Source organism: Nocardia sp. NPDC058633 (genome assembly GCF_042717045.1).
Lineage (GTDB): Bacteria > Actinomycetota > Actinomycetes > Mycobacteriales > Mycobacteriaceae > Nocardia.
Genome location: NZ_JBHXRA010000007.1, coordinates 191,852 through 249,522, shown reverse-complemented (window position 1 = coordinate 249,522; position 57,671 = coordinate 191,852). Strand labels below are relative to the sequence as shown.

Here is a 57,671-nt window from a genome sequence, read left to right as displayed (position 1 = left end):
GGTCAGCACGCGCAGATTCAGGGCCCAGGCCGCGGCGACCGCGGTATTGATGGTGACTGCCGTCTCCGCCGCCACGCGACGGAGTTCTCCGAAACGATCCGCCGTCAGCTCGGCCCCTACCTCGGCGGCGGATACCGAACCCGCCGCGCCCAGGTCGCGGGACACCCGGGTGGGTGCGTCGACATCCGAAAAGGCTTGCGCCCATGCTGCTTTGGATGCTGCACTATCCTGCCGACCCAGCCAGGACAGATAGTCGCGGTAGGAGGGAGCAGGGCCGGCGGAGTCGATATGGTCGGGAGACCCGTAGTAGTCGAGCAGTTCTCGCATCAGCAGCGGCATCGACCAGCCGTCCAGGATCACATGGTGATTCGTGACGAGCAGCCGGAAGGACCCCGCATCGAGACGGATCAGCGTCAAGCGCAGCAGCGGAGGAGCCGACAGGTCGAATCCCGCCGCCGCGTCGGCTGCGGCAATCGACCCCGGGTCGGCCGGGGACTCCGCATCGCCGAGATCGATCTCCCGGAACCCGATCTCGGCATGGTCGAGCACGATCTGGCACGGCCCGGTCGCAGTCTCCACAAAGGCGGCCCGCAGGATATCGTGCCGGTCGACCACCGCCTGAGCGGCACGGCGCAGGCGCTCACCGTCGACCGTGCCGGAGAATCCGATCATCGTCTGGACGGTGTAGTTGTCCCCGACATCCGGATCGAACGTCGAGTGGAAGTGCACACCGGATTGCATGGGCGACAACGGCCAGACGTCGGACAGGCCGTGGTATCGCTGCTCGAGCCGAGCGATATCGGGCTGTGTGAGCGCGACGAGCGGAGAATCCGAGGCGCGATCCGCCGCCGGAGCCGCATCGCCGCCGGCCATCGCGGCGAGTGCGGCAACTGTCTTGCCTTCGAATACATCTCGCGGCGTGAGCGTGAGCCCGGCCGATCTCGCCAGGGCCACCAGGCGCATCGAGACGATACTGTCCCCGCCGAGCGCGAAGAAGTTGCTGTCGGCGGACACGGTGTCGAGATGGAGCACATCGGCGAAGAGTTTCGCCACGACCTGTTCGGTATGCGTCGACGGCGCTCTGCCGCCTGCGGCGTCGGAATCGAAAACCCGCTGCCGCAATGCTTTCCGATCGAGTTTACCCGTAGGCGTGCGCGGCATCTCCTGAAGCTGCACGATCGCCGCGGGATTCATATAGCGCGGCAGCGTGGCCGAGAGATCGTCACCGAGTGTCGCCACATCTACCGCGGCACCCGAGGCGGAGACGACATAGGACACCAGAATCGGTTCCTCGGCAGGCCCTTTCACCACGACGGTGGCGACGCTCGCCACATCCGGGTGCCGAGCCAGGTGGGCATCGATTTCGCCTGGCTCGATCCGCAGGCCGTGAATCTTGACCTGCTGATCGCACCGGCCCAGATATTGCAGTGCCGATCCGGCGCGTCCGCGGACCCAGCGCACGGAATCACCGGTGCGGTAGATCCGCTCGCCGCGGGTGGATCGCGGATCCGCGACGAAGCGTGACGCGGTCACCCCCGGTCGATCGACGTACCCGCGGGCAAGTCCGGGCCCACCGATATAGAGTTCGCCCGCGACACCGACCGGCACCGGTCGCAGCCACGGGTCGAGAACCATCGCGGACGCGCCTCGGATCGGGCCGCCGATCGTCACCGGCTCGCCGGGTACGAGGGCATCCGAGCCCGTCGCCCAGATCGTGCACTCGGTAGGTCCGTAGTGATTCATCAGCCGTCGCCCATGGGCCCACCGGTTCACAATGTCCGGCTCGGTCGCTTCGCCGACGACCGCGAGCGATGTCACCGTCGGCGTCCGGGACGGATCCATCGTCTTCAGCACCGACGGGGTGATGATCGCATGCGAAACCTGCTGCGAACGAAGCAATTCCTCGAGATCGATCCCGGCGTACACCTCCGGCGGCGCCACCACGAGACCGGCGCCACTGCCGTGCGCCAACAGCAACTCCGACAAGCAGGCGTCGAATCCCGGCGACGCGACCTGCAACACCGCCGAATCCGTATCGACACCGAAGGCGGCGACTTGCGCCGCGACGAGGTCGGCCAGTCCTCGATGGCTGAGGTGGACCGCCTTCGGTGTGCCGGTCGATCCGGACGTATAGATCACGTATGCCGCGTTGTCGGCGGACAGCCGGTCGGCCCCGGCCGGAATTCCGGACGGACGTGGTAGACCCTCGTCGGCGTCCGAAGCCGAAGCGTCCAGAATCAACCAGTCGACGGTATTCGGAAGCCGCGGCGCGACAGCGCTGGTCGTCACGCCAAGACCGGTCCGGGAGTCCGCTAACAACTCCTCGATCCGCCCGCCGGGATTGCCGGGATCCACCGGCAGGAAGGCGGCGCCTGTTTTCGCCACCGCCCAGATCGCGACCACCAGTTCGGCCGATCGGGGAACGGCCAACGCGACGATCGACTCCGCGCGCGCACCATGGTCGGCGAGCAGGCGAGCGAACCCGTCGGCACGCCGCTCCAGCTCATGATAGGTCCACGTGGTGTCACCGCACCGGACAGCTACGGCATCCGGATACCTGCGCGCGGTCTCCCACAAGATGTCGCGCAGCACGAGGTCCGCGGCGGGCTCCTCGCTGCCGACCGAAAGCAGTTCCGCTCGTTCGCGATCCCAGCAGCAGGAGATCGCGGCGACCTTGCGGGCGGGACAGGTGACAATCTGTGTGAGAAGGAGCTCGAAGCGTTCGAGCAGCGTGCGGACCTCGTCCGAATCGAATCGGTCGGTCGCGAATTTCAGCGTCACCGTATAGGTGCCTGGCTCGTCGGCGGCGTCGGATTGTCGGTCGCGACTCGACCGCGGCGGCGACACTTGCAAACTCAGCGGATACGGCGTGGCGTCGTGTGCGTCGATCTCGACGAACTGCAAGCCGGCGGCGGCGAGATCGCGCGCCAACAGTTCCCGGTCGAGCGGATAGGACTCGAGCACCGTCGCGGTGTCGAACATATCGGTGATACCGGTGGCCCGTTGCAGTTCCGCCAAGCCGACGTACTGGTGATCCAGCATGGCGGCCTGCTCGGATTGCACGCGGACGAGCAAGTCGCCGACGGTTTCGCCGGGTGCGAGGCGCACGCGGACGGGCAGTGTGTTGACCAGAAGCCCGACCATGCGCTCGACATCGGGAATCTGCGGCGGGCGGTGCGCGATCGTATTGCCGAACACCACATCCGACCGTCCGGTCAGGGCGGCCACCAGCAATGCCCACGCCACTTGCAGGGCCGTGTTGGCCGTGACGCCATGTGAGCGGCCGAGATCGAGAAGCGCGGCAGTGGTCGCGGCATCCAGGTTCAGGTCGACCTCACCGGCGTGCGCGGTGACGGTCCGATCCGGACTGCCCGTGACCCGCGTCGGGCTGTCGATGCCGGCGAGCGTCTGTCGCCACGCGGCGGTTGCGGCGTCGCGATCCTGAGCATGCAGCCACCGCAGATACTCTCGGTACGAACGAGGGGGCGCGAGCTCGACGGTATCGCCGTCGGCGCTGTACAACGAGAGCAACTCGTGGATCAGCAGCGGCATCGACCAGCCGTCCAGCACCAGGTGATGATTGGTGACCAGCAACTGGAAAGTATCGACGCCGGTGCGCACGAGGTGGAAACGCACCAGCGGTGGGCGTGCCGGGTCGAACGGCGCCGCGGCCGCCGTCGCGACTCGCCGAAGTGCTCGCGCCCGCTCGTCATCATCGCTGAGGTCGGTGATACTCGACTCGCCCCAATCGACCTCGGTGTCGCGCACGAGGATCTGACGTGGCCCATCGGCACTCTCGACGAAGGCGGTCCGCAGGCTGTCGTGCCGGTCGATGAGCACCTGCGCGGCCCGCCGCATCCGGGCACCGTCCACCTGCCCGGCGAAGGTCAGCGCCACCTGCACGATGTAGCCATCGTCGCCGTCCCGGTCGTAGATCGTGTGGAACAGCAGCCCGGACTGCAAGGCGGAGAGCGGCCACACATCGATCATCGACGGGTAGTGCCCCAGCCAGCGGTCGAGATCGTCCTGCGCCACCGCGGTGAGCGCGAAGTCGGAGGGCGTGAAGCCGAATCCGATGTCGGATCGGACATGATCGGCAAGCGCCCCCAGGGCGCGAGCCCACAGCCCGGCGAGCTCGTCGACCTCCTCGCTGCCCAGCACCTGCGAGGCGAACTCCCAGGTCACGTCGAGTTCGAGCCCGTCGCGACCTTGCTCGGCGATCGCATTGACATCGAGCACGGCCGACAGCGCCATCCCCGGATCGCTCGTCGCGGTCAGTGCGGTGAACTCGGTGGTGGGCGCCCAGGGCACCGAGCGTTCACCGACACCCACCCGCCCGAGGTAGTTGAAACTGATCTGAGGTTCGGGCAGGTCCGCGAGCTCGCCACTTCCGAGATGACGCAGCACCAGATAGCCGATGCCGTTGCCCGGCACCGCACGTAACTGCTCCTTCGCCTGTTTTATCGCCAGTCCAGCACTGATGCCGCCGGCCAGCGCATCGCCGAGGTCGACACCGTCCCACTCGATCCGAACCGGGAAGCGGGTGGTGAACCAGCCCACGGTGCCGCTGAGATCGGCGCCGGGTACGGCCTCCTCCTCGCGGCCGTGTCCCTCCAGCGAGATCAACTCTCCGGCGGTCGCCGCTGTACCGCGCCTGCGCCGCCACTCACCGAGTGCCAGCACCAGGGCCGCGAGCAGCGGATCGTTGGCGCTGCAGTGGAAGCGGTCGGGGATGGTGGCGAGCACCGCCTCGGTGACGGCTGCCGGGATGCGCTGACGTACCCGGCCCGCCGTGGCCCCGACGTCACGATCCGGGGCGAGACGGCGCGACCCGAGCAGCTGATCGCCTCGCGCGAGTATGTCTTTCCACACGTCGAGTTCCGCCGATCGTCTGCCCGGCGCACGCTCGACCAGGCCGTGCGCCCACCGGCGAAACGAGGTGGTGATCGGGCCGAAATCCGGTTCGCCGCCGTCGGAAACCTGCGACCAGGCGTGCGCGAGGTCGGCGAGGATGATGCGCCACGACACCACATCGACGGCGAGATGGTGAATCACCAGCCACATCAGGTCGGGTCCCGAGCCGTTGCGATCCTGCATCCAGACGGCTTGAACCAGCACACCCTTGCCCGGGTCCAATCGATCCGCGGCCGTCTGCAGGTGCCAGTCGACTTCGGCGGCGTCACGTCGATGGAGGCGAACATCGACGAGCGCGGCGTCCGGATCGACCGCTTTCGGCTCGAGTACCTCGACGTACCGATCACCTGCATCGCCGTGCAATACCGCGCGCAGCATGTCGTGGCGGCCCAGCAGGGATCCCACTGCGCGCACGAGGCCCGCTCGATCGACCCCTTCGGGAAGCTGCACGAGCGCGGCCTGCGCGAATCGGTCGTAACGGCCCCGATCGAGCATCGCGCACATGATCGGCGACAACGGCATCGGTCCTACGCCGCCTCCGGGCAATTCGGCCAACTCGGGGGTATCGCTCGTCGCCGTGGCCGTGGCCGCCAAGCCCGCGACGGTCTTGTGCACGAACACATCCTGGGTGGAGAAACTCAGGCCATCGGCCTTGGCCCGCGCCACCAACCGGATCGACAGAATGCTGTCGCCGCCCAGGGCGAAGAAGCTGTCGTCGGCCCCGACGAGAGGAACGCCGAGCACCTCGGCGAACAGCCTTGCGACCGCCTTTTCCCGGGCCGTGGCCGGCGTCCGACCGGCTGGCGCGGTTCCGAATTCCGGCTTCGGCAGAGCGCTGCGATCGAGCTTGCCGAAGGCGTTCGCCGGAAGGCTGTCCAACGCGAGGATCACCGCCGGGACCATATGCGGCGGCAGCGACGCGCGGGCGAAGCGCTGGAGTTCGAGCGGTTGGATCCGGCGGCCGCTGACCGGGACGACATAGGAGGCCAGCACGGTCGTGCCTACGTTGTTGCGCACCGGCACCGTCACGGAAAGGTCCACGTCCTCGTGTGTGGTGAGCACGGCGTCGACTTCCCCCGGTTCGATCCGGTAGCCACGGATCTTGACCTGGAAGTCGCTGCGCCCCGTCAATTCCAGCGTCATGTCGGCGTTGTCGCCGGTCCAGCGCGCGATGTCGCCGGTGCGGTACATCCGTTCGCCGGCGTCGCCGTACGGATCCGCGACGAACCGGGCGGCGGTTTCGATGAACAGATGGCTGTAGCCGCGGGCCAATCCCGGCCCGGCAAGATACAGTTCGCCCGCGGTGCCCTTCGGCACCGGCTGGAGCGTTCGGTCCAGCACCATCGCGCAGACGCCGCGAATAGGGCCACCGACCTGGTGGGCGTGGTCGGGCCTCAGCACGGCGCCGACGGCGGTCACGGTGGCCTCGGTGGGACCGTATTCGTTGTACATGGACAACGACGGTGCCCACCGCTCGATGACGTGTGGTGGACAGACGTCGCCGCCGACCACGACCACGCGCAGGTCTGTCGCCGAACGCGGGTCCACCGTTGCCAGCATCGTGGGCGTCAACGTCAGGTGGGTCACGTGCTCGTCGGCCAGCAGTCGGGTGAGCGGCTCGCCGCCGCTCACCTCGGGCGGCACGATCACCAGTGTGGATCCGCTCGCGAAGCAGGTCACAAACTGCTCCATCGCGGCATCGAAGCTGGGCGAGAGGGCATAGGACACCCGAGACGTCGTGTCGATTCCGTACGTGGCGGCGCGGTCGGCAACCAGATTCGCCAGGCCGGTGTGCGTGACCTGGACGCCTTTCGGCGCTCCGGTGGATCCCGAGGTATAGGTGATATAGGCGATATTGGACGGTCGTAGTGGGCGGATACGGTCGCAGTCGGAAATCGGCCCGCTCGCGGCGTCGCCTTCCCCCAGGGTTGTGGGGTCATCGAGAACCACAGCGCGCATCGTCGGCGGAAGTCGCCCCTGCAAGGCGTCGATCGTGATCGCCACAGCCGCGCCGCTGTCGGCGACCATATGTTCTGAACGTTTCCGCGGGTACTCGGGGGCCAACTGGACGATCGCGGCCCCACATTTCGCGACGGCCCACGTCGCCACGACGGATTCGACCGAACGTCGCAGCATGATCGCCACCGCCGTGTCCGGCCCACAACCCAGAGCAATCAGATGCCGGGCCAGCTGGGAGGATCTGGTGTCCAGCTCGCCGTACGTCAGCGTCTGCCCGGCCGAGATGATCGCGCACGCACTACGATTGCGGCGCGCGTTCTCGGTCAGAATGTCCGGAAGCAGCCGTGTTCGGACCCCGCTCGGCCCTCGCACCCGCGGCAGCGCAGACCGCTCCTGTTCGTCGAGCAGCGACAGTCTGCTGACCGGGCATCCCGCTCCCCCGGCGAGGAACTCGTGCAGGAACATGCGGAACCGCCGGTGGTGACCAGCGAGCTCGTCCGGGCTGTACGCATTCGGATTTCCCTGGAAGTCGATATGCGTACTGTCTCTGCCCGCACCGGGGTAGATATTGACGAAAAGGTCGGCGGTAGGCCCCGAGGTGAGGACATTCAGGCGGCCTGTCGTGTTGCCGAGCACAACCTCGTTCTCGATCAACATGAGGTTCACGGCAGGCCCGAAGGATGCCGCCTCGTCGCGCGCGATCCCCATATCGTGGAATATGTCCTCCTGGCGGTAGCGCTGCCGCCGAAGTGCGCTCGTCAACTCACTTTGCACAGCGGCGATCAGTTCACCGACGCTGCGGCCGGCGACCCGCACCCGCAGCGGGACCACGTTCGCCACCATCCCCCCGGAACGGCGCAGCACGGCGGAGTGCCGACCCGACACCGGCAGGCTCAGCATCACTTCATCGCTGCCGGTCATCCGCGCGAGATAGGCGGCGAACGCCGCGACGATGGTCGGAGCCACGCTCTGACCATGTTCGAGCGCGACGCTTGTCAGCAGACGCGCGGTGGCGTCGGGCAGCTCCGTGCTGACCAGTGCCGGATGAATGGTGGGCTTGCCGACGCGACCGGCCAGGCTGACGGCGGGCGGCGCGCCTGCCAGGTGCTCCAGCCAGTACTTGCGGTCGTTGTCGAAACGCGTCGAACCCCGGTATGCCAGATCCTGCTCGACGATGACCCCGAGGTCCTGTGCCGCGCACGGTGCCGGTTCCTCGGACTTCACCCAAGCGTTGTACAACTCGGTCATCCGGTGCAGCATCGTTACCGCGGCGAACCCGTCGAGCGCGATATGGTGCGCGCGCTGATACCACAGGAAGTGGTCCTGGCCGACTTCGAACACAATGCTCGTCACGAGGTCGTCGTTCAGCACGTCCAGCGGAGCGGAATAATCTTGAACCATCATCGCGCGCGCAGCCGCTACCGGATCGGCGTGGTGGCGCAAGTCCAGGACCGATACCGGACCTCCACGGTCCTCGTCGACGAACTGACGTGGCTCTCCGTCGACCTCGATCAGTCGCGTATGCCCGGATCCGAACTCGCGACTGGCGGTTCTACAGGCCTCGGCAAGCAATTCGGCGTCCAACTCGCCGACGATATCGACGTATTGGGCCACAGAAATCGGTGACGATTCCGTGAGATGCTGGGCGAACCAGATACCTTGCTGCGCCGCCGTCAGTGGAAAGATCTCGTATGACGGGTTTCCACTGCCGTGGGAACCCGTGCCGGCACCGTTACTCGATTCCTTTTTTCGGGAAGAACGGAATGAGCCGATTTCCAACCGCTTCGACCGGTCCTGACTGCCATCGACGCGACTCTTTCGGCCCATTTCGACCTCCGTTGATACCCTCACTCAAGTGATCGATTATATAGCCGCAAAATTGCCGAATTCGATTTTCGGAACCTTGCAACATGGTCACGAAGGCAGGCTCCGAGGTTTAGAAATTCGCAGCCGTGTCGATCGGCGCCCGACCTCGACGATTCGTGCTCGACGATCGCGCCGACGGGCCGTCTCGGCCATCCCTCCACTGCCGGATCGCCTACTGGGCATGGATCAGGTATCGAATTCAGCACGATTACGAATCGACACGCCACCACCGGATGGACAACGCATCCAACGGAAGTACCAGAACTCTCCCACCTCTTGACATTCCTTGGACAGCGGAATGTCAAGAGTTAGCCGCGACGATTTTATGACCGGCTGCCGAATTCGATATTCTATCGGATTGCCAAGTCTTTGAGATCCATTTAATTTACACTGTGAAAACTTCGCTTGTGCCTTGATCGAGCGGGGAAAAGTCCACTTTGCGAATTTTGTCCGCAACGATGCCGACTCGGCAACGAGCTCGTTGCCCCACCGCACATTATCCGAACAGAGCCAGCGATCCGGAATCGAATACCAGATCAGAAAGGGCGTTTGGATCGGATTACCGCTGCGAGGTATTCGTAATCCGCAGCCCGCGCGGACGACCCTCGATAGGCGAGCCCGATCGTGCGGCCAGGAGCGGGGGTCGCGAAGCGCGCGGTGTCCAGATTGGCGCGCGCGGTCTCGGCGGCCACGGCCATCTCCGGGATGAGCGTCACGCCGAGCCCGCCGGCCACGCACTGCACGACCGTGGTCAGTGAGGCGGCGCGGGTGTCGCCGACCGTCCCGGGGTGCACATCTGCCGAGCGGCACAGGTCGAGCGTCTGATCACGCAGGCAATGGCCTTCGTCGAGCAGGAGCAGCGGTAAGTCGGCGAGGGCGGGGGCCGCCAGGTCGGTACGCCCGGCGAGCTCGTGGCCGCGCGGCGTGACCAGCACGAACTCCTCACTGTAGAGCGGGATCTCGATCAGGCCGTTCGCCTCGCTCGGCAACGCGAGCACCGCCACGTCGAGCACGCCGGTGCGTAACCCGTCCAGTAGCCGCGCGGTCTGGTCCTCGACCACCTGGGGCAGCACCCCGGGCAGTTTGCGACGTAACTCGGGCAACAGCTCGGGCAGTACGTAGGGGGCGACGGTCGGAATGATGCCCACGCGCAACGCGCCCCCGAGGGTGTCACCCGTCGCCGAGGCGACGAATCGGTCGGCGGCTTCCAGGGTGGCCATGGCCTGCGGCAGCAGCCGCATGCCCGCGGCGGTGACCAGCACGCGGCGGGTGCTGCGCTCGATCAACTGGAGCCCGAGTCCGTTTTCCAGTGATGCCAGAGCCTGCGATAACGTGGGTTGACTCACAGTCAAACGCGCTGCGGCGGTGCCGAAATGCCGGTATTCGGCGACGGCGACGAACGCACGCAGCTGCGACAGGGTTGGCTGATAAGTCTGATCACTCACACCTATCAGTGTACGACCAGCAATTGGCTTTACCTTTCAGTAGGCTGACATCAACCCACACCACCAATGAGGAGACCAAGCATGGCTCTGCTGACCATCGGCGACCAGTTCCCGGCATACAACCTCAAGGCCGTCATCGGAGGCGATCTCTCCAAGGTCGACGCACAGCAGCCCGACGATTACTTCACCCAGATCACCAGCGACGACCACGCCGGTAAGTGGCGCATCGTGTTCTTCTGGCCCAAGGACTTCACCTTCGTGTGCCCCACCGAGATCGCCGCGTTCGGCAAGCTGAACGAGGAGTTCGCCGACCGCGACACCCAGGTGCTCGGCGCCTCGGTGGACAACGAGTTCGTGCACTTCCAGTGGCGCGCCCAGCACGAGGATCTCAAGACCCTGCCCTTCCCGATGCTGTCGGACCTCAAGCGTGAACTGGCCACCGCCACCGGCGTTCTCAACGCCGACGGCGTCGCCGATCGCGCCACCTTCATCGTCGACCCGAACAACGAGGTGCAGTTCGTCTCGGTGACCGCCGGTTCGGTCGGCCGCAATGTCGACGAGGTGCTGCGCGTGCTCGACGCACTGCAGTCCGACGAGCTGTGCGCCTGCAACTGGAAGAAGGGCGACCCGACCATCGACGCGGGCGAACTCCTTTCGGCCAGCGTCTGACCGGACACGGCCCGGAGGCGGCAGCGCGCGTAACCACGTAGGGCCCCGGTCAGACACCATCGAACGCTGCCTGACTCACCCTTCCCACCGAAACACCCCAGAGGAGCCCCACTGTCATGAGCATCGAGAACCTGAAGAACTCTCTTCCCGAGTACGCCAAGGACCTCAAGCTCAATCTGTCCTCGCTGGCACGCACCACGGTGCTCAACGAGCAGCAACTGTGGGGCACCCTGCTGGCGTCGGCCGCCGCGACCCGTTCGGCGACCACGTTGCGCGAGATCGCCGAAGAGGCCGCCGACGTGCTGTCCGCCGAGGCGTATGACGCCGCGCTGGGTGCCGCGTCGATCATGGGCATGAACAACGTGTTCTACCGCGGTAAGGCGTTCCTGGACGGTCGCTACGACGATCTGCGCGCGGGTCTGCGGATGAACATCATCGGCAACCCCGGCGTCGACAAGGCCGACTTCGAGCTGTGGTCGTTCGCTGTCTCCTCCATCAACGGTTGCGCGCACTGCCTGGAGGCGCACGAGAAGACACTGCGCGAGGCGGGTGTGTCGCGCGAGGTGATCTTCGAGTCGCTGCGGGCGGCGGCGATCGTCGCCGGTGTCGGTCAGGCCGTGGCGTCGACCGAGGCGCTGGCTTCGGCCGCGGTCTGATTCGAGACGGCTTCGCGCCTGCTCACGAGCCGTTGTGCGGCCCCGATCCGGTTTCCGGATCGGGGCCGCCGCCGTTCGGGAGCGGACAAGGCCGGGCGCAGCAGGGTCGGTCGGCGCCGCCGCGTGGCCCGGTAGGCTCGCGATCATGAACGCACACCAGGTGCCCGAAGCCCCGGACATCCAGGTCGAGGTCGTCCGGGTGTTCACCGATCCGGCCGGAAATCTCGGCAACGCGCTCGGCATCGCCCGGGCGGGCGATGTGGTCGCCCTCGACAAGCAGGAACTGGCGGCACGCCTGGGATTCAGCGAGACCACGGTGGTTTCCGATCCCGTCGACGGTGTCGCCGACCTTCGCATCTACACGCCCGCCGTGGAATTGCCGTTCGCCGGGCACCCCACTGTCGGCACCGCGTGGTGGCTGGATGCCCAGCGCACGCCGGTGCACACCTTGCGGGTGCCCGCGGGCCCGGTGACCGTCGCCCACACCGACGGCCTGACCTGGATCACCGCGCGCGCCGAGTGGGCCCCGAAATTCGCCTTCCGGCAACTGAGTTCGGTGCAGGAGCTGACGGCGTTGTCGGCCGAGGATTTCACCGAGGGCCAACACTATTTCTGGGCGTGGACCGACGAGTCGCGCGGCGCGCTGCGGGCCAGGATGTTCGCTCCCGCGATGGGCATCGCCGAGGACGAGGCCACGGGGGCCGCCGCCGTCGCGCTCACCGGCCAGTTGCGACGCGGGCTGATCATCACGCAGGGGCAGGGCTCGCAGCTCTACTCCGAATGGGACTCCGACGGGTGGGTTCGTCTGGGCGGGCGGGTCGTCGCCGACCACGTGGTGGTGCTCTAGCCCTACGGTTCGATACCGAAACGGCGCAGCCAGGGCGGCCTGGTCGTCCAGTGGCCGCGCCGTGGTGGTGCGGTGCCCAGATCGGCGAGGATGCGGGTTTCGAGATTGCGGGGCGGGGTGTGCTGGTCGTCGGCGGCCAGCAGCGCGAGCACCTCGTGCACCCCGCGGACGCGGGTGGCGAACTGCGACAGGCTGTTCGGGGTGGTGGCGGTGAGTTTGCTCTCGATGTGGTGCTGCTCGAGTTCGGCGACCGCGTCGAGGGCGTAGGCGTCGGCCAGTGACAGCACCGAGCCGGGCGGGCACCACGACTGTCGGGCCGTCCACCGGTCGATGCGCTGTTCGGCGAGCCGTTCGATGCTCTCGGCCAGCAGTCTCGTGACCATCGGCACGCGCAGGCCCAGTTCGCGACCGATGGCGCGGTAGGTGCGGCCACCGTAGTAGGCGAGGACGAAGACTTCGCAGTGGCTGTCGAGTGGGTCGTCGAAGCCGAGCCTGGCCGCGGCCGCCAGCCACGGCATGTCGTCGCCGCCGCGTCGGTCCAGGCGCAGGCGATGGACCGCGAGACGATGAACCTGGGCCAGGAGCCAGGACTGGTCGGGGGTGACCGCCGGGCCGTCGTCGGCACTCCGGGAGTCGGCGAGGTCGATGCTCGGACGTTCGGGATCGACGCCGGGCAGCCCCCCACTCGATCGCTCCGGACCGAAGTGGCCCCACGCCGATCGGCCGGTGCCGAGACGGTCGGGATCGCCGCCGGCGAAGCGGGGACGGATAGCTCCGGCGTGCTCGATGTCGGGGTGGCGGGCACTACCGTGACCTGCCTCGTCGGTGCTCGCGGGGTGAGCGTCCGGATGGTCGGCGCCACGGTGCTCCGGGCTCACGGTACGAGAGTCGACAGGCCCGGAGTCGGTGCCCCCACCATCGGATACGCGAGATCCTTCCTGGGTGTAGACGACGCCGCGACCGAAGGACACGTCCATCGATCCGTCGATGTGGGGGGCGAGATCGGAGCGCTGTTCTGTCGCGACGAATGCCGAACGACCCCAGGGCGTTCCGAGGTCGGGGCCGGGGCGCGCCGGCTGGCCGGCCACGGTGTCCTCGGCAGGGCGGGAATCGGGGTCCCGGTCGGTGTCGTCCTCGTCGACGATCCACTGCGCTGCTCTGGCACGCCGATATCCTTCGCGGACAACGTCCTCGGCGGCGCCACGACGGTGCAGCACCCGCAGGGCCAACCCGAACGCGGCGGCGCCGGTGGCCCGGTAGAGCGCCCGCATCTGCTCGCGATCGTCGGCCCCGGACACGATCACAGGTGTCCGCGAACGGACCCCCGGCGGCGGTTGGGGACCGCGCTGCCCGCTCATCGTCGAATTCCTGCCCGCACAAAGGCAATTCGAAGCGCGAGCGGTTGTGGATCGGTATTCACCGGCCGATCGCGGCGATCAGCATGAACGCGGTGCCGATATCCATCACCACATGGGGCAGCAGCGCCGAGGTCAGCGGGTGGGCACCGGCGGGATGAACGAAGCGGTGCCAGCGGCAACGGTGACCGACCGTACCGAGCGCGACCAGCGCGTCGAGGCCGAACAGCGCCGCCAGGACGACGGCGGGCCAGCCCGCGCCACCGGAGCCGTGCGCCGCCCCGTGCCCGGCCATCGCGTAGAGCATCGCCGCGGCGGCGACGGTGTGATAGCCCAGCGCCGCCACGCCGTCGGAGGCCGATCCGGTGCGCCATCCCTGGACACGCTCGGCCAGCAGCAGGGCGAAGGCGACGGTGAGGGCTGTGAGCAGCCCGCGCATCGCGTGCGGGTCGGTGGCGGCCGGGAACACCAACATGGCCAGCATCACCAGGCACATGAGCAGATGCGCGCTGTCGGAAGCGGTGTCGACCCGAGGAGACTGCGCCGTCCGACCGGTCAGCCGAGTCACCACGATCAGCGCTGCCAGCACGAACGCGGCGACCACCGGCCACCGCACGAACGCATACTGCTCCACGAAATCGGCCACACCCCACCACTTTCGAGTCGACACCCGCACCACCATGCTCGCACCCCGGTGGTGACCCCGGGCCGTTTTCCCGGTCGGCGCGCACGAGGCCGGAGGTCGCGTCGTTCGCTGAGTACGGCACGGTTGCCGCGTCGGTGTCCGCCCCCGGTCGCCGAGCATCGGCATCGACCCGCACACTTGGCTGATGAGCGACAACCGACCCGGAGCGGTCGACCAACTCCGTGTGGTGGCCGATGACCTCTCCGGCGCCGAGGTCCGTGCCCTGCTGGCCGCTCACCACGCGGAGATGGCGGACACCTCCCCCGCCGAGAGCATGCACGCGCTCGATCTGACCGCACTCCGCGATCCGGCGGTCACGGTGTGGAGCGCGTGGTCCGGGGATGACCTCGTCGGGTGCGCAGCGCTGAAAGAACTCGACGCCGGGCACGCCGAGATCAAGTCCATGCGCACCGCCGAGGGGCACACCGGCCGTGGCGTGGCCGCCGCAGTGCTCGCCCACCTGGTCGCGGTAGCCCGGGCACGCGGGTATCGACGGCTGAGTTTGGAGACCGGCGCCGAAGACTACTTCGCGCCGGCCCGTCGGCTCTACCTGCGGTACGGGTTCACCGAATGCGCACCCTTCGCCACGTACACGCCTGATCCGCTGAGCCGGTTCTTCACGTTGGCGCTGGACTGACACACCTGGCAGCACCGCGGGACGCGGCCACCTGGGCGGGTTCGGATCAGCCCAGCGCGCTCGCGAATCCGGCGGCCAGGTCGGCTACCTGGGCGTCGGTCATGACGAACGACGGCGAGATCTGCATGGCGCCCGCACCGGCGGCCCGGCCGGAGATCCCGTGTTCGCGCAGGGTCTTCACCAGGGCAGGGCCTTCGGACGGGTCGGCGAGCTGCACCGCCGCCACGGCGCCGAGGCCGCTGCGGACTTCGGCGACGCGGGGGTGATCGGCCAACGGCGCCAACGCCGTGTGCAGGGTCGACTCGAGACGGGCAGCTTCCTCGAGCAGACCTTCGCGTTCGACGATGGCGAGATTGGCCAGGGCCGCGGCGGCCGCACCGGCGTGGCCGCCGTAGGTGTAACCGTGACGGAACCAGGTGCCGCCTGCGTAGAAGGGCTCGGCCAGGTGGGGGGCGATGAAGACCGCGCCCATCGGGAGATAGCCGGAGGTGAGGCCTTTGGCGGTGGTCATCAAATCGGGCTGCAGGTCGAATCGGGTGGAGGCGAACCAGGAGCCGCCGATGCGGCCGAAACCGGTGACGACCTCGTCGGCGACGAACAGGATGTCGTGGTCGCGGCAGATCTGACGGACCTCGGCCAGGTAGCCCTCGGGCGGCAGGTACACCCCACCGGCGCCGATGATCGGTTCGCAGAAGAACGCGGCGATCTGCTCGGCGCCGACCTCTTCGATCAGGGCGAGCAACGACTTCGCGTCGTCCCATTCGACGGTGCGGGTGTCGTCCACCAGCACGCCGTAACCCTCCTTGTTCGGCGTGAGACCGCCGAGCGAAGTGCTCGCGTAGTGCATGCCGTGGTAGGCCAGGCGGCGCCCGACCAGGATCTTCTTGTCCGCGCGGCCCTGTTCGTGCCAGTAGCGCCGGGCCAGCTTGGCCGCGGTCTCCACCGAGTCGGAGCCACCGGAGGTGAAGAAGATCTTGCTGCCGGGAACAGGTGCGATCGACGAGAGCTTCTCGGCGAGTTCCTGGGTGGGGGCTTCGGTCAGGTCGCCGAAGTTGGAGTAGTGCGCGATGGTGCGCAACTGGTCGGCGACCGCGTCGGCGATCTCGCCGCGACCGTGCCCGACGTTGGCGAACCACAGCCCGGCGGTGGCGTCGAGGTACCGCTTGCCCTCGGTGTCGAAGACGTAGGCGCCCTCGCCGCGAGCGACAACGAACGCACCGTCACGATTGACGGCACCCATATCGGCGAATCCATGCCAGAGTGCATTCATGGGTCCACATTTACCGCACCCGTCCGGGTCGCGCGCACCGGGCCCGTCGCTGGGTCAGCCCTCGGCGCGGTGTTCGCGCCACCGAGCGCGCAGATCGCCCAGCGACGCCATGGCAATCGCGAGCACGACGAACACCACCAGCAACACCACCAGCCCGATCGTCAGTGACACATATCCCTGGGTGCGCGGGTCGATGAACGGGTAGGGGTACCAGTCGACGATCGGGCCGCGAATCAAGCTGTAGACCCCGTAGACGACCGGGAAGATCAGCCACAGACCGACCAGTTCGGGGGTGGGTCGCAGGCGCGCGGCCATCGCGACGAACAACCAGTCCAGCAGCAGGACCAGCGGCAGGATGCGGTGCAACACGTCGTTGATCCACTTGTCGGTGAGCATCACGTCGACATCGGCCAGCAGCACCGCGTACACGACCATCGTGATGAGCATGTACAGGGTGACCGCGCCGCGAAAGGTCTGCCAGCGCGGGCCCTGCGGAGCGAGAAGGCCGCCGACGAGCAACACGATCACGGCCAGGACGTTGGATTCGATGGTGAAGTAGCTCAGATAGTTCGTGAGCGAGAAAGCGGCCGAGTCGATGTTTCGCAGTGGAATCCATGCCAGGGCAATGACCCCGAGCAGCCCGAAACCGATCCGGTAGGTCCTGATCCACCACGCCGTTCGCACCGATGCACTCATGCCACATCCTCTCCGCGGACCGAGGCCCTCGGCGAGCTCACGAAAACCGCCTGTCGCGCGCATCGATCGCTCATGCCGGGATCTTCGCACGCCGCACCGGCGCTGACCGGGAGTTCGGGCTCGCACGCCCGTCGCGTCGCGCCGTGCGGCAGGGGACGCGCGGACCGCGATCGACACGCGTCGCGGTGTGTCGTTGGTCTCGGCGAACGCGTGCGCCGACCATGCGGGACAAAACCGGTGGCGGGCTTCGCTACGCTGGGAGGCGCAATGACCAGGACAGCTAGCACCGGAACCCGCGCGCTGCGCACCCGCCTGGCGGAGGTCTCGCTGCGCGACGAACATCGGCTCCGGCGCAAGCTCGACCGTGCGCGCCCCGACGATCTGCCCGCCGTCGAGGCCGAGATCGCCACCGCCGAGACCCGCGTGGCCAACCGCCGCGCGGCGCTTCCGCAGATCACCTACCCGGAACAACTTCCCGTTTCCGCGCGTCGCGACGACATCGCCGCCGCCGTCGCCGCCCATCAGGTCGTGATCGTGGCCGGTGAGACGGGTTCGGGCAAGACCACCCAGATCCCCAAGATCTGCCTCGAACTCGGGCGCGGCATCCGCGGCACCATCGGTCACACCCAACCGCGCAGGCTCGCCGCGCGCACCGTGGCCGAACGCATCGCCGAGGAACTGGGCACCGAACTGGGTGACGTGGTCGGCTACACCGTCCGCTTCACCGATCAGGCCTCCGACCGCACCCTGGTCAAACTCATGACCGACGGCATCCTGCTCGCCGAGATCCAGCGCGACCGGATGTTGCGCCGCTACGACACGATCATCATCGACGAAGCCCACGAACGCAGCCTCAACATCGACTTCCTGCTGGGGTATCTGAAGCAACTGCTGCCGCGGCGGCCCGATCTCAAGGTGATCATCACCTCGGCGACCATCGACCCCGAACTGTTCGCACGCCATTTCGCCGATGCGCAGGGCACGCCCGCGCCGATCGTCGAAGTGTCGGGTCGGTCGTATCCCGTGGAATTGCGGTACCGCCCGCTGTCGCTGGAACTGTCCGGTGCCGACGACGACGAGGACACTCGCGTGGTCGACCGCGACCCCACCGACGCCATCGCCGACGGGGTCGTCGAACTGTTCGCCGAGGGCGACGGCGACGTGTTGGTGTTCCTGTCGGGCGAACGCGAGATCCGTGACACCGCCGACGCCCTGCGCGAGCTGAAACTGCCCCGCACCGAGATCGTGCCGCTGTACGCGCGGCTGTCGGCGGCCGAGCAGCACAAGGTGTTCGCTCCCCATACCGGGCGCCGGGTGGTGCTGGCCACCAACGTCGCCGAGACCTCGTTGACGGTGCCGGGCATCCGTTACGTCATCGACCCCGGCACGGCGCGCATTTCGCGGTATTCGATGCGTACGAAAGTGCAACGGCTGCCGATCGAAGAGGTCTCGCAGGCATCGGCGCGGCAGCGATCGGGGCGCTGTGGTCGTGTCGCCGACGGTATCTGTATCCGGCTGTACTCCGAGGACGATTTCGAGGCGCGGCCCGCGTTCACCGAACCGGAGATCCTGCGCACCAACCTCGCCGCGGTCATCCTGCAGATGACCTCGCTCGGCCTGGGCGATATCGAGAGCTTCCCGTTCGTGGAGGCCCCCGATCGTCGCGCCATCCGCGACGGCATCGCCCTGCTCGAAGAGCTGGGCGCGTTGGCGCACGGAAGCTCGAAATCCGTTGACGGCGAAGCTGATTCGAGTGGACATCTCACCCTCACGCCGATCGGGCGCGAGATGGCGCAGCTGCCGGTGGATCCGCGGATGGCCCGCATGCTCGTCGAGGCGCAGCGCAACGGTTGCCTCGACGAGGTACTGATCATCGTCGCGGCGCTGTCGATTCAGGATGTGCGCGAACGTCCCGTCGAGCATCAGCAGGCCGCCGATACCCAGCATGCGCGCTTCGTCGTCGAGGGTTCGGACTTCCTGGCCTACCTACGACTGTGGGATTACCTCACCGAGCAGCGCAAGTCGCTGTCGTCGAATCAGTTCCGCCGGATGTGCCGCGACGAGTTCCTGCACTATCTGCGGATCAGGGAATGGCAGGACCTGCACGGCCAGTTGCGCACGATCGCGCGCGCAATGGGCTGGAACGACGCGGGCGCGCACCGAGGACAGACGAACTCCGAGACCACGACGCGCAGCGAGTCGGTGGACGGTCGACGTGCCGTCGGTGGCGGCTCGGCCGACGGCGCCGGCGGCAATCGTGGTCGCCGCGGACGCGGACGCGGTAATCCTGCACGCGCGGTGACCGAGTCGACAAGCGGAGCACAGCGCGGCGAGAAGGCAGCTGCCGCGAAAACTGCCGGGAGCTCGGCGAACACCACCGACGATGACGCCATGCCGTGGCCGAGTACCCAGATCCACCAGTCACTGCTGGCGGGCATGCTGTCGCATATCGGTGTGCGCGAGGCGGAGTCGCGGGAGTTCCTCGGGGCGCGCAATGCGAAGTTCATGATCTTCCCCGGGTCGTCGCTGGCCAAGAAGGCGCCGCGCTGGGTGATGGCGGCCGAACTGGTGGAGACCTCGCGACTGTGGGGCCGCATCGCGGCGAAGGTGGAGCCGGAGTGGGCCGAGCGGCTCGCCGGTGACCTGGTGAAACGGACCTACTCCGAACCGCATTGGTCGTCCAAGCGAGGTTCGGCGCGCGCCTACGAGCGAGCGACGCTGTACGGCGTGCCGTTGGTGACCGGTCGGCCGGTGGACTTCGGGCGCATCGACCCGGAGCTGTCGCGCGAGCTGTTCATCCGCCATGCCCTGGTGCAGGGTGAATGGCAGACGCGGCACGGGTTCTTCGCCCGCAATCGGGCCCTGATCGACGATGTCGCCGATCTCGAACATCGGGCGCGGCGGCGCGACATCCTCGTCGACGACGAAGTGCTGTTCGAGTTCTACGACAAGCGCATCCCCGCCGACATCGTGTCGGTGCGCCATTTCGACAGCTGGTGGCGCAAGACCGAGCGCGAAGATCCCGCGCTGCTGGACTTCTCGACCGACACCGTGGTCAATGCGGGTATCGCCACGCTCGACCCGACCGACTTCCCCGACGCCTGGCGCCAGGGTGAGCTCAGCTTCCCGCTGACCTACCAGTTCGAGCCCGGGCAGGACGACGACGGCGTCACCGCGCGGATCCCGGTGGAGCAGCTCGCGCACGTGCGGGCGGTCGGCTTCGACTGGCTGGTCCCCGGCATGCGCGAAGAACTGGCCGCCGCGTTCATCAAAACCCTGCCCAAAACGTTGCGGCGGGCGGTCGTTCCCGCGCCCGACTTCGCGGCGGCGGCCTTGCGGGGGCTGACTCCGCGCGCCGAACCGCTGCGCACCGGGCTCTCACGGGAACTGTCCCGGTTGGGTTCGGTCACCATCACCACCGACGACCTCTCCCCCGCCGCACTGCCTGATCACCTGCGGATGACCTTCGCGGCAGTCGATCAGAACGGCAAGGTACTGGCCAAGAACAAGAGCCTCCAACAGCTCAAATCACAACTGGCCGAACAAGTTTCGGCTTCTGTTGCTCGTGCGACCGCCGGTGCGGAGCGGGCGCCGGCGACGGTGTGGACCACGGAGTCGCTCGGTTCGGTCGCGCCGACCGTGAGCCGCGAAGTCGCAGGCCAGACGGTGACCGGGTATCCCGCCCTCGTCCCCGAGGGCGAAGGCGTGGCGGTCCGCGTACTGAGCTCGCCCGGCGAGCAGGCGGCCGCGATGCGGGCGGGTGTGCGCACCCTACTGCTCGCCGCGATCCCCACCTCGACGCGCGCGGTCACCGCCGGACTGCCCGCTCGCGATCGACTGGCGCTGAGCCAGAACCCCGACGGATCGCTGGACAAGCTGGTCGAGGACTGCCGGATCGCCGCCGCCGACGAACTCATCGCCAAAGCCGGCGGCCCGGTTCGCACGCCCGCGGAGTTCGACACGCTGGTAGCGGCAGTCCGCCCACAACTGTCCACGGCGGTCCTCGCCCTGATCCGCACCGTCGTGCCGGTCTTGGCTGCGGCCCAGCAGGCGCGAGCGGCCCTGGCCGACACCCTAGAAACCGATATCGCGGACGATGTGCGCCAACAACTCGACGACCTGCTCTTTCCCGGTTTCGTCGCCGAATGGGGGCGGGTGCGGCTGCGGGAACTCCCGCGCTACCTCCTCGCCGCGGCACAGCGCCTGGAATCGCTACCGGGCTCGGCGGTGCGCGACCGGCAGGCGATGGGCGAGGTGGACCGGATGCTCGTCGCCTACGACCAGCTCGTTCGCGGGCTGTCGCCCGGTCGCAAGAATGCCCGCGAGGTCATCGAGATCTGGTGGATGATCGAGGAACTGCGGGTCAGCCTCTTCGCCCAGAAGTTGGGCACGCCGTACCCGGTGTCGGCCAAGCGCATCGAGAAGGCGATCAGCGCGATCCGTCGCTGACGCCCGAGGCAGTGTTGCCGCCGACTACGACGACCCCAGTGTTCGCGCAGAGGCTGCGAGGGGTAGCGCGGTCGCGACAGCGAGACGACCGGGGATCAGTCGGTCGCGGCGACCGCGGCAGCCTCGCGGGCCGCGCGCATCTCGGTGATCTCGCGTTCGAAATCGGCTGCGCTGGTGAAAGATCGGTACACCGAGGCGAAGCGCAGGTACGCCACTTCGTCGAGGTCACGCAGCGGGCCGAGGATGGCGAGACCGACCTCGTGGCTGGGCACCTCGGGAGAACCCTTGGCGCGCACCGCGTCTTCGACCTGCTGGGCGAGCAGGTTCAGGGCGTCGTCATCGACTTCGCGCCCCTGGCAGGCCCGGCGCACACCGACGATCACCTTCTCGCGACTGAACGGCTCGGTCACGCCACTGCGCTTGACCACCGACAGGATCGCCGTCTCGACGGTGGTGAATCGGCGCCCACAACTCGGGCAGGAACGACGGCGGCGGATCGCGGTGCCCTCTTCGACTTCCCGCGAGTCGACGACGCGCGAGTCGGGGTGTCGGCAATACGGGCAATGCATCCGAGGGTTCCTTCGTCGATGCGCATTTCTATTCCATGGCTCTTGACAGGATACCGGTCAGGATGGCACAACCTGCCACTGCGTGGTCAGATCCGCGATGATCTCGGGTAGCCGGACGAGCATCCGACCCCGGTCGAGCTTGACGGCGAAGGGCTCGCGATACACCGTCAGCGCGCGGGCCGCGTCGGTCGCGAGGTCGAGATGGCGCGGCAGCAGGTCGGCGGCGATGTAATCCCAGCGGGTGTCACGGTCGGCCCAGTTGAACGCGGGCAGCGACGTCCGCAGCCCCAGCGGCCGCCCCGCGGCGATCGGCGACCACACCGTGACCGGGGCGTACACGCCGGGAGCGCGGGTGCCGGGGACGGCGGGCTTGCCTGCGACGGTGGTGACGTAGGTGAGCACTCGACCCATCCCGTCGCGGCCGCTCGCGGTCACGTCCCACTGGTCGGCGATGATCTGGTTCTGTTCCCGATCGGCCATGGCGGCCAGCGCGTCGGCGCGGCCGGCTTCGGTGCCGCCGTCGATCCCGCTCCAGGCCAGCCGCATGCTGTCGTCGAGCAGGCCGGCCGTGTACATCTCGTCGATGCCCGCCATCCCCTCGGCGAGGTAGGCCTCGTGCATCGGGACCAGGTCGATGAAGATGTGTTTCTGCATGATCATCAGGCGGGTCTGATACCAGGCGAGGTCGGCGGCACTGAGCCGCGGACCGAGGACGGCCAGTCCGGTGATGTCGGCCGGGACCCCGGTGAGCAGTTCCGGCGGGGTGGCGCGAAGCAGCGCGGCGACAGCGTTGCCGAGTTCGTGGATCCCACCCACCGAGACGACCCCGGCGATGTCGCCGACGTCGAAGAAGCCCGCGGCGAAGGACGCGCCCGCGATGCCTGCCATGCCGGCCCAATAGAGATCGGAGCGGGCGGTGGCGAGGCGAAAGTAGTTCACGTACACCTGGCTGAAGGTGGCGGAGTTGGCCGCGACCCCGCGCTCGGGCGCCCAGCCGTCGAGATCGATCGCGGCGTTGTCGGTCGCTGTGACGAGCCAGTACTGGTGCAGCAGCGTCGCATACCGCGTCGGGTCGATGCCGTCGGCTCGCGCCTGGGTCAGTGCGTCGCGCAGGGGCGGCTGCGCGGACGGAAGATCCGGGTGCAACCCGCCTCCGTATTCGCCGTCTCCGTTGAGAGCGGGCAGATCGAGGTACCCGGTGTAGCCGGGAACCGCGTGCGCAGCGGGCGAGGCCAACACAGCGAGCACCACGCTGAGCAGTAGAGCGATCGAGCAGCGGCGCACCGAGACCTCACATCCGGGTTCGACCGAGGCTCCCGCCCCGATTCAGGATGTTCGACACCGTAGCAACGTGTTCTAGTTGTAGGGTGGGATTCGGCGATACCGGCGATCTCACACCCTTGCCGCGACCTCCCCGAAAAGGCTTCCGCGCAGCCGTTTTCGACTCATCGACCCGGCTCGAACTGCGCGCCGGACCCCGACTCCGCCTGCTCGGAGATTCCAGGGATCGTCGAGTTGACGTTGTCGACGAAACTACCGGCCCGTATGTGCGCCAGCCCGAGGAAAGCCACCACCATCAGCGCGGTCACCAGCGCCGTGACAGCCAGTGCGGCGAACCCCGCTTTGGCCTGCTCGACCCGATGTAATGGATGCGCGCCCCGCGCACCGCCCGCGCGTACGGGACCGCGGGCGTAGAGCGCGAGCTCGGTGCGCGGCGTGCGGTGCCGGGGGCCGCGATCCACCGACGGGCGAGCAACCGCGCGGGTCCGGCGTGCCGGTTCGCTGCGCGGCACGGTGGCGAAGGCGAGATCGAGTTCGGCGTCGGTGAGCGCGATACGCCGAGCGGGCCGGACGATATCGGCGGGTTCGGCGGCGGGTAGGCCGCTCGCGGGCACGCTCAACACCCCGGATCGCACGATACTGCGGGCGACAGTGCCCGGCGCGGGCCGACGGGTCGGACCAGGACCGGCGACCACCGCGGTCGGGCAACCTTCGGCCACCCGACGCTCGACACCGGCCGGCCGAGGCGCCGCCGGTCGCACCAGGGCGAAAGGTCGTGGGGTGCGGGCGATCCGGCGTCGGCGGAGCATCGGCTCCGGGACGGCGGTGGGGCCTGAGGAACGCAGGGCGCTGGATGCTGTGCTCATCGGAAGAACCTCCGGGGTGGTGTGCTCCGCTGCTACGAGAAAGTACTGGTGAGGCGGCAATGCCTCCCGCCGTTCGAACACCTGTGCGACGAACTGATGTTCGATTTCTACCAGATCCCCGCGCCCGTGTCAGCACGAAACGCCCGACATGCTCGAACAGATGTTTGATAGTTCGGCGTGGCCCGACTAGCCTCGAGACAGCGAATTCGACAACTCAGAAGGGCGGGACACGGTGACCCACACAGACGACACGGGTGACGAAAGCGGCACCGGCACCGTCACATCGGGATCCGGGACGGATCTCACCGTGCGTCAACGCACGGTCCTCGATGTCATCCGTTCCTCGGTGACCGAACGGGGCTATCCGCCCAGCATCCGCGAGATCGGGGACGCGGTCGGCCTCACCTCCACCTCCTCGGTGGCCCATCAGCTCCGCGCCCTCGAACGCAAGGGCTATCTGCGCCGCGACCCGAATCGACCACGCGCGGTGAATGTTCGCGGGCTCGACGAGGCGGTCCGTTCGGTCACCACCCTGCCCCAGCAGGCCGACGAAGTCGACCCGAGCCGCCCGACACCGACGTTCGTTCCGGTGCTCGGCCGGATCGCCGCCGGTGGCCCGATCCTGGCCGAGCAGGCCGTGGAGGACGTGTTCCCGTTGCCGCGCGAACTCGTCGGCGAGGGTTCCCTGTTCCTGCTCAAGGTGGTCGGCCAGTCGATGGTCGACGCGGCGATCTGCGACGGCGACTTCGTTGTGGTGCGTCAGCAGAATGTCGCCGAGGGTGGCGACATCGTCGCCGCGATGATCGACGGCGAGGCCACCGTGAAGACCTTCAAGCGCAGCGGTAAGGACGTGTGGTTGATGCCGCACAATCCCCATTTCGAGCCCATCCCCGGCAACGATGCGCAAATTCTGGGCAAGGTCGTCACCGTCATCCGCAAGGTCTAGTCGCGCGCGGTCGCGGTCATCTCCCAGATCAGCAACTCGGCGGCGGACACCGCGGTGACGCGGTGGCCGCCCGTCGCGGTCAGGCGCACGGCGTCACCCTGATGTAGGGCGCCGTGGCCCTCGTAGTCGACGGTGCCCCGAGCGAGGAAGACGTGACCATACGGCGCGTCGGGGACCGTGATCGCCTGACCGGGGTCCAATCGCGCGACATGGAAGGCGGCGTGGCGGTTTCCGATGCCGATCGCCGCCTCGCCGCGATGACGCGGCATACCGGAGGCCACGGGAACCAGCGCGTTGCGGGCGAGCTCACCCTCGATGTCGAGCTCCTGATAGCTCGCAGCGACGCCGGTCGTCTCGGGCGGAATCCACATCTGCACGACATGGAGGCGCTGCGTCTCCCGGTAGCCCGCCCCGTTGCGCTCCGAATGCAGGATGCCCGCACCCGCGCTCATCCGCTGCGCGAGGCCGGGACGGATGATGCCGCGATGTCCGGCCGAATCCTGGTGCACCACGGTGCCTTCCAGGACCCAGGTGAGGATCTCGGTGTCGCGGTGCTGATGGGTGTCGAATCCCTCGCCGGGGTCGACGATGTCCTCGTTGTGCACGAGCAGCAGCCCGTGCGCGTAGTCCTCGAGCACGAAGTTTCCGGTGACCGGGAAGGACTGCCGCGAGTCGAGCCATTCGTTGCGCCACCGCCTGCGGTCACCACCGCGAACGACCTGGACCTGTTCCGCCACGATCATCATCACCCTCTCCATATCCGGACCTCAGTCCGTATACGGAGGTAACGAGATCGACGCCGCGGGCATTCCACACCCAGGGCGCAGGCATACCCGCGGCGCCGAAACAGCCGATCAGGCTGTCGCGGTCACCAGGGCAGCGCGTTGCGCAGCCGACCGACCAGGGTGCGGCCGGTATCGCGGTCACGCTCGTTGAACAGGAACTGCAGTTCCTCCTCGAGCCCCTTGCGCACCACATCGCGCAGATCGGCCGCCGCTCCGTCGAGGTCGTCGGCTTCCATCCAGGCGGTGGGGTCGATGGGAGTACCCGCGGAGAAGTAGAACCGCTCCGGGCGCGGCAGCACCGTGGGGCCGATGCCCTTGACCAGCGGCGGGTTCAGCTCGGGATTGATGCCGAGCAGGCGACAGGTCCAGCGCAGCGGCGACATCACCGGGTGTTGACCGTCGAAGACGATGTCGTAGGCGTCGTCGACGCCGATCATCGCCAGCGGCACGATCGGCACCCCCGCCTGAATCGCCATCCGCGCGAAACCGGTGCGGCCCTCCCACTTGAGCACGTACTTCTCCCCCTTGCGGCGGATCGCCTCGCGGCCGCCACCGGGGAACACCACCACCGCCTCCCCACGCTCGAGCAGCGCCAGGCAGTTCGAGCGGGTACCGCGCACGGTGCCGTAGTAATGCAGGAAGTCCCGCACACCGGGCACCATCAGCACATGTTCGGCCAGGCCACGCACCAACCTGCCGCGCACGCGCAGGATCTCCGGCATGATCAACGGGGCGTCGATCGCGCCGAGCAGATTGTGGTTGGCCACGATCAGCACCGGCCCTTCGGCCGGGATGTTCTCCAGACCGTAGAACTTCGGGCTGGTCCACCACCGCACCGGAGCGAACAGCGCCTCGAAGACGCGCATATCCCATTCCCCCGGCGTCGGATTCAGTGGCGCGCCGTCCGACAGGACGCCGGACCGAACAGGATCGCCCTCCGCGACCCTGTTCCTCGTCACATTCTTCGTACCATCATGGTCATTCGACATAACACCCTCCTGCTGTCGATATTCGACCATAGCGTCCGAAAATGCCGGTGTCGCATCGGCAATCAGTCGCAACCGGCGGGCAAATCAGCGAAAAAGATCAGCTGAGTGCCGGCTCGGCAGGACCGGCGTGCGCGTACTCGGACAGGGCGGCGGCCAGGGCGTGGGGCACCCGCGCGCGAACCCGGGTACCGCCCTCCTCGTGGTCGGCGGTGACGATCCGGCCGTCGGCGTGGATGCGGGCGAGCAGGTCGCCGCGACTGTAGGGCAGCAGCACGCTGATGTCGACGTCGAGCCCGCCGAGCACCTCGGACAGCCGCTCGCGCAGCTCCTCCACGCCCGCACCGGTCTGCGCGGAGACGAAGGCAGCCTGCGGCAACATACCGCGCAGCCGAGTGAGCTCGTTCGGGTCGGCGGCGTCGATCTTGTTCACCACCAGCAGTTCCGGCGGTGCGGGTGTGCCCTGCTCCCTGATCACATCGGTGATCACCTCGCGCACCGCCTTGATCTGCTCGAGCGGCAGCGGGTCGGCGCCGTCGACGACATGCAGCAACAGATCGGCGCCGGTCACCTCTTCCAAGGTGGAGCGGAAGGCCTCGACCAACTGGGTCGGCAGGTGCCGCACGAAGCCGACGGTGTCGGTGAACACCATCTCGCGACCGTCGTCGAGCGCGGCCCGGCGGGTGGTCGGGTCGAGGGTGGCGAACAGCGCGTCCTGCACGAGCAGACCCGCGCCGGTGAGCGAGTTCATCAGGCTGGACTTGCCCGCGTTGGTGTAGCCGACGATCGCGATCGAGGGCACACCGCTCTCGCTGCGGCGCGCGCGCATGGTGTCACGGGCGGTCTTCATCTCGCGGATCTCGCGGCGCAGTTTGGCCATCCGCTCCCGGATGCGGCGACGATCGGTTTCGATCTTGGTCTCACCGGGACCACGCGTGCCGACACCGCCGCCGGCGCCACCCGCACGGCCACCGGCCTGACGCGACATCGACTCACCCCAGCCGCGCAGGCGCGGCAGCATGTATTCCATCTGCGCCAGCGCGACCTGGGCCTTGCCCTCGCGAGAGGTGGCGTGCTGGGCGAAGATGTCGAGGATCAGCGCGGTGCGGTCGATGACCTTCACCTTCACGACCTTCTCCAGTGCGGTGAGCTGCGCGGGAGTGAGTTCACCGTCGCAGATCACCGTGTCGGCACCGGTGTCGAGCACGATGGTGCGCAGCTCTTCGGCCTTACCGGACCCGATGTAGGTGGCCGGGTCGGGCTTGTCGCGGCGTTGGATCAGCGCTTCGAGGACCTCCGAGCCCGCTGTCTCGGCGAGCGCGGCCAGCTCGACCATGCTCGCGTCGGCCTGGGTGGAACTGCCGCTGGTCCAGACACCGACCAGCACCACGCGCTCGAGGCGCAGCTGGCGATATTCGACCTCGGTGATGTCGGTGAGCTCGGTCGACAACCCGGCGACGCGGCGCAGCGAGCTGCGCTCGTCGAGCTGCATCTCGCCCCTGGTCGGTTCGGCCGCCCAACCGGGCTGTTTCATGCGGGCCGCGTGGCGGGCCAGCGCATCATCGACGTCACCGCGCTCGGCGGCTACGTCGGGATCGGCCGCGGTGTTCTGCTCGGCCGATGTGGATTCTGTGGGTTCTACTGGTTTCGTCATACGTTCTCCATGCTGCCACGTCCGGGTGACAGCGTGCACACGGTTATCGGTGCTCCTGCGTGTCCCACCAGTCCCGCGACAGCGTGCCGGCGGCCAGGAGCACCGAGGGCCCACGCAACCAGGCACGTCCCTCGGCGAAGGTCACCCGCACCTGGCCACCCGGCACACGCACGGTCACTTCGCCGGATTCGGTGCCGATCGCCACGCCGGAAGCGGTCAGCGCGGCGGCCGCCGCGGCAACGGTTCCGGTGCCGCAGGAACGGGTTTCGCCGACGCCGCGTTCGTACACGCGCATGTCGACGGCGTTGTCCGCATCGAGCGCGGTGAGGATTTCGACATTCACCCCGTGGGGGAACAGGTCGGGATCGAAGCCGGGCGAGACACTCAGGTCGAGTTTGGCGAGCGCGTCAACGGTCAGGCTCTCGTCCACGCAGGCCAGGTGCGGATTCCCGACATCGATGCCGATGCCGGCCAGCGCCCAACCGGCCAGCGTGGCGGTGGAGGGACCGAGCTCGCGGACCACGCCCATGTCGACGGTGACGTCGCCGTCGGTGGGGCCCGCTGCGTGCACGGTCACCGGGCGGGCGCCCGCACGACTGCCGACGACGTATTCGGTGCGCGATTCCAGTCCGTTGGCGTTGAGGTAGTGCGCGAAGACCCTCGTGCCGTTGCCGCACATCTCGGCGATCGAACCGTCGGCGTTGCGGTAGTCCATGAACCAGTCGTCGTCACCGACGCCCTCGGGCAGCGCCTCCAGGACACCGCCGGAAACCAGCGCACCCGCCTTGGCCACGCGCAGCACGCCGTCGGCGCCCAGGCCCCGCTGACGGTCACACAGGGCGGCGACCCGGTCGGCGCTCAGGTCGAGGCGCACCTCGAGGTCGGGCAGCACCACGAAGTCGTTCTGGGTGCCGTGGCCCTTGCTGAATTCGATGTCGGACACGGTCTCCATTCTGCTCTGTGCCGCGACGGCGGGCGTTACCGGGCGAAGGTGCGCCGCTGCCTGGCGATCTCGTAGAGGCTGATCGCCCCCGCCGACGGTGCGCCGAGTGAGCTGGCGGTGCCACCCATCGGGATGGTGACCAGGTCGTCGCAGGCGTCGGCCCACGCCGAGCTCATGCCGGTGGTCTCGTTGCCGACGACCAGGATGGTGGCTTCGGTGAAGTCGTGGTCGTAGATGGTGCCCGGCGCGTGTTCGTCGGTGCCGACGATGCGGGTGGGGATCCCGCGCGCGTGCTGGCGGTCGCGGAACTCGAGCACCTGGCCGGGCCCGGCCGCGCGCAGTACCGGCATCGCGAACAGGGAGCCGGTCGACGCGCGCACGGCCTGCGGGTCGAACTGGTCGGCGCCGTGACCGGTGACGATCACCCCGGAGGCGCCGAACGCGTCGGCCGAGCGGATCAGGGTGCCGAGGTTGCCGGGCGAGTTCGGGCGGTCGAACACGACGACCACCGGCGCGTCCTCGCCCGGTTCGCCCGGCGCGTAGTCGGCCAGGTCGGGGTGCTGCGACACGGCGACCGCCACGATCTCGGGCGCGCTCGCCGCCTTCTCGCCCAGTTCGGCCATGAGCTCGGGGACCAGGCCCACTTGCGGCACGTCGGCGGTGTCGAGGATCTCGCGCGCCCAACTCGACAGTTCGGGACCGCCGAGCCGGTACAGCAACGTCTCCAGGGGCCAGCCGTTGTCCAGTGCCTGGGTGATCGGGCGCACGCCTTGCACGAGGAACCGGCCGTCACGATGACGTTTGGTCCGGTTGTTGAGGTAGGCCTGCCACACCTGCACCGAGGCGTTGCGGGTACTCACTCGTCGCGTCACTGCGCTGTCCGTCCTGTCGGGTCGATGTTCGCTGCGGAGAGCACGGCCAGCGCGGTCGCGGCGAGCTCGGGATCGGCGCCGTCGAGCCAGGAGACCCGGGGATCGCGGCGGAACCACGACCGCTGCCTGCGCACGTACCGGCGGGTGCCGATCAGGGTGCGCTCACGGGCGTGGTCGAGGTCGTATTCGTTGTCGAGACAGGCCAGCACCTGGGCGTAGCCGATGGCGCGGCGCGCGGTCCGGCCCTCGCGCAGGCCCGCGTCGATCAGCGCGCGGACCTCCTCGACCAGACCGGATTCGAACATCAGCTCGGTGCGGGTCTCGATGCGGGCGTCGAGGGCGGCGGTCTCGCGGTCGACGCCGAGAATCCGGGTGTCCCAGCGAGGAGTGCCGATGGTCGGGGCCGAGGCGGCGAACGGGCGCCCGGTCAGTTCGACGACCTCGAGTGCGCGCACCATGCGCCGACCGTCGGTGGGCAGGATGGTGGCCGCGGCGGCCGGGTCGGCCTCGTGCAGCGCCGCGTGCAGCGCCCCCACCCCGCCCTCTTCCAGCAGTGCTTCCCAGCGAGCACGGACTTCGGGGTCGGTGGCCGGGAAATCCCACTCGTCGAGCAGGGCCTGCACGTACATCATCGACCCGCCCACGATGACCGGCGTCCTGCCTCGCGCCATGATGCCCTCGACCGCCGCGCAGGCCGCGCTCTGGTAAGCGGCGACCGTGGCGGTCTCGGTGACGTCGAGGACGTCGAGGAGGTGGTGCGGGATGCCGCGCCGCTGGTCGAGCGGCAGTTTCGCGGTGCCGACGTCCATCCCGCGGTAGAGCTGCATGGCGTCGATGTTGACGATCTCGCCGTCGAGTTCGGTGGCGAGATCGAGGGCGAGGTCGGATTTCCCGGTGGCGGTGGGGCCGACGACCGCGATCGGTCTGGTCCTCACTCGTCGCCGCCTTCCTGTCCACCCGGTCGCCAGACGCTCACGTCGTAGCCGACGCCGTACGGTGCGCCCTGGTACAGGGTACGTACCCGCGGATCGGCCGAATCTGCGGCGAACAGTCCGCCGAGTACCTGGTAGGCGGCCCGTCCGTCGACGAGCAGCGCGGCGCACAGCCGCGGATCGAGCGCGGCCAGCCGCGTCCGCGAACCCGCGCGCAAGGCGGCGTCGAGCTCGTGCTGGACCACATGGGCCCGCTCGTCGAGATAGCCGGGCGCCCCGACGGTCAGGGTCGCGGCACCGTCGCCGACGACGAGCACCGCGCACGGGTCCGGCTCGCTGTCGAGCTCGACGCGCAGGGCCGCACCCGCCGCGGCGCACTCGGCCGGCGACGAGTCGGCGGCGAACAGCCGGGACCGCACCGAAATCCGCGGACCGACCTGCTCCCGCAACCATCCGGCGATCAGTACCGGGAGGGGAAGCTGGGCGTCTGCTGGGACGAGGTCCGCACCCACCGGGCCGAGCCCGACGACGACATCGGCACCGAACCCGCGAAACGTCCCACGGGTCGCCGGACCGTAGATCCGGTCATGGCTGTCGACCCCGACGACGATCCACCGGTCGGCGGTCGCGGCGAGGGCGGTCGCGGCGTCCAGCGCGGCCGCACGCAGTACCAGGGTCGGATCGTCGGGATCGCTGCCGGACACCGGGACTCGCCCGCACAGTTCGGGCACCAGCATCGGTGGCGACGGGACCAGGGCCGCTATCGAGAACACGCGGTAACCGTAGCCGCAGCGCCGCGATGGGCCCGCATCCGGCGCGGCGCACACGCCAGGCGGTCTGCGAGTGTCCGGCGTCGTGATGCTCGGCGAGATTGCTAGTGTTTTCAGGTGCGACTACCCACGTCGTCCGGGACGAAGTCCCAGGAAATCCGCCATCCGATCCTCCGGATCGATGGTTTCCGCGGCTCGAACCGGGTTCAATGGGATGTGCTAGGGCGTAACCAGGCAGCCGTGACGCGCGGCAGGGACGGAGAGCAATGACCGACAGCAACGGAACCGCGAAGCCCACCCCAGGTCCGGCCCCGCGACCGTCCGGTACCCCCAAGCCCGGCGGGGACGCTCCACGTCCGCCGAAACCGCATGCCGCGAAACCGGCGCCGGGCCCCGATCAACCGCATCCGCACGCCGTGATCGTGCCCAGCGCCACCGACCCGAGCAAGTGGGGTCGCGTGGACGACGACGGCACCGCCTGGGTGCGGACCTCCGAGGGCGAACGGATCGTCGGCTCCTGGCAGGCGGGCGACGTCACCGAGGGTCTGGCGCACTTCGGCCGCCGCTTCGACGATCTGGCGACCGAGGTCGCGCTGCTCGAAGCCAGGCTCGCCGCGGGCGCGGATGCCCGCAAGACCAAGGCCGCCGCGCTGGCACTGGCCGACACCTTGCCGACCGCGGCCGTCATCGGCGACATCGACGGCCTCGCGGCTCGGCTGCAGGCCATCACCGAGCACTCCGAGGAAGCCGCCGCGCACGCCAAGGAGGAGAAGGACCGCGCCCGCCACGAGCACACCGAGCGCAAGGAAGCCCTCGCCGCCGAGGCCGAGCAGATCGCCGCCGACTCCACCCAGTGGAAGGCCGCGGGCGACCGGCTGCGCGAGATCCTCGACGAGTGGAAGTCGATTCGCGGGGTCGACCGCAAGGTCGACGACGCCCTGTGGAAGCGCTACTCCAAGGCCCGTGAGGCCTTCAATCGCCGTCGCGGCGCCCACTTCGCCGACCTCGACCGCGAACGCGCCACCGCCAAGACGCGCAAGGAAGAACTGTGCGTGCGCGCCGAGCAGCTGGCCGACTCCACCGACTGGACCGGTACCGCCGCGGTGTTCCGCGATCTGCTCACCGAGTGGAAGGCCGCGGGCCGGGCACCGCGCGAGGCCGACGAGTCGCTGTGGCGCCGTTTCAAGAGCGCCCAGGACGTGTTCTTCGCCGCGCGCAACGCCGCGGCTTCTGAACGCGACGCCGAGTTCGACCACAACGCCGCCGCCAAGCTGGAACTGCTGGCCGCCTACGAGCACATCGATCCGGCCAACGGCGTGGATGCCGCCCGCAACGCGCTGCGTGAACTTCAGGACAAGTGGGACGCCATCGGCAAGGTCCCCCGCGAGCGCATCCAGGAGCTGGAAGCCAGGCTGCGCGCCATCGAGAAGCGGGTCCGCGACGCGGCCGATCAGCAGTGGCGCCGCTCCGACCCGGAGGCTGTCGCGCGGGCCGCGCAGTTCCGGGAGCGGGTCGCCCAGTTCGAGGAGCAGGCCGCCAAGGCCACCGCGGCGGGCAAGAAGCGCGACGCGGAGAAGGCGCTCGAGCAGGCCAAGCAGTGGCGTGAATGGGCCGAGGCCGCAGAGGGCGCCGTCAGCAATTTGTGAGGCGAGACGAGAAAACCCCCGACCGAAGCGGTCGGGGGTTTTCTCGTCTCGCACGACTATTCGCCGGTCAGTCGCTTGCGATCGCGGTCCTCGGCTTCACGGGCCGCATTGCGACGCTGTTCTTCGGCGGCGAGTTGCACGGCGGTGCGGCTCCAGACGACGCGAACCCAGTGGAAGGTGAGCACCATGATGGCGACGGTGCCCAAGATCAGGCCGATGCCGGGGCCCGCACCCTCGTAGTTGCCCAGGCCCGGAGTCTGGCGGTGCCAGATCGAGAGCACACCGAACACCGAGCCGACAGCCGAGCCCGCGCACGCGACCCAGGCCAGTACCCAGCGCCGGGTGGTCAACGCCAGCAGCGAGAAGCCCACACCGAAGACGATGACCAGCCACACGAAGATCCGTGACGGCAAGCCGATGTGCTCGATACCCGCGGCGTCGGTGTTCAGCAGCACGTCGAAGCCACGGGAGCTACCCGCGGTCGGCAGCACCAGCGAGATCAGCAGCGCGAAGACCGCACCCGCCACCACCAGCGCCCGCGCGCCGGGGTCGATCTCACCGGCGATGCGGCGCTCGACCGCGTCGAGTTCACCGCGGAATTGTTCGAAATCCTGGTCGTTGCGCGCCGGGTTCACCGCGTGTCCGCTCCTGTCCACAGGCTGATCGTTGGCAGGTCCCACTCTGCCATCACCGGATGCGCCGTCCGCATCCGACCCACTACGACCGGTAGTAGATTCGTCGTCGCTCATGCCGCGACCTCCGGCTCGCTCGGGCGGTCTGCGTAGTCCCGCTCCGCCATCGCCTCCGACCGCCGACCGCTCACGACTGGCAGCCCGTGGCGCAGCCGCTCTCGACCGCTTCGACGACCACCGGTGCGCCGATTCGGGGCAGTCCGAGTCCGACGCCGATCGGTGCGGTCTTGGGCGTGATGCCCCGTTCGTGGGCGTCGCCGGCGGTCGTGCGTCGATGCGACTTCACCGCGCTGTCGGCGATGAGGTGATGCGGGGCCGCTTCGGTGATGTCGACGGTGACGATGTCGCCCGGACGGATACCGGTCACGTCACCGGGCCGGAAGTGCACCAGCCGACCGTCGCGCGCACGTCCACTCATCCGCGCGGTCACCGCGTTCTTCTTGCCCGCGCCCTCGGCGACGAGCAGTTCCACCTCGGTGCCGATGAGCGCCTGATTGTTCTCCCAGGAGACCTGGTCCTGCAGCGCGATCAGCCGTTCGAACCGCTCCTGCACGACCTCCTTGGACAGCTGGTCGGGCAGCTCGGCGGCCGGGGTGCCGGGACGCTTGGAGTACTGGAAGGTGTAAGCGCTGGTGAAGCGGGCTCGGCGGACCACGTCGAGGGTCTCGAGGAAGTCCTCCTCGGTCTCGCCGGGGAAGCCGACGATGATGTCGGTGGTGATCGACGCGTGCGGCATCGCGGCCCGCACCTTGTCGATGATGCCGAGGAAGCGTTCCTTGCGATAGGAGCGGCGCATCGCCTTGAGCACCCGGTCCGAACCCGACTGCAGCGGCATGTGCAGCTGCGGGCAGACATTGGGGGTGGCCGCCATCGCCTCGATGACGTCATCGGTGAACTCCGCGGGATGCGGGGAGGTGAACCGCACGCGTTCGAGACCCTCGATCTGCCCGGTCGCGCGCAGCAGTTGCGCGAAGGCGCCCCGGTCGCGTGGCTGTTCGGGATCGACGAAGTTCACGCCGTAGGAGTTCACGTTCTGACCGAGCAGCGTCACCTCGAGCACACCCTGGTCGACCAGCGCCTGCACCTCGGCGAGCACGTCGCCGGGGCGGCGGTCCACTTCCTTGCCGCGCAGCGAGGGCACGATGCAGAACGTGCAGGTGTTGTTGCAGCCCACCGAGATCGACACCCACCCCGCGTACGCCGACTCGCGCTTGGCGGGCAACGTCGACGGGAACGCCTCGAGCGATTCGAGGATCTCGACCTGAGCGGTCTCGTTGTGCCGGGCACGCTCGAGCAACACCGGCAGCGAGCCGATGTTGTGGGTGCCGAACACCACGTCGACCCACGGCGCCTTGCGCACCACGGTCTCGCGATCCTTCTGCGCCAGACACCCGCCGACAGCGATCTGCATGCCGGGGCGAGCCTGCTTCACCGGGACCAGCTGACCGAGGGTGCCGTAGAGCTTGTTGTCGGCGTTCTCGCGCACCGCGCAGGTGTTGAACACCATCAGATCGGGCGTCTCCCCGGTGGCGGCTTTCGTATAGCCCGCGTCCTCGAGCAGCCCGGACAGGCGTTCGGAATCGTGCACGTTCATCTGGCAGCCGAAGGTCCGTACCTCATAGCTGCGTGTAGGCGCGCTCTCCGTCGCGTTCTGAACCGTCGAATCCACCTGCCCAGGGTACGGGCAACCCGTACTGTGACGCACATCACGCCGGTAAACGCGGGATAATACGCAAAGGTAACGGGAACCCATCGGGTTACCAGCAGGTGTCGTCTCGGCGTGCCGTCACGGCAAGTCTTCGAAAGCCGGGCAATTCTCCAGAATGGACATAAGGTTTCTCACCATGACCGACGACGCCGCACCCGCCACTGGGAACGCCGACGCCGCAGCCACCACCGCTGCTCCGCCGATGATCTCGATGCGCAACGTGGACAAACACTTCGGTGAGCTCCATGTCCTGCGCGATATCCACCTCGAAGTCCCCCGTGGGCAGGTCGTGATCGTCCTGGGCCCGTCGGGTTCGGGGAAATCGACCCTGTGCCGCACCATCAATCGCCTCGAACCGATCGACTCCGGTGACATCGCCATCGACGGCGTCGCGCTGCCCGACGAGGGCAAAGCGCTCGCCGCGCTGCGCGCCGAGGTGGGCATGGTCTTCCAGTCGTTCAACCTGTTCGCGCACAAGACCATCCTCGAAAACGTCATGCTGGCGCCGACGAAGGTGCGCGGGAAGAAGAAGGACGAGGCACGCAAGCACGCGATGGCCTTGCTCGAGCGCGTCGGCATCGCCAACCAGGCCGACAAATACCCGGCCCAACTCTCGGGCGGTCAGCAGCAGCGGGTGGCGATCGCCCGCTCGCTGGCGATGGACCCCAAGGTGATGCTGTTCGACGAGCCGACCTCGGCGCTGGACCCGGAGATGGTCAACGAGGTGCTCGACGTGATGGTGGCACTGGCCAAAGAGGGCATGACCATGCTCGTGGTCACCCACGAGATGGGCTTCGCGCGGCGGGCGGGCGATCGCGTGTTGTTCATGGCCGACGGTGAGATCGTCGAGGACGCCGCGCCCGAAACGTTCTTCACCGCACCGAAATCCGAACGCGCCAGGGACTTCCTCGGCAAAATTCTCAGTCACTGACTCGCAGCACCATTTGTCACCAAGGAGAAGGAAAACCATGAGGATCAATCGTGCGATGCGCGTCGGAATCGGCGCAGCGGCACTGGTAATGGCAGCCACCGTCACCGCGGCCTGTGGCGGCGGTAGCGACCAGTCGGCCCTGGACAATGCCAAGGACGGCAAGCTGACCATCGGCATCAAGTTCGACCAGCCGGGTCTGGGTCTGCGCAACACCGACGGCACCTACAGCGGCCTCGATGTCGACGTGGCCAACTACGTCGCCGACAAGCTCGGCGTGCAGCCGGAGAACGTCACCTTCAAGGAAGCGCCGTCGGCGCAGCGCGAGACGTTGATCGAGAACGGCCAGGTCGACTTCATCGTGGCCACCTACTCGATCACCGACACCCGCAAGGAGAAGGTCGATTTCGCGGGCCCGTACTACATCGCGGGCCAGGACCTGCTGGTTCCCGCGGCCAACACCGACATCACCGGCCCCGATTCCCTCGCGGGCAAGAAGGTCTGCTCGGTGAAGGGCTCCACCCCCGCCCAGAACATCGAGAAGAACTACACCCAGGCGCAACTGCAGACCTACGACACGTATTCGCTGTGCATCGAGGCGATGCGTAGCGGTGCGATCGACGCCGTCACCACCGACAACGTGATCCTGGCCGGTTACGCCGCCCAGTCGCCGGGCACCTTCAAACTGGTGAACAAGACCTTCACCACCGAGAAGTACGGCATCGGCCTGAAGAAGGGCGATACGGAGCTTCGCACCAAGGTCAACGACGCCATCCAGGCGATGATCGATGACGGTTCGTGGAAGGCCGCCCAGGAGAAGAACTTCGCGGGTACCGGTTTCGCGGTTCCGGCGCCGCCGACCGTCGACCGCTACTGATCAACCACTGACCTTCGGTGGCCCGGGGATTCCCGGGTCACCGATGCGGTGTTGTCCCGCTGACCTTTACACCGATCGGAGGACGCGCGTCCGTGTTCGACCTGATCTCGACGTATCAATCCCGAATCCTCGATGCGTTCTGGGTAACAATCAAACTCACCTTCTTCTCGGCGATCGGTGCGCTCGTCATCGGTACCGTCGTCGCCGGCATGCGCGTGTCGCCGATCCCGGTCGCGCGCTGGGTCGGCGCGGCGTATGTGTCCATATTCCGCAACACCCCGCTCACCCTGATCCTGGTGTTCACCTCGATCGGTCTCTACACCACTCTCGGGTGGACGCTGGGCAGCGATGACATCAAGGTCATCAACTACCGCTGGGCCATTATCGGCCTCAGCGTCTACACCGCGGCCTTCGTGTGCGAATCACTGCGCTCGGGCATCAACACCGTCGCGCTCGGTCAGTCCGAAGCAGGACGTTCACTGGGCTTCGGATTCGCCCAGAACCTCCGGCTGATCGTGCTGCCCCAGGCCTTTCGCGCGGTGATCGCGCCCCTGGGCAGCGTGCTCATCGCGCTGACCAAGAACTCCACGGTCGCCTCGGTCATCGGCGTGGTCGAAGCGGCGTACTTGATGAACGAGATGATCGACAGAGAGGCCGCGCTACTCGCGATCGGTGCGATCTTCGCGCTCGGCTTCGTCATCCTCACCCTGCCGACCGGCTTGTTCTTCGGCTGGCTGGCCAAGCATTACGAGGTAGCACGATGAGCAGCGCTTCGGTCCTCTTCGACGCTCCCGGGCCCCGCGCGCGGCTGCGTCACAACCTGTACTCGGTCTTGGTCGTCGTGGCGCTAGTCGGCGGCGGCTGGTGGCTCTACGACGCGTTCGCAGAGAAGGGCCAGTTCACGGCGGCCAAGTGGGAGCCGTTCCTCGACTCCCAGGTGTGGGAGACCTATATCCTGCCGGGCCTGCAAGGCACGCTCACCGCGGCCGTGCTCTCGATCATCGGCTCGGTGATCTTCGGCATGATCTTCGGGATCCTGCGCCTGTCGGACCACGCGTGGGTGCGCGGGGCGGCAGGCACGGTCGTCGAGCTCGCCAGGGCGATCCCGGTGCTGATCCTGATGATCTTCCTGTTCGCGATGTTCGCTGACTACAGCCTGTTCCCGTCCGAGCAGCTCGCGCTGGCCGCGGTGGTCATCGCACTGATCATCTACAACTCGGCGGTCATCGCCGAGATCGTACGGGCGGGTATCAAGTCGCTGCCCAAGGGCCAGACCGAGGCCGCGGTGGCGCTGGGTCTGCGCAAGAACCAGGTGATGCGGCTGATCCTGCTCCCGCAGGCCGTCACCGCGATGCTGCCCGCGCTGGTGTCGCAGATGGTCGTCGTCCTCAAGGACACGGCGCTGGGTTATCAGATCACCTATGTGGAGCTGGTGCGGTCCGGTGCGCAGATCGGCGCGTCGTTCTCGAACCCGATCCCCGCACTGATGGTCGTCGCGGTGCTCATGATCTCGCTCAACATGGCGCTGAGCTTCCTGGCCACCACCCTGGAGAAGCGTTTGCGGGCGCGGAAGAAGGGCGGCGGTGGCGCTGTGCTGGCCGCCGACTCGATCCTCACCGACGCCGCGCCCGGCGTCGACATCCGCAAGAAGTAGACCGAGACCGGCGGTGGGGCCCGATCCGATCGGATCGCGCCCCACCGCTGTCGGTACGGGGTCGAGCTGGACTACGCGGGGTAGCTGTAGAAGCCCTCGCCGGTGGCGACGCCGAGCTTGCCCTTGTCGATGTAGTTCTCCTTCAGCCACGACGCGAGCTTCTTGTGGGCGTCGCTGCCGTTGTTCAGGATGTTGTACGGAGTGGTCAGGCCGACGATGTCGAGGATCTGGAACGGGCCCATGGGCGCGCCGGTGGCGATGCGCCAGGTTTCGTCGACAGCGGCCGGTTCGGCGTATCCGCCCGCGGCGAGCTCGATGCCGGAATTGAGGAACGGCACCAGCAGCGAGTTGAGGACATAACCCGCCTTCTCCTTGTGCAACTCGATCGGCACCATGCCGATGGCCTTCGCGAACTCGACCACCGCGGCGAACACCGCCGGGTCGGTCCGCTCGGTGCCCATCACCTCGGCGGTGTTGAACTTCCAGACGTGGTTGGCGAAGTGCAGCGCCAGGAATCGATCGGGGCGGCCGGTGTAGTCGACGATATCGCTGGGCAGCAGCGTCGAGGAGTTCGTCGCGAACACGGTGCGTTCGGGCGCGAGCGCACCGAGCTTGCCGTACAGGTCGCGCTTGAGGTCGAGCACCTCCGGTACCGCCTCGATGATCAGGTCCGCCTCGGCGGCCGCGGTGGCCAGGTCGGCGGTGAGGGTGATGCCCGCCGCGGTCGCTGTGGTGTTGCTCGCGTCGGCGCCCGCCACGTCCTGCTGGTACACCGTGGCGAGTCCGTCGAACCGGGTGCGCGCGGCGGTGAGCGCCGCGTCGTCGATGTCGTAGGCGGTGACGTCGAACCCGTGGAACGCGCTCTGGAAGGCGATCTGGGATCCGAGCACTCCCGTCCCGAGAACAGTCACCTTGCGGAATTCGATGGTCATGCGTCGGCCTCCCAGTCTGGAAGCGGATCCCCACGCCGCTCCGCGTATCGGTTTCCGGTGTTGTTCACCGCCGTCCATCATGGCCCGGGAAGCTGAGGCGGTGATGTGAGCGACCCCCGCGTTTCGGACATCTCGGGCGCGATGTCGTAACAGTTCAGCAAACGCCGCAATGGTTCAGCCTGCGGTGACCAGACCCTCGGTGACCATCCAGTCGCGAGCCACGTCGGCCGGTTCGCGGCCGTCGATGTCGACCTGGCGATTGAGCTCGGTGATCACCTCGTTGGTGAGGCGGGCCGAGATCGGGGACATCACCTCAGCGACCTGGGGATGAGCGTCGGCGAAGTCGCGGTGCATGACCAAGGCGGCGTTGTACTTCGGGAAGAAGGCCTTGTCGTCTTCGAGGAGCACCAGTTCGAGTGCGGGGATGCGACCGTCGGTGGCGGCGACCGAGCCGAATCGACACTGGTTGGCGTCGGCGGTGGCCTGGTAGACGAGCGCGTCCTGGACGATCTGGCGTTGGGCCTTGCCGAGATCGATCCCGTAGGCGCCTGCCAGGCCGGGATAGCCGTCCGGGCGGACGTTGAACTCGGTGCCGACGCAGGTGGTCGCGGCGCCGGGATCTTTCGCGACGAGATTCGCGTAGTCCGTCAGCGTGCGTACCCCGGTCTCCTCGGCGTAGCCCTTGCTCGTGACGAGGGCGTAGGTGTTGTTCATCGGCGCCATCGCCGCCCAGACCATGTCGTGTTCGGCGAGATCGGCGTCACGGACCGCCTCGAACTGGGCCGCCTCGGTCGGGATCGGCTTCTCCTTGCCGAGATAGTTGATCCAGCCGGTGCCGGTGTAGTCGTAGGCGATGTCGATCTGGCCGTTGAGTTGCGCGTCGCGCAGGCTGTTGGAGCCTTGGATATTGGTGAGGTCGCGCACGTTCGCGCCCGCGGCGGTCAGCGCGAATTCGATCATGTAGCCCAGGATGTTGGCCTCGGTGAAGTCCTTGGAGCCCACCGTCACCGCGACGCCTTCGAGTTCGGGGACGGGCCTGATGCTGCCCGGGCCCACGGGCAGCGGCACCGAGCCACCCGACTGCAGGCCGCAACTCGCGAACACCAGCACGATCAGGATCGGGGCGAGCCCGCGCAACAATCGGGTGAACCTCACCGCAACCCCCTCGGCCCGAGGAACTGTTCGGCCAGCGCACCGAGCCAGTCGACGAACAGGGCCAGCGCGACGGCGAGTACCGCGCCGAGCGTCAATGTCACGGTGTCGCGCAGTTTGTAGCCGGTGTCGATGAGAATGCCGAGTCCGCCCGCGCTCACCATGAACGACAGGGTGGCGGTGCCGACGGCCAACACCAGCGAGGTCCGCAGGCCCGCCAGGATGTAGGGCACAGCGAGGGGAAATTCGATGCGGCGCAACACCAGTCCCGCCGACATGCCCTGTCCCCTGCCCGCGTCGATCAGTGCGGGGTCGACCTGTTGGTAGCCCAGGATCGTATTGCGCAGCACCGGGAGCAGCGAGCAGAACGCGATGGGCGCGACACCCACCCAGAACCCGGTGGTGCGGGTGATCAGGTAGCACAGCACGATCAGGCCGATCGCCGGCGCCGACGCCCCGATATTGGCGATGCCGACGAACAGTGGTGCGAGGCGCCGGAATCGGGACCTGGTGAGCAATGTCCCCAACGGTACGGCCAGCACCACGACGATGAGCACCACCGCCGCCGTGATCAGGATGTGCTGCCAGGTCACCTGGGCGATATTGCTCACGCTGATGCTGGCTTGCTGAGTGACGGTCAGGTCGCGCCGGAACGCCCAGACGAGCACACCGGCGGTGAGGATCACCACGATGACGGGCTGGGCCAGCAGGCGCAGGAATTCGGCACGGCGCTGCGTGGCGGGGGCGGCGGACGCCGCGGGGACGTCGACGATCGAACGGGGCGCAACCGACACAGTATTCGTCACAGCACTGCCCCCCGCACCTGGTAGTCGCCTGATTCGGGAACTCGGGCTGCTCCGCATCGAGACACCGCGGGCGCGGACGTGGCTGCACAGGATGGCGGGCCGACGGCGATGCGCGCACTCGCCGCACCCCGAAGAGCGGAGCCCGAAACGATCTCCGGGATCTCGAGCCCGAATCTCCGAGGATTCCGGCTTGTCCGGACGACGGTCGGTCGGCGGGTGGCGCGATGCGGCGCGGCTGTCATGCTGTTGCCGTTTCGGTCGCGGCGAGGTGGCTGATCAGGGTGTCGACGGTGACTGTCCCGGTGTAGGTGCCGGTGTTGTCGACAACGACGGCGGAGGCGGTGCGTTCGGTGAGAAGCGCCGCGAGTGCGTCCTGCAGGGTCGCGTCGGCGGGCAGGGTGACACCGATCGGGGTGCCGAGCTCGCGCAGCGAATCCGCGTGGGCGAGTTCGGCTGCCGTGACTCGGCGCAGCGGGCGGCGCTGCTCGTCGAGGACGATGCCCCAGGTTCGGTCCGTCTCGCGCAGCGCGGTGCTCACCGCGACCGGGGTGGAGTCCATCGCGGCGGTGACGCCCTGGTCCAAGTCCATGTCGGCCAGGACCGTGAGGCCGAGGCGGTCGATGGTGGCGGTGGCGCCGACGAACCCGGCGACCGTCTCGTCGGCCGGGGCCGCCAGGATTGCGGCGGGAGTGTCGTACTGCAGGATGCGGGAGCGGTCGCCGAGCACGGCGATGCGATCGCCCAGCTTCACCGCCTCACCGAAGTCGTGGGTGACGAAGACGATGGTCTTGCCGAGCTCGCTTTGCAGGCGCAGCAATTCGTCCTGCAGGAGCCCACGGGTGATCGGGTCGACCGCCCCGAACGGCTCGTCCATCAGTAGCACCGGCGGGTCGGCCGCCAGCGCCCTGGCAACTCCCACGCGCTGCTGCTGCCCACCGGAGAGCTGGCGGGGGTAGCGGTGGCGATAGGTGTCGGGGTCGAGGCCGACGAGGGTGAGCATCTCGTCGGTGCGCTCGGCGGTACGGCGGCGGTCCCAGCCGAGCAGGCCGGGCACCGTGGCGATGTTCTTGGCGACGGTCATGTGCGGGAACAGCCCGGCCTGCTGGATCGAATAACCGATGCCGCGGCGCAATTCGTCGGCGTCGATCGCACCCGCGTCGCGCCCGCCGATGGTGACGGTGCCCGAGGTGGGTTCGATCAGCCTATTGATCATCCGCATGGTGGTGGTCTTGCCACAGCCGGACGGGCCGACCAGCACCACGATCTCCCCGGCCGGGATGGTCATGGAGACCTCGTCGACCGCCGGTTCGGGCTGTTCGGGATAGCGCTTGGTGACCCGGTCGAGGACGATCTCGACCCCGGAGACCGTGGACGCGGTTGCCGCCTTGGTGGTTTCGATGTCAGTCACGGATTCCCCTCGGAATAGTGAGCCGTCCGAGCAGAACCAGGACGCCGTCGAGAGCGAGTGCGAGCACGACGATGAGGACGGTGCCGGTGAGCGCCTGCGGCACCGCATTCGGGCTACCCAAGCGTGAGAGGCCGGAGAAGATCACGTTGCCCAGGCCGGGCCCTTTCGCATAGGCCGCCAGTGCCAGGATTCCCATGATCATCTGGGTGCTGACCCGCATGCCGGTGAGAATCGACGGCCAGGCAAGGGGCAGTTCTATCTTGGTCAGCAGGCGAAACCGGTTCATGCCGACACCGCGTGCGGCATCGGTGACCGCTGGATCCACCGACGACAACCCGAGCACCGTATTGCGCAGGATCGGCAACAGCGCGTAGAGCACCAGAGCCACGATCGTCGGCCCGACACCGAGCCCGAGGAACGGAATCAGCAACCCGAGCAACGCGAACGAGGGCACCGTCAGAATCGCCCCCGCCATCGCGGTAGCGGCAGCGGACCCGAGCGGACTTCGATACACGAGCACACCCAGCGCCACCGCGATCAGAGTGGCGAGCACCAGCGATTGCACCACCGCCGACACGTGCAGATAGGAATCGACCAGCAACTGTTCGCGCCGGTTCACTACGAACGACCACAACGCGTCCAGGGTCAACCTCCCCGTCGTTCGGCGGCCGCCTGCGGCCCTGCTCCCCGGTTTTCCCACCCACATCAGGGTGAAACATCGGCGATCCCACATCGCAGCGCTTCACTGACGCGACGAATCAGCCTGCGCGAAAACATGTTTCACCGGCGCGATCATCCTACGCGCCGCCGAGTACCCCCGTGGGAATTTCCGAGCCTCGAAGTCGACCGGCGGGTGTGGCCGCCGCTGCCGCAGTGCTCATCTGCGCGCCTGCGCCAGTTCGGCTTTCACCACCGCGAAGGCCGTAGCCGAGCCGTAGCCGCGACGGGCGAGCATGTCGACCAGGCGGCGGGTGGCTTTGGCTGGGTCCAGATCGGCAGGCATGGAACGGAGTTTGCGGCGAACCAGGTCGATCGCGGCTTGTTCGTCGCCGGGCGTCGGCCTGCGCGCGGTATAGCCCGGAGAAGCGTCCGATTCCTCGCCGGGGGTTTCACCCGCCGCGATTTCTGATCCGCCCTCGGGCTCCCCCGCCGAAGCCTTCGCGCGGACCGTCCTGACCTCGACGGGAATGCGCTCGAAGCCTGCCTCGTCCAGTTCGGCGGTGACGACGGCGAAGGCGGTGGATTGGTCGTAGCCGCGACGGGCGAGCATGCCGACGAGGCGGCGGACTGCCCTGTCGCGGTCTGTGTCCGCGGGCAGGGTGCGGAGTTTGCGCCGGACCAGGTCGGCGGCACGGGCATGTTCGGCGTCGTCGGTGACCATCGACAGTGCCTGCTCGGCATCACCGGGGGCGACGCCCTTCTCCCGCAGCTCACGCTGGAGAGCCTTCTTGCCCCGACCGGAGTAGGTGTGGCGTTCGTGCACCCACTGTTCGGCGAAGGAGGCGTCGTTGATCAGTCCCACTTCGGTGAACCGTTCGAGGGCGGCCGCTGTCACCTCGAGGCGGAACCCCTTCTCGCCGAGGCGCTTCTCCAGTTCGGCGCGGCTGCGAGCGCGCACCGACAGCAAGCGCAGGCACACGTCCTTGGCCTGTTCCAGCGTCGCATCGGGACGGTCGCCCGCGGCGAGCCGGCGTGTGCCGGCCCGCCTGTCGGGCTCTCCCGGCTGGGATCCGGCCGCCACCGGATCCGCCTGCCGTCCGTCGTCACCACCGACGACGGTCGACAGGGAGACTTCGTCGCGCCGCGCGGACCTACGTTCGCGTCGTGCGCCGCGGGGTCGTCGCCGACCCTCGCTCCCCCACTCTTCATGATCATCGCCAACCCGCGCAGCGAAATGCGGTGGTTTGTCACCATCGGTGAATCCGGTCGGGTGCGCGCGCTGCGGATCGCCCGCACCCGACCGAATCCTCTCCGCGTCCGGGTCGGCTCGCTTGTCACGAGCCGACCGGACGAGTTCATCGGCCGCTCCCCTGCCCCGACCCGCCACGGGCATCACCGGCTCCGGCTCGACCTCGATTCCGAGGCGAGCCAGCTGCCTGCGCATCTGTTCGACCGGGTCGGCCGAATCGCGGTGGCCGCCGGGGCTCGGCGTGGTCATCGGCTCAGAAGTCGGCGGGCGCGTCGGCCTCGGCGGTCAGTACGGCGCCGATGCCCAGCTTCTCCTTGATCTTCTTCTCGATCTCGTCGCACACGTCGGTGTTCTCCAGCAGGAACTTGCGGGCGTTCTCCTTGCCCTGGCCCAGCTGGTCGCCCTCGTAGGTGTACCAGGAGCCGGACTTGCGGACGAAGCCGTGCTCGACACCCATGTCGATGAGCGAGCCTTCCCTGGAAATGCCGTGGCCGTAGAGGATGTCGAATTCCGCCTGCTTGAACGGCGGGGCGACCTTGTTCTTGACGACCTTCACGCGGGTACGGTTGCCGACCGCGTCGCTGCCGTCCTTGAGGGTCTCGATGCGACGCACGTCCAGGCGCACGGAGGCGTAGAACTTCAGCGCCTTACCACCGGTGGTGGTCTCCGGCGAGCCGAACATGACACCGATCTTCTCGCGCAGCTGGTTGATGAAGATCGCGGTGGTGCCGGAGTTGCTGAGCGCACCGGTCATCTTGCGCAGCGCCTGGCTCATGAGACGGGCCTGCAGACCGACGTGGCTGTCACCCATCTCACCTTCGATTTCCGCGCGCGGCACCAGGGCTGCGACGGAGTCGATGACGAGGATGTCGATAGCGCCGGAGCGCACCAGCATGTCGGCGATCTCCAGTGCCTGCTCACCGGTATCGGGCTGGGAGACCAGCAGCGCGTCGGTGTCGACGCCCAGCTTGCGGGCGTAGTCGGGATCGAGGGCGTGCTCGGCGTCGATGAAGGCGGCGACACCGCCCGCGGCCTGGGCGTTGGCGACGGCATGCAGCGCGACGGTGGTCTTACCCGAGGATTCCGGGCCGTAGATCTCCACGACGCGACCGCGCGGCAACCCGCCGATACCGAGCGCGACGTCGAGCGCGATGGAGCCGGTCGGGATGACTGCGATCGGCTGGCGGGTCTCCTCACCGAGACGCATGACCGCGCCCTTGCCGAAGCTCTTCTCCACCTGGGCCAGTGCCAGTTCCAGCGCTTTGTCGCGATCGTAGGCCTGCGGTGCCATGATGTGTGCCCCTTCTCGAGGTGAGTGTCTCTCTGGTTGGCGCCCACAGTAGAGGCCGGCACCGACAAGTTCTGGCGCCCAGGTTAGTCGAACACCCATTCGAGTCAAGCGACGCGCCCACCGACACGCGAAGCAGCCGTTCAGGCCGGCAATCCACCAGCGAAACCGGCCTCAGTGCTGCGGCAGCACCGAGTCGTCGCCCTCGGCGCGTGGCCCGAAGATCCGTCGCTGCGCTTGTTCGATCCGCACATCGTTGATACTGGCCTCGCGCCGCGCCATCCGCCCGTCCGCCGCGAACTCCCACTGCTCGTTGCCGTAGCTGCGCCACCACTGCCCCGACTCGTCGTGCCATTCGTACTGGAAACGCACGGCGATGCGGTTGTCGTGGAAGGCCCACAGATCCTTGCGCAGCGCGTAACCGTTCTCGATCGACCACTTGCGCGTCAGGAAGTCGACGATCGCGGCATGGCCGGTGAAGAATTCGTCGCGGTTGCGCCATACCGAATCCTCGGTGTACGCGGCGGCGACCCGCTCGGGATCCCTGGCGTTCCAGGCATTTTCGGCGGCGAGCACCTTCGCGCGCGCGGAGTCGAGGTCGAAGGGTGGCAGCGGTGGTCGCATGGGGGATGGCTTTCGGTGTGATCAGGGGTTGTTCGGGGAGAGTTCGGGCGGCCCCCAGCGCACGGCGAGCGCACCGGGGCGTTCGATCACCTCCTCGACGATGAAGTCGACGGCGCATTGCGCGCCGGCGGTGAATGCCGCCGCATCCCAGACCAATTCGGCCCGGCCGGTGAGTTGCAGCAGCGCACCGGTCGACCAATCGGCGACGAGCAGTCCGCAGCGCGGTTGCACCGCGAGGTTGCCCAATGTCATGAACATCGAGTTGCCGCGGTAGTCGGGCCAGCGCAGCCGAGTCGGTGAGAGTACCTGCAGGAAACCCGGATTGCCGCCGCGGTGCGAGGCGTCGGCGTGCCCGTCGCCATCGGCGGTGGCCACGAAGAACGTATCGGCGGCACCGACCATCTCGATCGCGGCGCTGGTCAGCACACTGCCACGCCGTTCCGGGCCGGAGGGCCCGGTTGCGATCACCTCGCGAATCTGTCTGCGTGAGATGTACTTCGGGCAATTCGCGTAGACCTGTTCGGTGACGATCCGCAGCCCACCGCCGCGCACCGCCGCCGTGCCGTTGACGCGCATCCGCCTGCGGCGCTGCGGCTGCAGGGCGATCAGCCCGACCTCCACGTCACCCGACAGCGCCCCCGACAGCGGATCAGCCGTCGCGGGCAGCGTGTCGATGTCGATGGTCGTGTCGTCGACCGCGTGCACGAACCCGGCGGGACCGGTGAGCGGACTCGCCCACAAACGCCCCGCCGGATCGGCGGCGCCGAGCACCACCATCGACTGCTCGGCCAGGAAGGACGCGGCGACCGCCGGAATCCCGGTCCGGATCGAACGGCCGACCCGGGCGGCCGTCTCGGCCTGCCCCATCCGCTGCTGCACGGCCAACTCTCCGGCGTGAAACATCCTCATCCTCCCAGTCGATGACCTGACAGCGCTCGCGCGTCAGAAGAATCCGCAGGTCGGGGCAGGTCCGGCCGGTGCGGGTGCGGTGGCGGCGCTCAGCGGGGCGAAGACCTCGAGCCGAATGCCGTCGGGATCAGCGAAGAAGATGCCACCGGAGGACGCCCCCTCGCCGTGGGCGACCACACCGTCGTGGAAGAACTCGGCATCGATCGCACGCAGCGCCGACTCGACCACGCGCACCGTGTCGACATCGTCGACCTGGAACGACAGGTGATGCAGGCCCGGCGTACTGGTGGAGAATTCGCCACTGCTCTGCTGCCACAGCGTGAGCACCAGCGCACCGCCCCGGCCGAGGAAGGCCCAGCGCCGCTCCCCGTCGGCGCCGCTGCCGAGCTGTTCGAAGCCGAGGCCACGGCGGTAGAAGTCGACGGACCGGTCGAGATCGGCGACGTTGAGTCCGATGTGGCCGGTGGTGAGCACGGGTGCGGCGACGGTGGTCATGGTTTCCTCCTGGAATTTGTAACTGCCTATCGGATGTTGAACAGTTAGAACATAGAATGAGGTCACCCACTTCGTCAACCCTTGAAATGCTTTTAGATAGTTAGGAGGGTCGTGTTGCTAACCTCGGGCATGCGCGATCCCCGTCCGCACCCCGGCGAACCCCCCGCTCTCGATCTGCTCAACACCCGGTGGGCGGGCGCGGAACCCGGCGACCTGCTCACCGATCCAGACGGGCTGCGCACGTGGCTGGAGCTCATCGGACTCGCCGATCGCGTACCGGTCGACGACCACGCCCTCACCGCGCTGCACACCGCCCGCGATGCCGTGCACGACGCCGTCACCCGCGCCGATCACACCGCGCTGAACCGGGTTCTCGATCACGGGCGGATCCGCCGCGAACTCACCGACGAGGGCCCGCGCGACATCCCCGAGGTCGACGACCCGGCATGGTTACCCGGCTGGCTCGCCGCCGACAATCTGCTGCACCTGATCGCCGAGGCGCCACATCGGATCCGCCAGTGCGCGCATCCCGACTGCGTCCTGTTCTTTTACGACACGTCCAAGAACGGCACCCGCCGCTGGCATTCGATGGCGACCTGCGGCAACCGCACCAAGGCCGCGCGCCACTACGCCAAGACCAGTTGAGAAGCGGTCCTCAGAACAGTTCGTCGAGCAGCCGGTAGTAGTCCAGCGCGGCACGATCGGGTTGGGTCGGACCGTAGGCGGCGTAGAAGGCCGCGACCGCCTCGGGGCCGAAGTCCTCGGCCAGGTCGCGCTCGGCCAACGCCAGGTCGCGATGACGATCGCCGCGCCCCAGTGCCGCGACATCGATCAGCAGGCCGTCGGCGAGCACATTGCCCGGCGTGAAGTCGCCGTGCGTGACGACCAGGTCTTCGGTGGCCGGGCGCTGTTGGCGGAGTCGAGCGAGAATCGCCTCGGGCGAGAGGTCCCGGTGATCGTCGTCGAAATCCGCTGCGTCGACAAAGCCTTCGACCACGTTGCGATGAGCCCGCGCCAGGGTGACCTCGAGGCCACCGTCGAAGGGGCACTGCGCCACCGGAAGCTCGTGCAACGAACGCAGGGTCTGACCCATCCGCGTGCCGACTGTGACGGCGTCGATCGAATCAGCTTCTGCGGCAAGTGAACCGACCGCGGCATCGACGAGGACGAGGACGTCTTCGGCGAACCCGGCCACCTGCGGCACCGCGATCCCGTGGTCGCGCAGCCAGCTCAGCCGTTCGTACTCGGCCACCGCCCGCGGGCCACGTTTGATCCAGTACCCGCCCGACCGCACCAGATTCCCGCCACGCCCCTCGTGCTCTTGCGACCATGCGGGCACCGGCCCGAGTAGGGTCTCGATCACCGGCGGAAGTGGAAGGGCCAGCTCGTCGAGGTGGTCCAGGGCGGCGCGGGTGGATTCGATGAGTTCGGAGTCGCCGTCGACCACCCGCAGCCGCATGGCCTCCTCGAGCAGCTCACGCGCCTGCCGCGGTCGATGCTGTTCGGCCAGCGACTTGCCCAGGTGGTGGGCGGCGAAGGAGACCAGGTCGGGGTAGCGCGCGCGGCTGGCGTGCAGGGCACGGCGGTACAGGATCTCGGCGTGCGACGGTTCACCCTGATACCGGTAGACGTCGGCCAGATTGATCCAGACGGTGATCCGGCGCTGCTCGGTATCGGCCAGTTCGAGGGCCTGGTCGAGCCGATCGAGGGCCTCCTCGTAGCGCCCGAGCAGCATCAACGCGATGCCGAGCCTGCGCAGGCCGGGAAAATCGTCGGGGTCGGCGAGGGCGACCCGGGCCGCGAGGGTCTCGGCGTCGACCGGGATCATCCGCAGCCGCTCGTCGAACCGGTAGGGGCGGGTGTCCGAGTTCTGCGCTGTCACGGCCATCGCCCGATCACCACCGGTTCGGCGGCACGTCGAAGTCGGCACACAACGCTCGCCACACGTCGCGTGGGTCGACGCCGCTGTCGATCGCCACCGCCCCCGTGCGCCCCCACCGGGGTATCACGTGATCGGTCAGCATGGCGTCGGCGCGCGCCACGCCGAACTCGGTGTGCATCAGCTCCTGGAATTCGGTCAATCGCACGTTGCCCAAGATACTCGCGCCGGGCGACCGCCGACAGGGCCCCGCTCGGCCCACCTCCCCCACCTCGGCGAACCCGCACCTGCGCGGTGTCCACTGCCGGCGATGACCCAGCGGCCCGTCCCCGCAACGGCCAGACACGCGCGGCGGGCCCGGCCGACGACGAACTACCGCTTCGCGGCGTCGTGACAGATCTGCACCGGGTCCTCGACCTCCGCCAGGCCGTCGCAGGCGTGGCGGGCCGCTTCGGCGTAGGCGGGATCGTCGAGGACCTGCCGCACCGCAGCGCCGACCGCCTCGGGAGTGAGTGGGCGCACGAGCACCGAACTACCTTGTCGCACCGCACGATTGGCGAGCTCCCACTGATCACCGCCACCGGGAACGGTGACCACCGGCACACCGGCGGCCAACGACTTCGCGAGCAGGCCGTGTCCGCCGCCGCCGACGACGACCGCGGCATGGGTGAGCAACTCGTCCTGGCGGCCGAGGCCGGCGGTGACCCAGTCGGGCAGCTCCGCGGGCGGGGTGTCCAGGGTCGAGATGGCCGCGCGCACACCGAGTCCGGCCAAACCGGACACGACGACATCGACCATGTCGGCGACGCCGGTGTGCGCGGTCGACGGCGCCACCATCACCAGCGGGGCATCGCCGGGCGGCAGCGAAAGGACGGCGTCGGTGGGTTCCCACAACAGCGGTCCGACAACGTGGGTGTCGGCGGGCCAGTCGGGGCGGTCCATCTCCAGCGCGGGCAACGTGGCGATCAGGCGCGCGGTGGGACCGGGGTCCTCGGCGGGCAGGCCGATGGTCTGGCGGGCCGCGGAGCGCTGACGGTGGCCGTGCCGGACCGCGCGCGCGGTCATCGTGCGCAGCACCCCGTCGCGCATCCGGCCTCGCACGCCTTCGCCCGGCGCGAGGCCGCTGCCGATCGGTGGGAGGGCCCTCGAGGGCAGATACAGCGGGTGCGGGGACAGTTCCACCCACGGCAGCCCCATGCGTTCGGCCGCCATGCCGCCACCGGCGGTGAGCACGTCGGAGACGATCAGGTCGGGCAGCATCGCGCTGAGTTCGGGCAGGTTCTCGGTGGCGATATGGGCCGCGCGCTCGTGGATCCGGGCGCCCGCGTCGGTGTCGTCGTCGGTGGGGCGCGGCGCGAGGCCCTTGAGCTTGCGCACGCTGATCCCCGCGGAGCGTGCCTTGTCGAGCCATCTCGGCCCGGTGAACAACACGGGCTCGTCCCCCGCGGCCAGCAATCGCAGACACAGCGCGATCGCGGGAAACGCATGCCCTGGATCGGGCCCGGCCACCACTGCTATTCGCATCCGCCCACCCTGCCATACCCCCAGGCCGCGCCCACCTCGTACGAGCCGAACCACGGTTTCTGCGCTACCTTTCCGACCGGCGCACCACAACGTCGAGCCGAACCACAGGAGCGAGCACATGCCGGACCCCGGTATCGACACCGTCGACGACCTGTTCGCGCTACTCGAGCAGTGCGCCGACGCCTGGGACACCGCGGACCGCACCGGCGACCCCGTCGACATCCTCGATCATGATCGTCAGTGCGCGCAGTTGTTGCTCCGCGACTTCCCCGATGACGAAGAACTCCAGGTGGCGGGCCTGCTGCACGATATCGGGCACGTCCTGGTCCCCGGCGACGACGCCGGACACGGCACGCACGGCGCGGAGGCGGTGCGTGGGCTGCTCGGCACCCGGGTAGCCCGCCTGATCGAACTGCACGTGACCGCGAAACGATTTCTGGTGGCCACGGATTCGGTACACGCGAATGCTCTGTCGGCGTCGAGCCGGCGCACACTGCTCGCGCAGGGCGGACCGATGACACCCGCCGAGGCCGAGTCCTTCCGCGCTGACCCCGATTTCACCGCGGCCTCGGCCCTGCGCAGGGCTGATGACGCGGGCAAGGTGGTCGGCCTACCAGTGATGCCGCTGGCAGACTGGCGACCTCTGGTCGAACGTGTCGCCGCCCGCGGACGCTGACACCACCCGGCCCGAAACGGCAGTCGGCCCCAGATCGCGGCGCTCGCTCAGCCCGCGAAGGTGAACAGTTCGAAGCCGACGGCGTGTTCGGCGGGGAACCCTTCTTTCGGACCCGTTGCGAAGGTGACGATGTCGCGCACCTGCTCCGGCACCGGCACCGGGCTCAGCACCTGCAGATAGCGCCGGTGCGCCGACAGCGACGCGCGGGCCTGCTCCAGATGAGCACTCACATCGACAGCGTGGGTGACGACCGGGCCCACGACGGCCGCCCAGCGCGCCGACCAGGGTGGCAGATCAGCGATCTCGGGGAAGATCCACTCGTTGCCCGCGTCGGAGACGGCGTCCATCGCCGACCGGCCGACGGCCCGGTGATCGGCGCTGTTGACCACCCCCGGGGCCCAGGTATCGCCGAAGTTGAACAGCACCACCATCTCCGGGCGATGTCTGCGCAGCGCGGCGGCCAGTTCGCGGCGCAGGGTGAGACCTTCCTCGATGCGACCGTCGGGATGGTCGAGGAATTCGACGGTGTGCACGCCGACTTCGCGGGCGCCCGAGATCTCCTCGATCTCGCGCAACGGCGCGGCCTGGGCGGGCGGCATCCCGGCGATCCCCGCCTCGCCGCGCGTGACGAGCAGATAGCGAATGTCCTTGCCCTGCCCCGTCCATCGCGCGACCGCCGCCGCGGCGCCGTATTCGATGTCGTCGGGATGGGCGACGATCACCAGACCGCGCTGCCAGTCCTCGGGTACCTGTTCCACACCGCCATGCTAACCGCCGACGACTAGCTGATCGGCGTCTTGTCGCTGCTCGACATCGCCTTGTACAGCAGGTACACGCCGGTGCCGATCGCCGCGATCACCAGGATGGGCATCAGCGCCTCGATCAGTGCGCCGAGAATCCAGAACGCGATCACCGCGACCACGACGATGCCGATAACTTTCAGAACCATAATGTGACTCCTCGCCAGCTTCTTCGACCGCCGTGCAGCGATCCGACTCCTTCGATGCTCCCACTTCGCAGCCGATAGATCACCAGGTCAGCACCGATATCCGGGTGAAGATCAGGGTTCACCCCGAGATCGTGGACCCGGCACGGCTACCGTGATCGACATGGATTTCCTGGCGTTGCTCTGTGCGAAGCTCACCACCTTCGGTGAGCTCCTCACTCCCGACACCGATCTCGACGCGCCGGTGCCCTCGTGCGGCGACTGGACGTTCTACGACCTCGTCGACCATGTCGGGCGCGGCAATCTGTGGGTAGTCACCGCGGTGACGGAACTGCGCGGCGACGGCGAGGGCGAGCCCGGGCCGAAAGACCCCGAATCCCTGCGGGAGTGGTACGAAACGACCGCCGACGCCGTGGTGACCGCGCTGTCCGCCGACGAAGATCAGCAGGCCTGGACCTTCACCCGAACCATGCCGCGCACCGTCGGCTTCTGGCGCCGCCGCCGCGCCCACGAGACGATCGTGCACCTGTGGGACGCACAGAACGCGCTCGGCACGGCCGAGCCGTTGGACCCCGATCTCGCCGCGGACGGCATCGACGAGGTTTTCGAACTCTTCGCGCCCCGGATGATCCACCGCGGCCTGGCGGTCGAACCGGAGGTGGCGTTGCGCCTGCGTGCCACCGACACCGACACCACCTGGACCTACGGCCCCGACGAGCCGGTCGCTGAGCTCGCAGGCGCCGCGTCGGACCTGCTCCTGGCCCTGTGGGCGCGTAAATCCGGCGCCGAGGCGGAGTTCACCTGGGATGGTGACCGCGCCGCGGGCGCGCGCGTGCTGGCCGGTCCGCTCGTTCCCTGAGCAAACGACCGGCGGGGTCGCGCACGAGCGTCCATAATCGGGGCTCACCGCGTAGGAGGACTTCCATGGAACCCATCGTCACGATCACGAGCGGTGCGGTCCGCGGCCACACCGAGGCGGGCGTCACCCGCTTCCTCGGAGTGCCGTACGCGGCAGCGCCGGTCGGGCCGAAACGCTTCCAGCTGCCGCGAGCCTTCCCCGCCTGGGACGGCGTGCGCGAGGCGACCCGGATGGGGGCCACCTGCGCACAGGCGCCCTATCCCGCACCGATCCACGCTCTGATCGGCAGCGACGGCATCCCCGGCGACGAGTACCTCAACGCCAATGTGTGGACGCCCGATCCCGGCGCTTCGGGCCTGCCGGTGCTGGTGTGGATCCACGGTGGCGCGTTCGTCCGGGGGTCCAACGCACGAACGATCTACGACGGCACCGCGTTCGCGCGCGACGGCGTGGTCATGGTGGGGATCAACTACCGCCTCGGGGTGTCGGGATTCGCCGAGATCGAGGGCGCACCGTCGAACCGCGGGCTGCACGACCAGATCTTCGCGTTGGGCTGGGTGCGCGAGAACATCGCCGCCTTCGGCGGAGACCCGGACAATGTGACGATCTTCGGTGAGTCCGCGGGCGCGATGAGTGTGGCGGCGTTGATCGCGGCGCCACAGACAGCCGGGTTGTTCCGCCGGGCGATCATGCAGAGCGGCAACGGTGTCGTCGCCGCCGATGCCGAGGACGCGCGCACGGTGTCTGCCGCACTGGCCGCGGAGCTCGGAATCTCGGCTACCGCGGCGGACTTCGGCGCTCTGGGCCCCGACGAGTTGCGCACCGCGCAGAATGCCGTCGCACTGGCTGTGATGACCGACCCCGATCCCGAGCGGTGGGGCCACTCGGTGATCCAGTTGGGCGGCGGCATCATGAGTCTGTTCCCGGTGGTCGACCACGACATCGTCGAAGGCTCGCCCACCGAGGTGCTGCGCGCGCATCCGGACCGCGCGGTGCCCCTCATCGCGGGTACCACCGCCGACGAGTTCCGCTTCTTCACCGTCCCGACCGGCCTCGCCGCCGCCGTCACCGCCGACACCCTGCCCTTCGTCCTCGCCCGCTACGGCATCGATCTCGCTGTCGCCCAGACCTATTCGACCGAGCGTCCCGATGCCTCCCCCGCCGAGATCTTCAACGCCATCCTCACCGATAGGACCTTCCGCGCGGGCACCTACGACTTCGCCGAGGCCAACGCCATCACCGCCCCCACCCATGTCTACGAATTCGCCTGGCCCACAACCATTCCCGGCCTGGGCGCCTGTCACGTCCTGGAAGTTCCGTTCGTCTTCGACACCATCGACGAGGCCCACTCCCTCACCGGGCCCACCCCGCCCCAGACCCTGGCCGACGAAATCCATGCCGCCTGGGTCCGTTTCGCCACCGACGGCACCGCCGACTGGGCAGCGTTCACCGCGGCGGAGAAGAACGTCCGCATCTTCGATGCCCCGGAGTCGTCCACCGTCACCGACCCCCGCTCCGCCGAACTCGCCGCCCTCCGCGCGACCGTCACCCCGGCCTGAGCTGCGATCGGCATGCCCGGTGTCGCACCGGCGTGCCGACCGGCGGGTCAGGAGCCCGACGGCGAGGAGCCCCAGCGGGAGGAATCCGTTCCACCGGCGAACAGGTCGGGGCCCCGGTCGGCCATCTCGGCGAGGGCCTGGGCCCAGCCGTCGAGGCGGTCGGCGGCTTCGCGCAGGTCGGCGACGATGCCGTTGAACTGATAGGCGACCACGGTGTCCTCGGGGACGGCGAGGATGCGCGCCGCGGCGGCGACCAGTTGTTCGTATTCGACCACCCCGGTTTCCAGGCGGGTGAGCACACCGACGACGGTGGCTTTCAGCGCGGCGACGGTGTCGGGATTGGCGCGACCGACCGTGTCGGCGGCCTGTTCCATGGCGACGACGTCGGCGGCGAGCGCGTGCAGGGCGGCCGCGCCGGAGCGAGCCGTCTCGAGCAGGTCGCGCAATTCGTCGTCGGGGAGACGGCGGGTGCGCCCGATCTGGGCGCCGAGCTCGTACAGCGCCCGTTCGGCGCGGATCAAGCGCTGGATCGGGGCACGCGCGGCCGACCGGAGGCCGGGTGATTTACGGGCGACGAAAGCGGCCTGGGGCAGGGGCTTACCGCGCAGCTCCAGATAGCGACGAGCGCTGAGGGCCGCACCGGTGACAAAGGCGACGGCACCGCCGCCGATCACCACGACCGCCCAAGCCGGCGCCGAGATCACGGCCAGCCCGACCGCGCCGACCGTGGTGATGCCGGAAGCGGTACCCAGCTGGAAACTCCGCCTGCGCGCCCGGCGCCGACGGCGCAGCTCGCGTTCGCGTGGGTCGGCCCAGCGCCGCACGGCGACCAGTGCCTGCTCGCCGACCCCACGCAGAGTCGCGGGCACCGAGCCGACCTGCGCGATCGTCGCCGGATCCACGATCTCGGCTCGCGCGCGCCGCCTGTCGCTGTTCATCCCCTCATCCTTCCACCGCTCGAGCACGCCCCGGGTCTCGATGCCGGCCATCCCAGCCCCGTACGACCCGACCTCGAGGAGTCCCGTCGCGCAGCGGCGATTCGCGGCGGGGGGGGGGGGGACGATCGGGCGCCGGCGGCCGGTGAGCTCTGAGGGCCCGGGGGGGGGTGGGGGTTGAGTGGGGGCGGGGGGGGGGGGGGTGGGGGGGCG

Annotated in this window: 48 protein-coding genes and 2 pseudogenes (1 of these 50 cut by a window edge); 15 read left to right on the top strand and 35 right to left on the bottom strand. The window is 68.3% G+C overall.

Annotated elements, in window-relative coordinates; all coding sequences use genetic code 11:
* Together ACFWUR_RS11575 and ACFWUR_RS11570 are read right to left on the bottom strand one after the other, a co-directional pair.
* Positions 1-8,700, bottom strand: the 5' end (the start) of a protein-coding gene (locus ACFWUR_RS11575; RefSeq protein WP_378905629.1) for an amino acid adenylation domain-containing protein. The gene continues 9,474 nt to the left of window position 1, outside the view; the window shows 8,700 of its 18,174 coding nt (coding positions 1-8,700); it begins with the start codon at positions 8,698-8,700; its stop codon lies off the left edge, out of view.
* A gap of 575 nt (positions 8,701-9,275) precedes the next feature.
* Positions 9,276-10,184, bottom strand: coding sequence for a LysR substrate-binding domain-containing protein (locus ACFWUR_RS11570; protein WP_378905626.1), 909 nt, complete (start codon positions 10,182-10,184; stop codon positions 9,276-9,278).
* Between the two features lie 81 nt (positions 10,185-10,265).
* Here ACFWUR_RS11570 and ACFWUR_RS11565 point away from each other — a divergent pair, with 81 nt between their 5' ends.
* The 3 genes from ACFWUR_RS11565 (at position 10,266) to ACFWUR_RS11555 (ending at position 12,356) form a co-directional block, all read left to right on the top strand.
* Entirely contained in the window at positions 10,266-10,853 is a 588-nt protein-coding gene (locus ACFWUR_RS11565) for a peroxiredoxin (RefSeq protein ID WP_378905623.1), read from the top strand.
* A 116-nt stretch (positions 10,854-10,969) separates the two neighbouring features.
* Positions 10,970-11,509 carry a carboxymuconolactone decarboxylase family protein gene (locus tag ACFWUR_RS11560; RefSeq protein WP_378905620.1) on the top strand — a complete coding sequence of 180 codons (540 nt, stop codon included), beginning with the start codon at positions 10,970-10,972 and terminating at the stop codon, positions 11,507-11,509.
* Positions 11,510-11,654: 145 nt separating this feature from the next.
* A complete protein-coding gene (locus ACFWUR_RS11555; RefSeq protein WP_378905618.1) occupies positions 11,655-12,356 on the top strand; it encodes a PhzF family phenazine biosynthesis protein in 702 nt (233 codons plus the stop codon).
* A 2-nt stretch (positions 12,357-12,358) separates the two neighbouring features.
* Here ACFWUR_RS11555 and ACFWUR_RS11550 read toward each other — a convergent pair whose 3' ends face one another.
* Together ACFWUR_RS11550 and ACFWUR_RS11545 are read right to left on the bottom strand one after the other, a co-directional pair.
* Positions 12,359-13,714 carry a hypothetical protein gene (locus tag ACFWUR_RS11550; protein ID WP_378905615.1) on the bottom strand — a complete coding sequence of 452 codons (1,356 nt, stop codon included), beginning with the start codon at positions 13,712-13,714 and terminating at the stop codon, positions 12,359-12,361.
* 58 nt (positions 13,715-13,772) lie between these two features.
* Positions 13,773-14,381, bottom strand: coding sequence for a DUF5134 domain-containing protein (locus ACFWUR_RS11545; RefSeq protein ID WP_378905612.1), 609 nt, complete (start codon positions 14,379-14,381; stop codon positions 13,773-13,775).
* A 160-nt stretch (positions 14,382-14,541) separates the two neighbouring features.
* Here ACFWUR_RS11545 and ACFWUR_RS11540 point away from each other — a divergent pair, with 160 nt between their 5' ends.
* The gene (locus ACFWUR_RS11540) at positions 14,542-15,033 is read left to right on the top strand and encodes a GNAT family N-acetyltransferase (protein ID WP_378905609.1); all 492 of its coding nucleotides are present in this window, start codon (positions 14,542-14,544) and stop codon (positions 15,031-15,033) included.
* Between the two features lie 46 nt (positions 15,034-15,079).
* On the opposite strand, the gene ACFWUR_RS11535 is transcribed toward ACFWUR_RS11540, so the two are convergent.
* Both ACFWUR_RS11535 and ACFWUR_RS11530 read right to left on the bottom strand, forming a co-directional pair.
* On the bottom strand, positions 15,080-16,303 hold the full coding sequence (locus tag ACFWUR_RS11535; protein WP_378905606.1) for an aspartate aminotransferase family protein: 1,224 nt from the start codon (positions 16,301-16,303) through the stop codon (positions 15,080-15,082).
* A gap of 54 nt (positions 16,304-16,357) precedes the next feature.
* Positions 16,358-16,999 (bottom strand): Pr6Pr family membrane protein, encoded by a 642-nt coding sequence (locus ACFWUR_RS11530; protein ID WP_378905603.1) that lies wholly within the window; start codon positions 16,997-16,999, stop codon positions 16,358-16,360.
* Between the two features lie 267 nt (positions 17,000-17,266).
* Between ACFWUR_RS11530 and hrpA the strand changes: the two genes are divergently transcribed.
* Entirely contained in the window at positions 17,267-21,448 is a 4,182-nt protein-coding gene (gene hrpA, locus ACFWUR_RS11525; RefSeq protein WP_378905600.1) for an ATP-dependent RNA helicase HrpA, read from the top strand.
* 95 nt (positions 21,449-21,543) lie between these two features.
* Here the strand turns inward: hrpA and nrdR are convergent, their stop codons facing one another.
* The 3 genes from nrdR to ACFWUR_RS11510 all read right to left on the bottom strand — a co-directional run bounded on the left by nrdR (position 21,544) and on the right by ACFWUR_RS11510 (position 24,164).
* Complete coding sequence (nrdR, locus tag ACFWUR_RS11520) at positions 21,544-22,017, bottom strand: transcriptional regulator NrdR (protein ID WP_378905597.1); 474 nt, start codon at positions 22,015-22,017, stop codon at positions 21,544-21,546.
* Between the two features lie 57 nt (positions 22,018-22,074).
* Positions 22,075-23,268: a hypothetical protein gene (locus ACFWUR_RS11515; RefSeq protein WP_378905594.1), complete on the bottom strand. Its 1,194-nt coding sequence runs from the start codon at positions 23,266-23,268 to the stop codon at positions 22,075-22,077.
* Positions 23,269-23,462: 194 nt separating this feature from the next.
* The gene (locus ACFWUR_RS11510) at positions 23,463-24,164 is read right to left on the bottom strand and encodes a hypothetical protein (protein WP_378905591.1); all 702 of its coding nucleotides are present in this window, start codon (positions 24,162-24,164) and stop codon (positions 23,463-23,465) included.
* 307 nt (positions 24,165-24,471) lie between these two features.
* Here ACFWUR_RS11510 and lexA point away from each other — a divergent pair, with 307 nt between their 5' ends.
* A complete protein-coding gene (lexA, locus tag ACFWUR_RS11505) occupies positions 24,472-25,110 on the top strand; it encodes a transcriptional repressor LexA (RefSeq protein ID WP_378905811.1) in 639 nt (212 codons plus the stop codon).
* Here lexA and ACFWUR_RS11500 read toward each other — a convergent pair.
* The 7 genes from ACFWUR_RS11500 to ACFWUR_RS11470 all read right to left on the bottom strand — a co-directional run bounded on the left by ACFWUR_RS11500 (position 25,107) and on the right by ACFWUR_RS11470 (position 32,055).
* Positions 25,107-25,856 (bottom strand): pirin family protein, encoded by a 750-nt coding sequence (locus ACFWUR_RS11500; RefSeq protein WP_378905588.1) that lies wholly within the window; start codon positions 25,854-25,856, stop codon positions 25,107-25,109. The two genes, lexA and ACFWUR_RS11500, sit on opposite strands and share 4 nt — an antisense overlap.
* A gap of 122 nt (positions 25,857-25,978) precedes the next feature.
* Positions 25,979-26,854 (bottom strand): lysophospholipid acyltransferase family protein, encoded by an 876-nt coding sequence (locus tag ACFWUR_RS11495; RefSeq protein WP_378905585.1) that lies wholly within the window; start codon positions 26,852-26,854, stop codon positions 25,979-25,981.
* A gap of 127 nt (positions 26,855-26,981) precedes the next feature.
* On the bottom strand, positions 26,982-28,415 hold the full coding sequence (hflX, locus tag ACFWUR_RS11490; protein WP_378905809.1) for a GTPase HflX: 1,434 nt from the start codon (positions 28,413-28,415) through the stop codon (positions 26,982-26,984).
* Between the two features lie 163 nt (positions 28,416-28,578).
* Entirely contained in the window at positions 28,579-29,469 is an 891-nt protein-coding gene (gene dapF, locus ACFWUR_RS11485) for a diaminopimelate epimerase (RefSeq protein ID WP_378905807.1), read from the bottom strand.
* A gap of 44 nt (positions 29,470-29,513) precedes the next feature.
* Entirely contained in the window at positions 29,514-30,350 is an 837-nt protein-coding gene (locus tag ACFWUR_RS11480) for a TrmH family RNA methyltransferase (RefSeq protein ID WP_378905582.1), read from the bottom strand.
* Complete coding sequence (miaA, locus tag ACFWUR_RS11475) at positions 30,347-31,285, bottom strand: tRNA (adenosine(37)-N6)-dimethylallyltransferase MiaA (RefSeq protein ID WP_378905579.1); 939 nt, start codon at positions 31,283-31,285, stop codon at positions 30,347-30,349. Before miaA ends, ACFWUR_RS11480 begins: the two co-directional genes overlap by 4 nt.
* Positions 31,282-32,055 carry a hypothetical protein gene (locus ACFWUR_RS11470; RefSeq protein WP_378905576.1) on the bottom strand — a complete coding sequence of 258 codons (774 nt, stop codon included), beginning with the start codon at positions 32,053-32,055 and terminating at the stop codon, positions 31,282-31,284. Before ACFWUR_RS11470 ends, miaA begins: the two co-directional genes overlap by 4 nt.
* A gap of 263 nt (positions 32,056-32,318) precedes the next feature.
* Between ACFWUR_RS11470 and ACFWUR_RS11465 the strand changes: the two genes are divergently transcribed.
* Positions 32,319-33,698: a DUF349 domain-containing protein gene (locus ACFWUR_RS11465; protein WP_378905573.1), complete on the top strand. Its 1,380-nt coding sequence runs from the start codon at positions 32,319-32,321 to the stop codon at positions 33,696-33,698.
* Positions 33,699-33,754: 56 nt separating this feature from the next.
* Here the strand turns inward: ACFWUR_RS11465 and ACFWUR_RS11460 are convergent, their stop codons facing one another.
* Together ACFWUR_RS11460 and miaB are read right to left on the bottom strand one after the other, a co-directional pair.
* Complete coding sequence (locus ACFWUR_RS11460; protein WP_378905570.1) at positions 33,755-34,354, bottom strand: hypothetical protein; 600 nt, start codon at positions 34,352-34,354, stop codon at positions 33,755-33,757.
* Between the two features lie 163 nt (positions 34,355-34,517).
* Positions 34,518-36,059 (bottom strand): tRNA (N6-isopentenyl adenosine(37)-C2)-methylthiotransferase MiaB, encoded by a 1,542-nt coding sequence (gene miaB / locus ACFWUR_RS11455; RefSeq protein ID WP_378905567.1) that lies wholly within the window; start codon positions 36,057-36,059, stop codon positions 34,518-34,520.
* 241 nt (positions 36,060-36,300) lie between these two features.
* Here miaB and ACFWUR_RS11450 point away from each other — a divergent pair, with 241 nt between their 5' ends.
* The 4 genes from ACFWUR_RS11450 (at position 36,301) to ACFWUR_RS11435 (ending at position 39,557) form a co-directional block, all read left to right on the top strand.
* On the top strand, positions 36,301-37,029 hold the full coding sequence (locus ACFWUR_RS11450) for an amino acid ABC transporter ATP-binding protein (protein WP_378905805.1): 729 nt from the start codon (positions 36,301-36,303) through the stop codon (positions 37,027-37,029).
* A gap of 37 nt (positions 37,030-37,066) precedes the next feature.
* Positions 37,067-37,903 (top strand): glutamate ABC transporter substrate-binding protein, encoded by an 837-nt coding sequence (locus tag ACFWUR_RS11445; RefSeq protein WP_378905564.1) that lies wholly within the window; start codon positions 37,067-37,069, stop codon positions 37,901-37,903.
* Positions 37,904-37,995: 92 nt separating this feature from the next.
* A complete protein-coding gene (locus ACFWUR_RS11440; RefSeq protein ID WP_378905561.1) occupies positions 37,996-38,667 on the top strand; it encodes an amino acid ABC transporter permease in 672 nt (223 codons plus the stop codon).
* Complete coding sequence (locus tag ACFWUR_RS11435; protein WP_378905558.1) at positions 38,664-39,557, top strand: amino acid ABC transporter permease; 894 nt, start codon at positions 38,664-38,666, stop codon at positions 39,555-39,557. The genes ACFWUR_RS11440 and ACFWUR_RS11435 overlap by 4 nt, the downstream gene beginning before the upstream one ends.
* Before the next feature lie 71 nt (positions 39,558-39,628).
* Here ACFWUR_RS11435 and ACFWUR_RS11430 read toward each other — a convergent pair whose 3' ends face one another.
* From ACFWUR_RS11430 to ACFWUR_RS11380, 11 genes and pseudogenes are all read right to left on the bottom strand, one after another.
* A complete protein-coding gene (locus tag ACFWUR_RS11430) occupies positions 39,629-40,489 on the bottom strand; it encodes a 3-hydroxyacyl-CoA dehydrogenase (RefSeq protein WP_378905555.1) in 861 nt (286 codons plus the stop codon).
* Positions 40,490-40,663: 174 nt separating this feature from the next.
* Positions 40,664-41,644 (bottom strand): glycine betaine ABC transporter substrate-binding protein, encoded by a 981-nt coding sequence (locus ACFWUR_RS11425; RefSeq protein ID WP_378905552.1) that lies wholly within the window; start codon positions 41,642-41,644, stop codon positions 40,664-40,666.
* Entirely contained in the window at positions 41,641-42,414 is a 774-nt protein-coding gene (locus tag ACFWUR_RS11420) for an ABC transporter permease (RefSeq protein WP_378905803.1), read from the bottom strand. Before ACFWUR_RS11420 ends, ACFWUR_RS11425 begins: the two co-directional genes overlap by 4 nt.
* A 271-nt stretch (positions 42,415-42,685) precedes the next feature.
* Complete coding sequence (locus ACFWUR_RS11415; RefSeq protein WP_378905549.1) at positions 42,686-43,855, bottom strand: ATP-binding cassette domain-containing protein; 1,170 nt, start codon at positions 43,853-43,855, stop codon at positions 42,686-42,688.
* On the bottom strand, positions 43,848-44,498 hold the full coding sequence (locus tag ACFWUR_RS11410) for an ABC transporter permease (protein WP_378905801.1): 651 nt from the start codon (positions 44,496-44,498) through the stop codon (positions 43,848-43,850). Before ACFWUR_RS11410 ends, ACFWUR_RS11415 begins: the two co-directional genes overlap by 8 nt.
* A gap of 234 nt (positions 44,499-44,732) precedes the next feature.
* Positions 44,733-44,891: pseudogene (locus tag ACFWUR_RS11405) on the bottom strand (recombination regulator RecX); the annotation flags it as partial.
* A 174-nt stretch (positions 44,892-45,065) separates the two neighbouring features.
* Positions 45,066-45,512, bottom strand: a pseudogene (locus ACFWUR_RS11400) (regulatory protein RecX); the annotation flags it as partial.
* A gap of 505 nt (positions 45,513-46,017) precedes the next feature.
* Positions 46,018-47,055 carry a recombinase RecA gene (recA, locus tag ACFWUR_RS11395; RefSeq protein WP_378905546.1) on the bottom strand — a complete coding sequence of 346 codons (1,038 nt, stop codon included), beginning with the start codon at positions 47,053-47,055 and terminating at the stop codon, positions 46,018-46,020.
* 171 nt (positions 47,056-47,226) lie between these two features.
* Positions 47,227-47,676: a nuclear transport factor 2 family protein gene (locus ACFWUR_RS11390; RefSeq protein ID WP_378905543.1), complete on the bottom strand. Its 450-nt coding sequence runs from the start codon at positions 47,674-47,676 to the stop codon at positions 47,227-47,229.
* Positions 47,677-47,697: 21 nt separating this feature from the next.
* The gene (locus ACFWUR_RS11385; protein WP_378905540.1) at positions 47,698-48,585 is read right to left on the bottom strand and encodes a pyridoxamine 5'-phosphate oxidase family protein; all 888 of its coding nucleotides are present in this window, start codon (positions 48,583-48,585) and stop codon (positions 47,698-47,700) included.
* Positions 48,586-48,618: 33 nt separating this feature from the next.
* On the bottom strand, positions 48,619-49,080 hold the full coding sequence (locus tag ACFWUR_RS11380) for a VOC family protein (protein ID WP_378905537.1): 462 nt from the start codon (positions 49,078-49,080) through the stop codon (positions 48,619-48,621).
* A 129-nt stretch (positions 49,081-49,209) separates the two neighbouring features.
* On the opposite strand from ACFWUR_RS11380, the gene ACFWUR_RS11375 reads away from it, so the two are divergent.
* On the top strand, positions 49,210-49,725 hold the full coding sequence (locus ACFWUR_RS11375; RefSeq protein WP_378905534.1) for a CGNR zinc finger domain-containing protein: 516 nt from the start codon (positions 49,210-49,212) through the stop codon (positions 49,723-49,725).
* Between the two features lie 10 nt (positions 49,726-49,735).
* On the opposite strand, the gene ACFWUR_RS11370 is transcribed toward ACFWUR_RS11375, so the two are convergent.
* The 3 genes from ACFWUR_RS11370 to ACFWUR_RS11360 form a co-directional block, all read right to left on the bottom strand.
* On the bottom strand, positions 49,736-50,968 hold the full coding sequence (locus ACFWUR_RS11370; protein ID WP_378905531.1) for a phosphotransferase: 1,233 nt from the start codon (positions 50,966-50,968) through the stop codon (positions 49,736-49,738).
* A 7-nt stretch (positions 50,969-50,975) separates the two neighbouring features.
* Positions 50,976-51,167 (bottom strand): DUF3046 domain-containing protein, encoded by a 192-nt coding sequence (locus ACFWUR_RS11365; protein ID WP_378905528.1) that lies wholly within the window; start codon positions 51,165-51,167, stop codon positions 50,976-50,978.
* Between the two features lie 164 nt (positions 51,168-51,331).
* A complete protein-coding gene (locus ACFWUR_RS11360) occupies positions 51,332-52,483 on the bottom strand; it encodes a glycosyltransferase (protein WP_378905525.1) in 1,152 nt (383 codons plus the stop codon).
* A 118-nt stretch (positions 52,484-52,601) separates the two neighbouring features.
* On the opposite strand from ACFWUR_RS11360, the gene ACFWUR_RS11355 reads away from it, so the two are divergent.
* Positions 52,602-53,159, top strand: coding sequence for an HD domain-containing protein (locus ACFWUR_RS11355; RefSeq protein WP_378905522.1), 558 nt, complete (start codon positions 52,602-52,604; stop codon positions 53,157-53,159).
* Positions 53,160-53,206: 47 nt separating this feature from the next.
* Here the strand turns inward: ACFWUR_RS11355 and ACFWUR_RS11350 are convergent, their stop codons facing one another.
* Positions 53,207-53,917, bottom strand: coding sequence for a PIG-L deacetylase family protein (locus tag ACFWUR_RS11350; RefSeq protein WP_378905519.1), 711 nt, complete (start codon positions 53,915-53,917; stop codon positions 53,207-53,209).
* Between the two features lie 23 nt (positions 53,918-53,940).
* Positions 53,941-54,108, bottom strand: a complete 168-nt coding sequence (locus tag ACFWUR_RS11345) for a hypothetical protein (protein ID WP_378905516.1) — start codon at positions 54,106-54,108, stop codon at positions 53,941-53,943.
* Positions 54,109-54,268: 160 nt separating this feature from the next.
* Between ACFWUR_RS11345 and ACFWUR_RS11340 the strand changes: the two genes are divergently transcribed.
* Both ACFWUR_RS11340 and ACFWUR_RS11335 read left to right on the top strand, forming a co-directional pair.
* Positions 54,269-54,964 carry a maleylpyruvate isomerase family mycothiol-dependent enzyme gene (locus ACFWUR_RS11340; protein WP_378905514.1) on the top strand — a complete coding sequence of 232 codons (696 nt, stop codon included), beginning with the start codon at positions 54,269-54,271 and terminating at the stop codon, positions 54,962-54,964.
* 65 nt (positions 54,965-55,029) lie between these two features.
* Positions 55,030-56,523, top strand: a complete 1,494-nt coding sequence (locus ACFWUR_RS11335) for a carboxylesterase/lipase family protein (protein WP_378905511.1) — start codon at positions 55,030-55,032, stop codon at positions 56,521-56,523.
* A 47-nt stretch (positions 56,524-56,570) separates the two neighbouring features.
* On the opposite strand, the gene ACFWUR_RS11330 is transcribed toward ACFWUR_RS11335, so the two are convergent.
* The gene (locus tag ACFWUR_RS11330; RefSeq protein ID WP_378905508.1) at positions 56,571-57,461 is read right to left on the bottom strand and encodes a hypothetical protein; all 891 of its coding nucleotides are present in this window, start codon (positions 57,459-57,461) and stop codon (positions 56,571-56,573) included.
* Positions 57,462-57,671: the final 210 nt, after the last annotated feature.

Excerpts from the sequence above, each read along its gene's own strand:
- ACFWUR_RS11375 (WP_378905534.1), top strand. The coding sequence starts at position 49,210 with ATGCGCGATCCCCGTCCGCACCCCGGCGAACCCCCCGCTCTCGATCTG.
- ACFWUR_RS11380 (WP_378905537.1), bottom strand. The coding sequence starts at position 49,080 with ATGACCACCGTCGCCGCACCCGTGCTCACCACCGGCCACATCGGACTC.
- ACFWUR_RS11510 (WP_378905591.1), bottom strand. The coding sequence starts at position 24,164 with ATGAGCACAGCATCCAGCGCCCTGCGTTCCTCAGGCCCCACCGCCGTC.
- ACFWUR_RS11445 (WP_378905564.1), top strand. The coding sequence starts at position 37,067 with ATGAGGATCAATCGTGCGATGCGCGTCGGAATCGGCGCAGCGGCACTG.
- ACFWUR_RS11540 (WP_378905609.1), top strand. The coding sequence starts at position 14,542 with ATGAGCGACAACCGACCCGGAGCGGTCGACCAACTCCGTGTGGTGGCC.
- ACFWUR_RS11385 (WP_378905540.1), bottom strand. The coding sequence starts at position 48,585 with ATGAGGATGTTTCACGCCGGAGAGTTGGCCGTGCAGCAGCGGATGGGG.
- hflX (WP_378905809.1), bottom strand. The coding sequence starts at position 28,415 with ATGAAACAGCCCGGTTGGGCGGCCGAACCGACCAGGGGCGAGATGCAG.
- ACFWUR_RS11550 (WP_378905615.1), bottom strand. The coding sequence starts at position 13,714 with ATGAGCGGGCAGCGCGGTCCCCAACCGCCGCCGGGGGTCCGTTCGCGG.
- ACFWUR_RS11340 (WP_378905514.1), top strand. The coding sequence starts at position 54,269 with ATGGATTTCCTGGCGTTGCTCTGTGCGAAGCTCACCACCTTCGGTGAG.
- ACFWUR_RS11500 (WP_378905588.1), bottom strand. The coding sequence starts at position 25,856 with ATGATGATCGTGGCGGAACAGGTCCAGGTCGTTCGCGGTGGTGACCGC.
- ACFWUR_RS11430 (WP_378905555.1), bottom strand. The coding sequence starts at position 40,489 with ATGACCATCGAATTCCGCAAGGTGACTGTTCTCGGGACGGGAGTGCTC.
- ACFWUR_RS11330 (WP_378905508.1), bottom strand. The coding sequence starts at position 57,461 with ATGAACAGCGACAGGCGGCGCGCGCGAGCCGAGATCGTGGATCCGGCG.
- ACFWUR_RS11360 (WP_378905525.1), bottom strand. The coding sequence starts at position 52,483 with ATGCGAATAGCAGTGGTGGCCGGGCCCGATCCAGGGCATGCGTTTCCC.
- ACFWUR_RS11335 (WP_378905511.1), top strand. The coding sequence starts at position 55,030 with ATGGAACCCATCGTCACGATCACGAGCGGTGCGGTCCGCGGCCACACC.
- ACFWUR_RS11345 (WP_378905516.1), bottom strand. The coding sequence starts at position 54,108 with ATGGTTCTGAAAGTTATCGGCATCGTCGTGGTCGCGGTGATCGCGTTC.
- ACFWUR_RS11555 (WP_378905618.1), top strand. The coding sequence starts at position 11,655 with ATGAACGCACACCAGGTGCCCGAAGCCCCGGACATCCAGGTCGAGGTC.
- ACFWUR_RS11535 (WP_378905606.1), bottom strand. The coding sequence starts at position 16,303 with ATGAATGCACTCTGGCATGGATTCGCCGATATGGGTGCCGTCAATCGT.
- ACFWUR_RS11435 (WP_378905558.1), top strand. The coding sequence starts at position 38,664 with ATGAGCAGCGCTTCGGTCCTCTTCGACGCTCCCGGGCCCCGCGCGCGG.
- ACFWUR_RS11370 (WP_378905531.1), bottom strand. The coding sequence starts at position 50,968 with ATGGCCGTGACAGCGCAGAACTCGGACACCCGCCCCTACCGGTTCGAC.
- ACFWUR_RS11355 (WP_378905522.1), top strand. The coding sequence starts at position 52,602 with ATGCCGGACCCCGGTATCGACACCGTCGACGACCTGTTCGCGCTACTC.
- recA (WP_378905546.1), bottom strand. The coding sequence starts at position 47,055 with ATGGCACCGCAGGCCTACGATCGCGACAAAGCGCTGGAACTGGCACTG.
- ACFWUR_RS11390 (WP_378905543.1), bottom strand. The coding sequence starts at position 47,676 with ATGCGACCACCGCTGCCACCCTTCGACCTCGACTCCGCGCGCGCGAAG.
- ACFWUR_RS11565 (WP_378905623.1), top strand. The coding sequence starts at position 10,266 with ATGGCTCTGCTGACCATCGGCGACCAGTTCCCGGCATACAACCTCAAG.
- ACFWUR_RS11530 (WP_378905603.1), bottom strand. The coding sequence starts at position 16,999 with ATGAGTGCATCGGTGCGAACGGCGTGGTGGATCAGGACCTACCGGATC.
- hrpA (WP_378905600.1), top strand. The coding sequence starts at position 17,267 with ATGACCAGGACAGCTAGCACCGGAACCCGCGCGCTGCGCACCCGCCTG.
- ACFWUR_RS11465 (WP_378905573.1), top strand. The coding sequence starts at position 32,319 with ATGACCGACAGCAACGGAACCGCGAAGCCCACCCCAGGTCCGGCCCCG.
- ACFWUR_RS11450 (WP_378905805.1), top strand. The coding sequence starts at position 36,301 with ATGATCTCGATGCGCAACGTGGACAAACACTTCGGTGAGCTCCATGTC.
- ACFWUR_RS11560 (WP_378905620.1), top strand. The coding sequence starts at position 10,970 with ATGAGCATCGAGAACCTGAAGAACTCTCTTCCCGAGTACGCCAAGGAC.
- nrdR (WP_378905597.1), bottom strand. The coding sequence starts at position 22,017 with ATGCATTGCCCGTATTGCCGACACCCCGACTCGCGCGTCGTCGACTCG.